This window comes from Streptosporangium oxazolinicum, from assembly GCF_039537505.1.
In the GTDB taxonomy this organism is placed as follows: domain Bacteria; phylum Actinomycetota; class Actinomycetes; order Streptosporangiales; family Streptosporangiaceae; genus Streptosporangium; species Streptosporangium oxazolinicum.
Genome location: NZ_BAABAQ010000011.1, coordinates 170,433 through 227,737 on the forward strand (window position 1 = coordinate 170,433; position 57,305 = coordinate 227,737).

Annotated in this window: 51 protein-coding genes and 1 riboswitch (2 of these 52 cut by a window edge); of the genes, 39 read left to right on the forward strand and 12 right to left on the reverse strand. The window is 71.2% G+C overall.

Annotated elements, in window-relative coordinates; all coding sequences use genetic code 11:
• The 3 genes in view from nirD to ABD817_RS27050 are tightly spaced (at most 57 nt apart) and all read left to right on the forward strand, a layout consistent with a single transcriptional unit that may run on beyond the window.
• On the forward strand, positions 1–137 hold the end of the coding sequence (gene nirD / locus ABD817_RS27040; RefSeq protein WP_344920972.1) for a nitrite reductase small subunit NirD. It extends 217 nt beyond the left edge of the window; only the last 137 of its 354 coding nucleotides appear in the window; its start codon lies beyond the left edge, outside the window; the stop codon is at positions 135–137.
• Positions 138–194: 57 nt separating this feature from the next.
• Positions 195–1,364, forward strand: a complete 1,170-nt coding sequence (locus ABD817_RS27045; protein WP_344920973.1) for a uroporphyrinogen-III synthase — start codon at positions 195–197, stop codon at positions 1,362–1,364.
• Complete coding sequence (locus ABD817_RS27050) at positions 1,361–2,266, forward strand: sirohydrochlorin chelatase (RefSeq protein WP_344920974.1); 906 nt, start codon at positions 1,361–1,363, stop codon at positions 2,264–2,266. The genes ABD817_RS27045 and ABD817_RS27050 overlap by 4 nt, the downstream gene beginning before the upstream one ends.
• Here the strand turns inward: ABD817_RS27050 and ABD817_RS27055 are convergent.
• A complete protein-coding gene (locus ABD817_RS27055) occupies positions 2,170–2,808 on the reverse strand; it encodes a hypothetical protein (RefSeq protein WP_344920975.1) in 639 nt (212 codons plus the stop codon). The two genes, ABD817_RS27050 and ABD817_RS27055, sit on opposite strands and share 97 nt — an antisense overlap.
• A gap of 220 nt (positions 2,809–3,028) precedes the next feature.
• On the reverse strand, positions 3,029–3,883 hold the full coding sequence (locus ABD817_RS27060; protein ID WP_329079264.1) for a PAC2 family protein: 855 nt from the start codon (positions 3,881–3,883) through the stop codon (positions 3,029–3,031).
• A 368-nt stretch (positions 3,884–4,251) separates the two neighbouring features.
• On the opposite strand from ABD817_RS27060, the gene metH reads away from it, so the two are divergent.
• The 8 genes from metH (at position 4,252) to ABD817_RS27100 (ending at position 15,458) form a co-directional block, all read left to right on the forward strand.
• Entirely contained in the window at positions 4,252–7,716 is a 3,465-nt protein-coding gene (gene metH / locus ABD817_RS27065) for a methionine synthase (protein WP_344920976.1), read from the forward strand.
• Positions 7,717–7,750: 34 nt separating this feature from the next.
• Entirely contained in the window at positions 7,751–8,422 is a 672-nt protein-coding gene (locus ABD817_RS27070) for an HAD family hydrolase (protein WP_344920977.1), read from the forward strand.
• Between the two features lie 122 nt (positions 8,423–8,544).
• Complete coding sequence (locus ABD817_RS27075; protein ID WP_344920978.1) at positions 8,545–9,087, forward strand: cellulose synthase; 543 nt, start codon at positions 8,545–8,547, stop codon at positions 9,085–9,087.
• 265 nt (positions 9,088–9,352) lie between these two features.
• The gene (locus tag ABD817_RS27080) at positions 9,353–10,363 is read left to right on the forward strand and encodes an ABC transporter permease (RefSeq protein WP_344920979.1); all 1,011 of its coding nucleotides are present in this window, start codon (positions 9,353–9,355) and stop codon (positions 10,361–10,363) included.
• 58 nt (positions 10,364–10,421) lie between these two features.
• Positions 10,422–12,200, forward strand: a complete 1,779-nt coding sequence (locus ABD817_RS27085) for an ABC transporter substrate-binding protein (RefSeq protein ID WP_344920980.1) — start codon at positions 10,422–10,424, stop codon at positions 12,198–12,200.
• 81 nt (positions 12,201–12,281) lie between these two features.
• The gene (locus ABD817_RS27090) at positions 12,282–13,295 is read left to right on the forward strand and encodes an ABC transporter permease (RefSeq protein WP_344920981.1); all 1,014 of its coding nucleotides are present in this window, start codon (positions 12,282–12,284) and stop codon (positions 13,293–13,295) included.
• Complete coding sequence (locus ABD817_RS27095; RefSeq protein WP_344920982.1) at positions 13,292–14,335, forward strand: ABC transporter ATP-binding protein; 1,044 nt, start codon at positions 13,292–13,294, stop codon at positions 14,333–14,335. Before ABD817_RS27090 ends, ABD817_RS27095 begins: the two co-directional genes overlap by 4 nt.
• A 55-nt stretch (positions 14,336–14,390) precedes the next feature.
• A complete protein-coding gene (locus ABD817_RS27100; RefSeq protein WP_344920984.1) occupies positions 14,391–15,458 on the forward strand; it encodes an ABC transporter ATP-binding protein in 1,068 nt (355 codons plus the stop codon).
• A 42-nt stretch (positions 15,459–15,500) separates the two neighbouring features.
• Here ABD817_RS27100 and ABD817_RS27105 read toward each other — a convergent pair whose 3' ends face one another.
• From ABD817_RS27105 to ABD817_RS27115, 3 genes are all read right to left on the reverse strand, one after another.
• Positions 15,501–16,184, reverse strand: a complete 684-nt coding sequence (locus ABD817_RS27105; protein WP_344920985.1) for a response regulator — start codon at positions 16,182–16,184, stop codon at positions 15,501–15,503.
• Complete coding sequence (locus ABD817_RS27110; protein ID WP_344920986.1) at positions 16,184–17,464, reverse strand: sensor histidine kinase; 1,281 nt, start codon at positions 17,462–17,464, stop codon at positions 16,184–16,186. Before ABD817_RS27110 ends, ABD817_RS27105 begins: the two co-directional genes overlap by 1 nt.
• A gap of 268 nt (positions 17,465–17,732) precedes the next feature.
• Positions 17,733–18,611: a RecB family exonuclease gene (locus tag ABD817_RS27115; protein ID WP_344920987.1), complete on the reverse strand. Its 879-nt coding sequence runs from the start codon at positions 18,609–18,611 to the stop codon at positions 17,733–17,735.
• A gap of 166 nt (positions 18,612–18,777) precedes the next feature.
• Between ABD817_RS27115 and ABD817_RS27120 the strand changes: the two genes are divergently transcribed.
• The 4 genes from ABD817_RS27120 to ABD817_RS27135 all read left to right on the forward strand — a co-directional run bounded on the left by ABD817_RS27120 (position 18,778) and on the right by ABD817_RS27135 (position 23,478).
• Positions 18,778–19,866 (forward strand): site-2 protease family protein, encoded by a 1,089-nt coding sequence (locus ABD817_RS27120; protein ID WP_344921181.1) that lies wholly within the window; start codon positions 18,778–18,780, stop codon positions 19,864–19,866.
• A 159-nt stretch (positions 19,867–20,025) separates the two neighbouring features.
• Entirely contained in the window at positions 20,026–21,561 is a 1,536-nt protein-coding gene (locus ABD817_RS27125) for a hypothetical protein (protein WP_344920988.1), read from the forward strand.
• Between the two features lie 13 nt (positions 21,562–21,574).
• Positions 21,575–22,009, forward strand: coding sequence for a hypothetical protein (locus ABD817_RS27130; RefSeq protein ID WP_344920989.1), 435 nt, complete (start codon positions 21,575–21,577; stop codon positions 22,007–22,009).
• Positions 22,006–23,478 carry an FHA domain-containing protein gene (locus ABD817_RS27135; RefSeq protein ID WP_344920990.1) on the forward strand — a complete coding sequence of 491 codons (1,473 nt, stop codon included), beginning with the start codon at positions 22,006–22,008 and terminating at the stop codon, positions 23,476–23,478. The genes ABD817_RS27130 and ABD817_RS27135 overlap by 4 nt, the downstream gene beginning before the upstream one ends.
• An 87-nt stretch (positions 23,479–23,565) precedes the next feature.
• Here the strand turns inward: ABD817_RS27135 and ABD817_RS27140 are convergent, their stop codons facing one another.
• Positions 23,566–25,653: a cation:proton antiporter gene (locus tag ABD817_RS27140; protein WP_344920991.1), complete on the reverse strand. Its 2,088-nt coding sequence runs from the start codon at positions 25,651–25,653 to the stop codon at positions 23,566–23,568.
• Positions 25,654–25,773: 120 nt separating this feature from the next.
• Here ABD817_RS27140 and ABD817_RS27145 point away from each other — a divergent pair, with 120 nt between their 5' ends.
• Positions 25,774–26,562 carry a serine/threonine-protein kinase gene (locus ABD817_RS27145; protein WP_344920992.1) on the forward strand — a complete coding sequence of 263 codons (789 nt, stop codon included), beginning with the start codon at positions 25,774–25,776 and terminating at the stop codon, positions 26,560–26,562.
• Positions 26,563–26,826: 264 nt separating this feature from the next.
• On the opposite strand, the gene ABD817_RS27150 is transcribed toward ABD817_RS27145, so the two are convergent.
• Positions 26,827–27,426: a TetR/AcrR family transcriptional regulator gene (locus tag ABD817_RS27150; protein ID WP_344920994.1), complete on the reverse strand. Its 600-nt coding sequence runs from the start codon at positions 27,424–27,426 to the stop codon at positions 26,827–26,829.
• An 82-nt stretch (positions 27,427–27,508) separates the two neighbouring features.
• Here ABD817_RS27150 and ABD817_RS27155 point away from each other — a divergent pair, with 82 nt between their 5' ends.
• Positions 27,509–28,432, forward strand: coding sequence for a carbohydrate kinase family protein (locus ABD817_RS27155; RefSeq protein WP_344920995.1), 924 nt, complete (start codon positions 27,509–27,511; stop codon positions 28,430–28,432).
• A gap of 178 nt (positions 28,433–28,610) precedes the next feature.
• Positions 28,611–29,834 carry an aminotransferase class III-fold pyridoxal phosphate-dependent enzyme gene (locus ABD817_RS27160; protein WP_344920996.1) on the forward strand — a complete coding sequence of 408 codons (1,224 nt, stop codon included), beginning with the start codon at positions 28,611–28,613 and terminating at the stop codon, positions 29,832–29,834.
• 45 nt (positions 29,835–29,879) lie between these two features.
• Here ABD817_RS27160 and ABD817_RS27165 read toward each other — a convergent pair whose 3' ends face one another.
• The gene (locus ABD817_RS27165; protein WP_344920997.1) at positions 29,880–30,971 is read right to left on the reverse strand and encodes a GNAT family N-acetyltransferase; all 1,092 of its coding nucleotides are present in this window, start codon (positions 30,969–30,971) and stop codon (positions 29,880–29,882) included.
• A 159-nt stretch (positions 30,972–31,130) separates the two neighbouring features.
• Here ABD817_RS27165 and ABD817_RS27170 point away from each other — a divergent pair, with 159 nt between their 5' ends.
• The 10 genes from ABD817_RS27170 to ABD817_RS27215 all read left to right on the forward strand — a co-directional run bounded on the left by ABD817_RS27170 (position 31,131) and on the right by ABD817_RS27215 (position 43,030).
• The gene (locus ABD817_RS27170; protein ID WP_344920998.1) at positions 31,131–32,009 is read left to right on the forward strand and encodes a tRNA (adenine-N1)-methyltransferase; all 879 of its coding nucleotides are present in this window, start codon (positions 31,131–31,133) and stop codon (positions 32,007–32,009) included.
• 205 nt (positions 32,010–32,214) lie between these two features.
• A complete protein-coding gene (arc, locus tag ABD817_RS27175) occupies positions 32,215–33,978 on the forward strand; it encodes a proteasome ATPase (protein ID WP_344920999.1) in 1,764 nt (587 codons plus the stop codon).
• Positions 33,979–34,237: 259 nt separating this feature from the next.
• Positions 34,238–35,395 (forward strand): acyltransferase family protein, encoded by a 1,158-nt coding sequence (locus ABD817_RS27180; RefSeq protein ID WP_344921000.1) that lies wholly within the window; start codon positions 34,238–34,240, stop codon positions 35,393–35,395.
• Between the two features lie 87 nt (positions 35,396–35,482).
• The gene (dop, locus tag ABD817_RS27185; protein WP_344921001.1) at positions 35,483–37,000 is read left to right on the forward strand and encodes a depupylase/deamidase Dop; all 1,518 of its coding nucleotides are present in this window, start codon (positions 35,483–35,485) and stop codon (positions 36,998–37,000) included.
• Positions 37,001–37,118: 118 nt separating this feature from the next.
• A riboswitch (adenosylcobalamin (AdoCbl) riboswitch) is annotated at positions 37,119–37,252 on the forward strand.
• A gap of 17 nt (positions 37,253–37,269) precedes the next feature.
• Positions 37,270–37,464, forward strand: a complete 195-nt coding sequence (locus ABD817_RS27190; RefSeq protein ID WP_329079308.1) for a CbtB domain-containing protein — start codon at positions 37,270–37,272, stop codon at positions 37,462–37,464.
• A 7-nt stretch (positions 37,465–37,471) separates the two neighbouring features.
• Complete coding sequence (locus ABD817_RS27195; protein ID WP_344921002.1) at positions 37,472–38,212, forward strand: CbtA family protein; 741 nt, start codon at positions 37,472–37,474, stop codon at positions 38,210–38,212.
• Entirely contained in the window at positions 38,209–38,772 is a 564-nt protein-coding gene (locus ABD817_RS27200; RefSeq protein ID WP_344921003.1) for a histidine phosphatase family protein, read from the forward strand. Before ABD817_RS27195 ends, ABD817_RS27200 begins: the two co-directional genes overlap by 4 nt.
• A 50-nt stretch (positions 38,773–38,822) precedes the next feature.
• Positions 38,823–41,033 carry a magnesium chelatase subunit D family protein gene (locus tag ABD817_RS27205; protein ID WP_344921004.1) on the forward strand — a complete coding sequence of 737 codons (2,211 nt, stop codon included), beginning with the start codon at positions 38,823–38,825 and terminating at the stop codon, positions 41,031–41,033.
• Positions 41,034–41,111: 78 nt separating this feature from the next.
• Entirely contained in the window at positions 41,112–41,714 is a 603-nt protein-coding gene (cobO, locus tag ABD817_RS27210) for a cob(I)yrinic acid a,c-diamide adenosyltransferase (protein WP_344921005.1), read from the forward strand.
• Positions 41,708–43,030 carry a cobyrinic acid a,c-diamide synthase CobB gene (locus tag ABD817_RS27215; protein WP_344921006.1) on the forward strand — a complete coding sequence of 441 codons (1,323 nt, stop codon included), beginning with the start codon at positions 41,708–41,710 and terminating at the stop codon, positions 43,028–43,030. The genes cobO and ABD817_RS27215 overlap by 7 nt, the downstream gene beginning before the upstream one ends.
• A 233-nt stretch (positions 43,031–43,263) precedes the next feature.
• Here the strand turns inward: ABD817_RS27215 and ABD817_RS27220 are convergent, their stop codons facing one another.
• The 3 genes from ABD817_RS27220 to ABD817_RS27230 all read right to left on the reverse strand — a co-directional run bounded on the left by ABD817_RS27220 (position 43,264) and on the right by ABD817_RS27230 (position 45,774).
• Positions 43,264–44,112, reverse strand: a complete 849-nt coding sequence (locus ABD817_RS27220; protein ID WP_344921008.1) for a serine/threonine-protein kinase — start codon at positions 44,110–44,112, stop codon at positions 43,264–43,266.
• Between the two features lie 263 nt (positions 44,113–44,375).
• Entirely contained in the window at positions 44,376–45,170 is a 795-nt protein-coding gene (locus ABD817_RS27225) for a serine/threonine-protein kinase (protein WP_329079321.1), read from the reverse strand.
• A gap of 199 nt (positions 45,171–45,369) precedes the next feature.
• A complete protein-coding gene (locus ABD817_RS27230; protein WP_344921009.1) occupies positions 45,370–45,774 on the reverse strand; it encodes a hypothetical protein in 405 nt (134 codons plus the stop codon).
• Positions 45,775–46,021: 247 nt separating this feature from the next.
• Between ABD817_RS27230 and ABD817_RS27235 the strand changes: the two genes are divergently transcribed.
• From ABD817_RS27235 to ABD817_RS27270, 8 genes are all read left to right on the forward strand, one after another.
• Entirely contained in the window at positions 46,022–46,231 is a 210-nt protein-coding gene (locus tag ABD817_RS27235; RefSeq protein ID WP_329079325.1) for a ubiquitin-like protein Pup, read from the forward strand.
• A gap of 765 nt (positions 46,232–46,996) precedes the next feature.
• On the forward strand, positions 46,997–47,815 hold the full coding sequence (gene prcB / locus ABD817_RS27240; protein WP_344921010.1) for a proteasome subunit beta: 819 nt from the start codon (positions 46,997–46,999) through the stop codon (positions 47,813–47,815).
• 25 nt (positions 47,816–47,840) lie between these two features.
• Entirely contained in the window at positions 47,841–48,644 is an 804-nt protein-coding gene (prcA, locus tag ABD817_RS27245) for a proteasome subunit alpha (protein ID WP_344921011.1), read from the forward strand.
• 311 nt (positions 48,645–48,955) lie between these two features.
• Positions 48,956–49,600: a hypothetical protein gene (locus ABD817_RS27250; RefSeq protein WP_344921013.1), complete on the forward strand. Its 645-nt coding sequence runs from the start codon at positions 48,956–48,958 to the stop codon at positions 49,598–49,600.
• Positions 49,601–49,761: 161 nt separating this feature from the next.
• Positions 49,762–51,120 (forward strand): Pup--protein ligase, encoded by a 1,359-nt coding sequence (gene pafA / locus ABD817_RS27255; RefSeq protein ID WP_030904553.1) that lies wholly within the window; start codon positions 49,762–49,764, stop codon positions 51,118–51,120.
• 137 nt (positions 51,121–51,257) lie between these two features.
• Positions 51,258–52,175: an FKBP-type peptidyl-prolyl cis-trans isomerase gene (locus ABD817_RS27260; RefSeq protein WP_344921014.1), complete on the forward strand. Its 918-nt coding sequence runs from the start codon at positions 51,258–51,260 to the stop codon at positions 52,173–52,175.
• A 375-nt stretch (positions 52,176–52,550) separates the two neighbouring features.
• Positions 52,551–53,192 carry a helix-turn-helix transcriptional regulator gene (locus tag ABD817_RS27265; RefSeq protein WP_344921015.1) on the forward strand — a complete coding sequence of 214 codons (642 nt, stop codon included), beginning with the start codon at positions 52,551–52,553 and terminating at the stop codon, positions 53,190–53,192.
• A 32-nt stretch (positions 53,193–53,224) separates the two neighbouring features.
• The gene (locus ABD817_RS27270) at positions 53,225–53,701 is read left to right on the forward strand and encodes a DUF3291 domain-containing protein (RefSeq protein WP_344921182.1); all 477 of its coding nucleotides are present in this window, start codon (positions 53,225–53,227) and stop codon (positions 53,699–53,701) included.
• Between the two features lie 19 nt (positions 53,702–53,720).
• Here the strand turns inward: ABD817_RS27270 and ABD817_RS27275 are convergent, their stop codons facing one another.
• Positions 53,721–54,836 carry a DUF3866 family protein gene (locus tag ABD817_RS27275; RefSeq protein WP_344921016.1) on the reverse strand — a complete coding sequence of 372 codons (1,116 nt, stop codon included), beginning with the start codon at positions 54,834–54,836 and terminating at the stop codon, positions 53,721–53,723.
• 39 nt (positions 54,837–54,875) lie between these two features.
• Between ABD817_RS27275 and ABD817_RS27280 the strand changes: the two genes are divergently transcribed.
• From ABD817_RS27280 to tatA, 3 genes are all read left to right on the forward strand, one after another.
• Complete coding sequence (locus ABD817_RS27280; RefSeq protein ID WP_344921017.1) at positions 54,876–55,832, forward strand: helix-turn-helix transcriptional regulator; 957 nt, start codon at positions 54,876–54,878, stop codon at positions 55,830–55,832.
• Positions 55,829–56,785 carry a helix-turn-helix transcriptional regulator gene (locus ABD817_RS27285; protein WP_344921018.1) on the forward strand — a complete coding sequence of 319 codons (957 nt, stop codon included), beginning with the start codon at positions 55,829–55,831 and terminating at the stop codon, positions 56,783–56,785. The genes ABD817_RS27280 and ABD817_RS27285 overlap by 4 nt, the downstream gene beginning before the upstream one ends.
• Positions 56,786–57,063: 278 nt before the next feature.
• On the forward strand, positions 57,064–57,305 hold the 5' portion of the coding sequence (tatA, locus tag ABD817_RS27290) for a Sec-independent protein translocase subunit TatA (protein WP_344921019.1). 94 nt of this gene lie beyond the right edge of the window; 242 of the gene's 336 nt are visible here — the first part of the coding sequence; it begins with the start codon at positions 57,064–57,066; the stop codon falls past the right edge of the window.

Below are 57,305 nucleotides of genomic sequence, written 5' to 3' on the forward strand. Positions count from 1 at the left end.
AGCCCGTGGTGGCGTCCCCCATGCACAAGCAGGTGTTCTCCCTCACGACGGGGATGTGCCTGGACGACCCCGCGGTGGCCGTGCCGACCTACCCGATCCGCGTCACCGGCGAAACGGTGGAGGTGGGCTTTCCGTGAGCACGAGCGGGTGGCCGGATACCGAGGAAACATCGAGCGAGGAGTGGTGAACGACAGATGAGCATCGCCGTTCTGGACGGTCCCGTCGGCTCTCCCGAGACCGCGCCCGACGCGCTGGCCGGGTTCACGATCGGGGTCACCGCCACCCGGCGGCGCGAGGAGTTCTGCGCGCTGCTGGAACGCAGGGGCGCCAGGGTGGTGCGCGCCCCGGCGATCCGGCTGGTGCCCCTGGCCGAGGACGCCGACCTGCTGGCCGCGACCCGCGCCAGCCTGTCCGCCCCGATCGACGACGTGGTGGTCACCACCGGGGTCGGCTTCCGAGGCTGGATGGCCGCGGCCGAGGGCTGGGGGCTCTCCACCGACCTCTCCGAGCACCTGACCTCGGCCCGGCTGCTGACCCGCGGGCCCAAGGCGCGCGGCGCGGTCAGGGCGGCGGGCCTCGCCGACCACTGGACCCCGCCCACGGAGTCGTGCGAGGAGGTCAAGCAGCACCTGCTCGCCCAGGACCTGCGCGGGCGCCGCATCGCCGTGCAGCTGCACGGGGAGCCGCTGACCGGTTTCGTGGCCGCGCTGCGCGAGGCGGGCGCGGAGGTCATCGAGGTGCCGGTCTACCGGTGGCTGCCCTACCGCGACGTGTCGCCGCTGCGGCGGCTGGTCAGCCAGGCCATCTCCGGCGGGGTGGACGCGGTGGCCTTCACCAGCGCCCCGGCCGTGCTGGCCATGCTCAACTCCGCCCGCGCGGACGGCCTGGAGGACGCGCTGATCGCGGCCTTCGCCGGGCCGGTCGTCGCCGCCTGCGTGGGCCCGGTCACCGCCGGGCCGCTGGAGGCGCGCGGGGTGCCCACCGTGCGGCCCGAGCGCTCCCGCCTGGGCACGCTGGCCCGCGCCCTCGCCAGGCACCTGCCCGAGCACAGCGTCACCCGCCTGGTCGCGGGCGGCCACCAGCTGGAGATCCGCGGCCACGCCGTCGCGGTGGACGGCGAGCTGAAGCCGCTGCCGCCGGCGCCGATGGCGGTCCTCAAGCGCCTGGCCGACAAACCGGGGCACGTGGTGGCCCGCTCCGACCTGCGGACCGTGCTCCCCGGCGGCCCGTCGCGCGACTCGGCCGAGCACGCGGTGGAGATGGCCATCACCCGACTGCGCCGCGCCCTCGGCCCCGCGGGGATCGTCGAGACGGTCGTCAAGCGCGGCTACCGCCTGGCCTGCGACCGGGGCGAAGGCCTGTGACGACGCTGGTCCTGGCCGGGCACGGGACGCGCAGCGCGAGGGGGGAGGAGACCCTGGCCGGACTGCGGGACCTGGTGCGCGGGGGCCGCCGGGGAACGCGCGTGGAGCAGGCGTTCCTGGAGATCAGCTCACCTCTGCTGGCCGACGTGCTGCCCAGCCTGCCCGGCCCCGTCGTGGTGGTCCCGCTGCTGCTGGCGGGCGGCTACCACGTGCACATCGACCTGCCCTCCGTGGTGGCCGAGGCCAGGCCGGACGCCGTGGTGGCGGCCCCGCTGGGACCGCACGCGCTGCTCACCTCGGTCCTCGCCAGGCGGCTGTCCGCCGCGGGGCTGAGGGCGGCCGACTCGGTGATCCTGGGAGCGGCGGGCTCGTCCGACCCCGCCGCGCTGGCCGACGTGCGGGCGGCGGCCCGGCTGCTGGCGGTCCGGCTCTCCCGCCCGGTCACCGCGGCCTTCGCCGCGACGGGATCCCCGTCGGTCGCCGAGGCCCTGGACCGGCTGCGCTCGGGACCGGCGCCGCGGATCGCGCTGGCCTCCTATCTTCTGGCGCCCGGCTTCTTCCAGGACCGCCTGGAGGCGTCCGGCGCCGACCTGGTCGCCGCCCCCCTGGGGGTGGACGCCGACCTGGCCGCGCTGGTGTGGGCCCGGTTCGACCAGGCCCGCCTGGCATCGGTGGCCCCGGGAGGTGTCCGGGCCCGCCCGGCGTCCGTGCCCGCGGGGCCCGGCCAGGCGCGCCAGGCCCCGCAGGGGGCCGGGCGTCCCGGGTCCGGCGGGGTCCGTCTGGCGCCGGTTGTCCCGGACGCCGATCAGACCCGCCGGGGCTCCAGCCTCAGCTCCTGGACGATCTCCTCGGCGGCCTCGTCCCGCGACGGCAGGGAGTCGGGGCCGAGAAGGATCTCGTAGTAGGCGTGGCGGAAGCACCCGGCGAGCAGCAGCCGGGCGCTGGCGACCGGGACGACCTCGGGGGAGAGGCGCCCCGCCCGCTGCTCGGCCGCCAGGTACGCGGTGAGCGGGACGATCTCGGACATCGGGCCGATGTCGCTGTCGCGCATCGCCTCGCGGAAGCGGACGGTGACCGAGGGGGAGGTGAAGGCGGGCAGCGCCGCCGACTGGACCTCGCAGTAGTAGTCGATGCCGGCTCGCGCGATGGGCAGCAGGTTCTCGGTCACCCGGCCCTTGCCGACCAGGTACATCAGGTCGTCGAGGATGCGCCGCCAGACCGGGAGCCGGTCCTGCAGCAGGGCCAGGAACATGTCGACGGCGTGCCCGGCCTCGGTGCCCCGGGAGCGCGGCCGCGAGGCGTCGTCGGCCTCCTCGCGCTTCATGAACGCGGCCAGTTCGAGGACGCGGAGCCGGGCATCCTGTGCGTTCCGGTGCGGGTCGGCGGTCTTGTGGTACGGATCGATACGGGGAGTCGCCATGGTCGCCCTAACGTGCGCAGTCACATGGACAGATGGTCGTGACGGTGATGCGTCGTTCACCGGTGTCCGCGAGGCCGTGTCCTTTTCGGCCGCGCGGTCGCCGACGTCCGGTCTTCCGCTCGGCGCGCCCCCGGCGGGCGGGGCGTGCCCGATCAGTGCCTGTCGACCCGGGCTCGCCCCCAGGCTCAATCTTGGTTCAACCTAGGCGAAAAACAGCGGCCGGTGGTAACCGTACGCCGTGAGTTCAGCCGTCGGAGTCACGGTCGCGGCGGCGCAGATAGCGCTCGAACTCGGCGGCGATGGCGTCGCCGCTCGCCTCGGGCAGCTCGGCGGCGTCCTTGCGCTCCTCAAGCTCCTTGACGTACTCGGCGACCTCGCTGTCCTGGGAGGCGAGCTCGTCGACGCCGTGCTCCCAGGCCCGGGACTCCTCGGCCAGCTCGCCCAGCGGCATCGGGATGTCGAGCAGGTCCTCCATCCGGCTGAGCAGCGCCATGGTGGCCTTCGGGTTGGGCGGCTGGGCCACGTAGTGCGGCACCGAGGCCCACAGCGACACGGCGTGCAGCCCGGCGGCGCCCAGGGAGTGCTGCAGGACGCCGACGATGCCCGTCGGCCCCTCGTAGCGGCTCAGCTCCAGGTTGATCGCCCTGGCCAGGCCCTCGTCGGTCGCCGACCCCACGATCGGCACCGGGCGGGTGTGCGGTGAGTCGTTGAGCAGCGCGCCGAGCAGGACCGCGAGCTCGACCCCCAGCTCGCGGCAGACCAGCACGATCTCCTCGCAGAACGCGCGCCAGCGCATGTTGGGCTCGATGCCGCGCAGCAGGACCACGTCGCGGTCGACGCCCGGGGGCCTGGCCACCGACAGCTTGGTGGTCGGCCAGGTGATGGAGCGCGTCAGCCCCTCACCCATCTCGACGATCGGGCGGGTCACCTGGAAGTCGTAGTATTCCTCCGGGTCCAGGGAGACCAGCGGGGTCGCCTTCCACTCGTCCTCCAGGTGCGCGATCACTCCGCTCGAGGCCTCACCCGCGTCGTTCCACCCCTCGAACGCGGCGATCATCACCGGGTCGACGAGCTCGGGCAGACCTTCGATCTCGATCACGCGCCCCCTCCTTCTCACCTCACGTCCTATCCGGCTAAGCCTATGCGGTGAGGGGGCCTTCACGTCACCTTCCCGGCGCGGTACGGACGATCAGGACGTCACGGGCCCGCGCGGGCGTCACACGCCGGACGGGATCACGAGGCCGCCCTCGCGCCCGGGGAACCGTCGGTTTCCGCGTACTCCCGACGAACCTCTACGGCGGGGCCGTCCCCGCGCCTATGGGGCCGTCGGCGCGGACAAAGGCCGATAGGGGTGGTGCGATCAGCAACCATTGGTACTTCAGGGAATCAGCGCAATTAATTGGACAAGGGGTTCGATCGCCACCAAGAACAATTAGCGTCCGGACGGCTCCCAGTACTCTTGTCCCCATGACAAGCACTCCGTCTTTCCGTGAAGTCCTGGCCGAGCGCGTGATGGTCGCCGACGGGGCCATGGGGACGATGCTCCAGGCCCACGACGTCACCATGGATGACTTCCAGGACCACGAGGGCTGCAACGAAGTGCTCAACGTCACCCGTCCCGACATCGTCCGCGCCGTGCACGAGGCCTACTTCGAGGTGGGGGTCGACTGCGTCGAGACGAACACCTTCGGGGCCAACCTTTCAGCTCTTGGCGAATACGACATCTCCGAGCGCGTCTTCGAGTACTCCGAGGCCGGTGCCCGCGTCGCCCGCGAGGCCGCCGACGCCTACTCCACCCCCGGCCGCCCGCGCTTCGTGCTGGGCTCCATCGGCCCCGGCACCAAGCTCCCCACCCTCGGGCACAAGCCGTACGCCGAGCTGCGCGACGCCTACTACGACAACGCCGCCGGCCTGGTCAGCGGTGGCGCCGACGCGCTGATCATCGAGACCTCCCAGGACCTGCTCCAGGTCAAGGCGGCGGTGATCGGCGCCCGCCGGGCGATCGCCGACGCGGGCCGTGACGTGCCGGTCATCGCCCAGGTGACCATCGAGACCAACGGCGCGATGCTGCTGGGCTCGGAGATCGGCGCCGCCCTGACCGCGATCGAGCCGCTCGGCGTCGACGTGATCGGCCTCAACTGCGCGACCGGCCCCGCCGAGATGAGCGAGCACCTGCGCTACCTGGCCCGCCACGCCCGCGTCCGCCTGTCGTGCATGCCCAACGCCGGGCTGCCCGTGCTCACCTCCGACGGCGCCTACTACCCGCTCAGCCCCGAGGAGCTGGCCTCGGCGCACGAGAACTTCACCCGCGACTACGGGCTCTCCCTGGTCGGCGGCTGCTGCGGCACCACCCCCGAGCACCTGCGCCAGGTCGTCGAGCGGGTCCGCGGGCAGGAGACGGCCCCGCGCCGTCCCCGCCCCGAGGCCGGCGCCTCCTCCCTCTACCAGAGCGTCCCCTTCCGCCAGGACATCTCGTACATGGCCATCGGCGAGCGCACCAACGCCGTCGGCTCCAAGCTGTTCCGCGAGGCGATGCTCGCCCAGGACTGGGAGGAGTGCGTGGAGATCGCGCGGGGGCAGGCCCGCGACGGCGCGCACATGCTCGACCTCTGCGTCGACTACGTGGGCCGCGACGGCGTGGCCGACATGAAGGAGCTGGCGTTCCGCTTCGCCACCGCCTCCACGCTGCCGGTCGTCCTCGACTCCACCGAGCCCGCCGTCCTGGAGGCCGGGCTGCAGATGCTCGGCGGGCGCGCGGTCGTCAACTCGGTCAACTACGAGGAGGGCGACGGCCCCGAGACGCGCTTCCACCGCAACATGACCCTGGTCCGCGAGTACGGCGCCGCCGTGGTGGCCCTCACCATCGACGAGCGGGGCCAGGCCCGCACCGCCGACCTGAAGGTCCAGATCGCGGTCCGCCTCATCGAGGACCTGACCGGCAGATGGGGGATGAAGGTCGAGGACATCCTCGTCGACATGCTCACCTTCCCCATCGCCACCGGTCAGGAGGAGACCCGGCGCGACGCGCTGGAGACGATCGAGGCGATCAAGGAGATCAAGCGGCTCCACCCCGCCGTGCAGACGGTTCTGGGCCTGTCCAACGTGTCGTTCGGCCTCAACCCGGCCGCCCGCGTCGTGCTCAACTCGGTCTTCCTCAACGAGTGCGTCAACGCCGGCCTGGACGCGGCGATCGTGCACGCCTCCAAGATCCTGCCGATGGCCCGCATCCCCGACGAGCAGCGCCAGGTCGCCCTGGACATGGTCTACGACCGGCGCAGGGAGGGCTACGACCCGCTGCAGCGGTTCATGGAGCTGTTCGAGGGGGTCGACGCCGCCGCGCTCAAGGAGAGCAAGGCCGAGGAGCTCGCCGCGCTGCCGCTGTGGGAGCGGCTCAAGCGCCGCATCGTCGACGGCGAGCGCAAGGGCCTGGAGGCCGACCTCGACGAGGGCCTCGCCCTGCGCCCCGCCCTGGAGATCGTCAACGACGTGCTGCTCGACGGCATGAAGACCGTCGGCGAGCTGTTCGGCTCCGGCCAGATGCAGCTGCCGTTCGTGCTCCAGTCGGCCGAGGTGATGAAGACCTCGGTCGCCTACCTGGAGCCGCACATGGAGCGGGTCGAGGGCGAGGTCAAGGGCCGCATCGTGCTCGCCACCGTCAAGGGCGACGTGCACGACATCGGCAAGAACCTGGTCGACATCATCCTCTCCAACAACGGCTACGAGGTCGTCAACCTCGGCATCAAGCAGCCGGTGTCGGTCATCCTGGAGGCCGCCGAGGAGAAGAGGGCCGACGTCATCGGCATGTCCGGGCTGCTGGTGAAGTCCACGGTCATCATGAAGGAGAACCTGGAGGAGATGAACTCCCGGGGCATCTCCGAGAGGTTCCCCGTGCTGCTCGGCGGGGCCGCGCTGACCCGCGCCTACGTCGAGCAGGACCTCGCGGAGCTCTTCCAGGGCGAGGTCCGCTACGCCCGCGACGCCTTCGAGGGACTGCGCCTGATGGACGCCTTCATGGCGGTCAAGCGCGGGGAGAAGGGCGCGAGCCTGCCGCCGCTGCGCGAGCGCCGGGTCAAGGGCGGCGCCACCCTGGTCAGGACCCCGGTGGAGGAGCTGCCCGCCCGCTCCGACGTGGCCGCCGACAACCCGGTGCCGACGGCGCCCTTCCTCGGCGAGCGCGTCATCAAGGGCGTGCCGCTCGCCGAGTACGCCGCCTTCCTGGACGAGCGGGCGACGTTCATGGGCCAGTGGGGCCTCAAGGCCGCGCGCGGCGGCGACGGGCCCTCGTACGAGGAGCTGGTCGAGACCGAGGGCCGCCCGCGCCTGCGGATGTGGCTGGAGCGGATGCAGACCGACGGGCTGCTGGAGGCGGCGGTCGTCTACGGCTACTTCCCGTGCGTCAGCGACGGCGACTCGCTGATCATCCTGGACGAGGGGGGAAACGAGCGCACCCGCTTCACCTTCCCGCGCCAGCGCCGCGACCGGCACCTGTGCCTGTCCGACTTCTTCCGTTCCAAGGACTCCGGCGAGGTCGACGTCGTCGCCTTCCAGGTCGCGACGATGGGCAACAGGGTCTCCGAGGCGGCGGCCGAGCTGTTCGCCAAGGACGCCTACCGCGACTACCTGGAGCTGCACGGCCTGTCGGTGCAGCTGACCGAGGCCCTGGCCGAGTACTGGCACGCGCGGGTACGCTCCGAGCTGGGCATCGGCGGGGACGAGTCGCTGGAGGACATGCTCAAGGTCAACGTCGCCGGCTGCCGATACTCCTTCGGCTACCCGGCCTGCCCCAATCTGGAGGACCAGGTGCAGCTGATGGGGCTGCTCGATCCGGCGCGGATCGGCGTCGAGCTGTCGGAGGAGTTCCAGCTCCATCCCGAGCAGTCGACGTCGGCGCTGATCGTCCATCATCCCGAGGCCAACTACTTCAACGTATGACCGGCGTGTGATCGGCCAGGGGGGTTCACCGGGGATGGAAGCTGTTCTCTTCGACATGGACGGGCTTCTCGTCGACAGCGAGAAGATCTGGTTTCAGGTCGAGACCGAGGTGATGGAACGGCTCGGCGGCGAGTGGGGGGAGGCCCACCAGGAGAACCTGGTGGGCGGTTCCATGCCGGCCACCGTTGCCTACATGCTCAAGATCTCCGGCGGGGGCGCCACCCCCGCCGAGGTGGAGGCGTGGATGCTGGAGGGCATGATCGCCAGGCTCGCGGGCGGGGTGGAGATGATGCCCGGCGCCGCCGAGCTGCTGGCCGAGGTGCGCGGGGCGGGCCTGGCCACCGCCCTGGTCACCTCGTCGGTCCGGTCGATCGCCGAGGCGTGTCTGAGGAGCATCGGGGCGCACAACTTCGACCGCGTGGTCACCGGCGACGACGTCGCGCGGACCAAGCCCGACCCCGAGCCCTACCTGACGGGCGCCCGGCTGCTGGGCGTCGACCCGGCCCGTTGCGTCGCCCTGGAGGACTCCCCGAACGGGGTGACGTCGGCCACCGCCGCGGGTTGCCGGGTGGTGGCGGTGCCGAGCGTGTTGCCGATTCCCGCCGCGCCCGGCCGCCTCGTCGTCGGCTCGCTGCTGGAGGTCGACGTGGCGATCCTGCGTTCGCTGTCCTCCGGTGAGCCGTTCGACGTCGGGGATCGTCCCTGATCTTTCGTGCGAACCGGCCCGCGTCCCTTAGGGGGTGATCCCTCCTCAGGAAGGAGGTCCCGTCCCGATTCGACGTGCCAGGATGGATGTACGGGTAAGCCGATACGAGGGGGCGGTCCGCCATGTCGTACGACCAGATCGCGTGGTTGCCGCTCTGTGCCGGGGTCACCGGCGTGGGGCTGGTGCTGAGTTTCCTGCTGATGCGCCGCCGGGGCGCCGCGGCGGGGTTGCGTGCCGCGGCCTGGTCGCTGCTGCCCGTCGCCGCCTACCTGACCGGCGCGCTGCCGACCGTGTGGCAGATCGGCACGGCGATCGGCGGGTTCCTCACCGGTCTGGTGTTCAACCCCGTGGTCTGGTCCGGGGTGGCGGTGACCGGGCTCGCCGTGCTGCTCTTCCTGGTCTCCGGCTTCCTGCGCGGACGCCGCCTCAGGGCCGCCTCGGCGTCCGGGGCCTCCCCGGCCCCCGTCACGAGTGCCCCGGCGCGCGGCGGGGCCGTGACGTCGGGGACGCCGGGCGCGACGGCCGTCACGCAGCCGCTGCCCAAGCGCAAGGCCGCTCCCGCGCCCGTTTCCCAGCCCGCCGCCGCCCGTCCCGCGGCGAAGCCGGCGGCCGATGACGACTTCTCCGACATCGAGGACATCCTCAAGCGCCGTGGGATCGGATGACACTACGTCACCGCCTCGATTCAATGTCACGAATCCGAGACAGAAGCGGAACGGCTTCCGGACATTACCTTCAAGATCAAAACGAATGAATTTCGCGTGAATCACAGTTAAGCCACATAGCGCCTCAGAGGACTGGTCAGCGCAGTTCAGCCCATAGATTCTGCGCACGGGACCACGAATACTGGCCCGTAGACTTACGGCGCGCTACCCCGACCCGGGGGACGCGTTGACGGACAACGTCGTCTGGGATCCAGGGGGCCACTGTATGACCGCACCGCTCGACGTCCCCGGCACGGCCATGGAGGCCCAGCCGGAGGCTGTTCTCGAAGGGGTGGGCGGAAAAGCGATCGAAGGCCGTTCTCTCGGCCAGATAGCTTGGCTGCGCCTGAAGCGCGATAAAGCAGCAATTATCGGCGCTTTCGTCGTGGTCTTCCTGACGCTGATCGCGATCTTCGCGGAGCGCCCGTTCGGCGGGATCATCGCCCTGTTCGGCGATTCCCCGAACATTCCCAACAACGACCTCATCGACCCCATGACGAGCGCGCCGCTGGGCGCCTGGGGCGGGATCAGCCTGGAGCACCCGTTCGGTCTGGAGCCGGTCAACGGCCGTGACATCTTCGCCCGGATCATCTCCGGCGCCCAGATCTCGCTGCTGGTCGCCTTCCTGTCCACGCTGCTCTCGGTGGTGATCGGCTCACTGCTGGGCGTGCTCGCCGGCTTCTTCGGCGGCTGGGTCGACACCCTCATCAGCCGGGCGATGGACGTCTTCCTCGCCTTCCCCCTGCTGCTGTTCGCGATCGCCATCGTCGGCGCCGTCCCCGACCAGGCCCTCGGGCTGAGGGGCAACGGCCTGCGGATCGCGGTGATCGTGTTCATCATCGGCTTCTTCAACTGGCCGTACATCGCGCGCATCGTGCGCGGCCAGACCCTGTCGCTGCGCGAGCGCGAGTTCGTCGACGCGGCCCGCTCCCTGGGCGCGGGCAACCGCTACATCATCTTCCGCGAGATGTTCCCGAACCTCGTGGCGCCGATCCTCGTCTACGCGACCCTGCTGATCCCCACGAACATCCTGTTCGAGGCGGCTCTGTCGTTCCTCGGTGTCGGTGTGAACGAGCCCCAGGCGTCCTGGGGCGGCATGCTCACCAGGGCGGTCGACTACTACCAGACCGCCCCGCTCTTCATGATCGTCCCGGGCCTGGCGATCTTCATCACCGTCATGGCGTTCAACCTGCTGGGCGACGGGCTCCGGGACGCCCTCGACCCGCGAGCCCGGTAGCGAACAAGCGACCGTCCTCTATATCTCCGTCACTCACGACAAGGGGTGTACCACCACGATGAGGAAGATCAACGCCCTGGCGCTCGCCGCGCTGGGTACCGCGCTGACCATGGGACTGGCCGCCTGTGGCGGAACAGCCGGTGGCGGTGGCAACACGTCCTCGGGGAACCAGGGGACCGGTGCCGCGGCCTCCGCGGCCAAGCACAACGACGGCTACACCAAGGTCGTCAACGCCGCCGACACCAAGGGTGGCACGCTCAAGTTCGCCTACTCCGACGAGCCCGACTCGATGGACCCGGGCAACACCTACTACGCGTTCAACTGGAACTTCACCCGGCTGTACGCCCGCCCGCTGATGACCTACGCCGCCGAGCCCGGCGACGCCGGTCTCAAGCTGGTCCCGGACCTGGCCGAGGGCCCCGGCGAGATGGCCGAGGACGGCAAGTCCTGGACGTACAAGCTCAAGAAGGGCATCAAGTACGACGACGGCACCGAGGTCAAGGCCGCGGACGTCAAGTACGCCATCGCCCGCAGCAACTTCACCGAAGAGCTCACCGACGGTCCGAAGTACTTCGCCCAGTACCTCGACTCCGGTGACTACAAGGGCCCCTATAAGGACAAGAACCTCGACAACTTCAAGGGCGTCGAGACCCCCGACGACCACACCGTCGTCTTCAAGCTGAAGGCGCCGTTCGCGGAGTTCGACTTCCTGGTGGCCAACCCGCAGTCCGCCCCGGTGCCGCAGGCCAAGGACACCGGTCTCGACTACGAGAAGACCGTCGCCTCGACCGGCCCCTACAAGATCGAGAGCTACGAGATCGGCAAGCAGTTCAACCTCGTCAAGAACGAGAACTGGGACCCGGCCACCGACACCACCCGCAAGCAGCTGCCCGACCGCATCGAAGTCCAGATGAAGCAGAACGCCGAGGACATCGACAAGCGCCTCATGAGCGGCCAGGTCCACGTCGACCTCGGCGGCACCGGCGTGCAGCCGGCGGCCCGCGCCCAGATCGTCGCGGACGCCAAGCTGAAGGACTCCACGGACAACCCCTTCACGCCGTTCAACCGCTACGCGATGATGTCGACCGCGGTGAAGCCGTTCGACAACATCGACTGCCGCAAGGCCGTGCAGTACGCCACCGACAAGACCGCCACCCAGGCTCCCTGGGGCGGCCCGCTCGGCGGCGAGATCGGCACCACCGCGATGACCCCGACCACGGTCGGCTACAAGCAGTTCGACCTGTACCCCAACGGCGCCGACCACAAGGGTGACCTGACCAAGGCCAAGGAGCACCTGACGGCCTGCGGCCAGCCGAACGGCTTCGAGACCAACATCGCGGTCCGCGGTGACCGCACCAAGGAGGTCCAGGTCGCCGAGGCGCTCCAGGCCTCCCTCGACCGGGTCGGCATCAAGGCCACCATCAAGAAGTACCCCTCGGGTGACTGGAGCGCGCAGTACGCCGGCAAGCCGGAGTTCGTGCACGCCAACAAGCTGGGCATCATGATCGCCGGCTGGGGCTCCGACTGGCCGTCCGGTTTCGGATTCCTGTCGCAGATCGTCGACGGTCGCTTCATCAAGGACTCCGGCAACTACAACATGATGGAGCTCAACGACAAGTCGGTGAACGACCTGCTGGACAAGGGCATCCAGACCACCGACGCCGCCGCCCGCAACGAGATCTGGACCCAGGTCGACCAGAAGGTCATGGAGTCTGCCGCCTTCATGTCCTTCGTCTACGAGAAGACCCTCATCTTCCGTCCGTCGACCCTGACCAACGTGTACGTGCACCCGGCCTACGGCATGTACGACTACACGTGGCTCGGCGTCCAGCAGTAGCCCTTCCCTAGTTAGCCAAAGGCAGGTGAAGGCCTGACGGTGCCCGGGAGCGACCCTCCCGGGCACCCCGGCCGAACGATCGTGGTCGCTTTCATCGTCCGCCGCGTGATCGCCGCCGTGCTGATGCTCGCCATCGTCAGCATGGCCACCTTCGCGATCTTCTTTCTCATCCCGCGTGCTCTGGGACAGACCCCCGAGGGCATGGCGTCGCGTTACGTCGGGCGAGACGCCACCCCTGAGGCGATCCAGGGTGCCGTCAAGCGACTGCACCTGGACGACCCGCTCCTGGTGCAGTACGGCCGGTTCGCGCAGGGCATCGTCGCCGGTCAGGATTACTCGCTCGGCCCGCGCAAGGCCGAGTGCCCGGCACCGTGCTTTGGCTTCTCCTTCAACAACAACCAGCCGGTCTGGCCGACGCTGCTCGACAGGCTCCCCGCGACGATCTCCCTCGCCCTGGGCGCGGCGATCACCTGGGTCGTCGTCGGCGTCAGCGTGGGCGTCGTCTCCGCGCTGAGACGCGGCACCGCCATGGACCGGGCGGCGATGACGATCGCCCTGGCCGGGGTGTCGCTCCCCATCTACTTCACCGGGCTGGTGTCGCTGTCGCTGTTCGCGTACACGCTGGGGATCTTCCCCGGCGGCGGCAGCTACACGGCGTTCACCGAGAACCCGGTCATGTGGTTCCAGGCGCTCGTACTGCCCTGGATCACCCTGGCGTTCCTGTACGCCGCCCTGTACGCCCGGCTCACCCGGGCGGGCATGCTGGAGACCATGGGTGAGGACTATATCCGCACCGCCCGCGCCAAGGGGCTCAAGGAGCGGACGGTCGTGACCAAGCACGCCCTGCGGGCCACGCTGACCCCGATCCTCACCATCTTCGGCCTGGACCTCGGCCTGCTGCTGGGCGGCGCGGTGCTCACCGAGAGCACCTTCTCCATCCCCGGCATCGGCAAGCTGGTCATCGACGCGATCCGGAGCAACGACCTGCCCGTCGTCCTGGGTGTGACCCTGTTCGCGGCGATCTTCATCGTCCTGGCCAACCTCATCGTGGACGTGCTGTACGCGGTGGTCGACCCGAGGGTGAGGCTCTCATGACGACTCCCGCACCGGAGTCCTTCCTGGAACTGCGCGACCTGCGCATCCACTTCCCGACCGAGGACGGCCTGGTCAAGTCCGTCGACGGCCTGTCGTTCAAGCTGGAGCGGGGCAAGACCCTGGGCATCGTGGGCGAGTCGGGCTCCGGCAAGAGCGTGACCAGCCTCGGCATCCTGGGCCTGCACAAGGGCGGGCGCGCCAAGATCTCCGGCGAGATCTGGCTGGACGGCGAGGAGCTCGTCGGCGCGAGCGCCGACCACGTGCGGACCCTGCGCGGCAAGAAGATGGCGATGATCTTTCAGGATCCGCTCTCCGCCATGCACCCGTACTACACCGTGGGCGCCCAGATCATCGAGGCGTACCGGATCCACCACAACGTCAGCAAGGCCGTCGCCCGCAAGCACGCCATCGACATGCTCGGCCGGGTGGGCATCCCGCAGCCCGACAGGCGGGTCGACGACTACCCCCACCACTTCTCCGGCGGCATGCGCCAGCGCGCGATGATCGCGATGGCGCTCTCCTGCGACCCCGAGCTCCTCATCGCCGACGAGCCCACCACCGCCCTCGACGTGACCGTCCAGGCACAGATCCTCGACCTGATGCGCGACCTGCAGAGCGAGTTCAACTCCGCGCTGATCGTCATCACCCACGACCTCGGCGTGGTCGCCGAGCTGTCGGACGACATCCTGGTGATGTACGGCGGCAAGTGCGTCGAGTACGGCACGGCCGAGGACACCTTCTACCGGCCCGAGCACCCCTACACGTGGGGTTTGCTGGGATCGATGCCCCGCCTGGACCGCGAGCCCACCGAGCGGCTGCTCCCGATCAAGGGCTCCCCGCCCTCGCTGATCAACGTGCCGTCCGGCTGCGCCTTCAACCCCCGCTGCGCCTTCGCCGGCCGCACCGAGGGCAAGGCCACCTCGGAGGTGCCGCAGCTGCTGGAGACCGACGGCGGCCACCTGGTCCGCTGCCACATGCCCCGCGCGGAACGGCGGTCCATCTGGGAGAACGAGATCAAGCCGATGATGGAGAGCACGTGAGCGAGCGAGCCGGTCAGCACAGCATGTCCCGGGTGCCCCGGGTGAGGGAGGACGCGTGACCTCGGTCGACGTCGTTGACGACAAGGGCGGCGCGGCCGGGGGGTCCTCCTCCGACGCGCTGCTGTCCGTGCGCGACCTGCAGAAGCACTTCCCGGTGACCAAGGGCCTGCTGCGCAGGCAGGTCGGCGCGGTCAAGGCGGTCGACGGGATCAGCTTCGACGTCCGCAAGGGCGAGACGCTCGGCCTGGTCGGCGAGTCGGGCTGCGGCAAGAGCACCACGGGACGGCTCATCACCCGCCTGCTCGAACCCACCGGCGGCAAGGTCGTCTTCGAGGGCCACGACATCACCCACATGTCCCAGGCCAAGATCCGCCCCCTCCGCCGCGACGTGCAGATGATCTTCCAGGACCCCTACTCGTCGCTCAACCCCCGGCACACCGTCGGCGCCATCGTCGGCGCCCCGTACCGCATCCAGGGGATCCAGACCGAGCAGGGCACCAAGAAGGCGGTCCAGGAGATCCTGGAGCTGGTCGGGCTCAACCCCGAGCACTACAACCGCTACCCGCACGAGTTCTCCGGCGGTCAGCGCCAGCGCATCGGCATCGCCCGCACGCTCGCCCTCAAGCCCAAGCTCATCATCGCCGACGAGCCGGTCTCCGCGCTGGACGTGTCGATCCAGGCCCAGGTGGTCAACCTCCTGGAGGACCTGCAGAACGAGCTCGACCTGACCTACGTCATCGTCGCGCACGACCTGTCGGTCATCCGGCACATCAGCGACCGGGTCGCGGTCATGTATCTCGGCAAGATCGTCGAGCTCGCCGACCGCAAGGACCTGTACGAGTCGCCCATGCACCCGTACACCACCGCGCTGATGTCGGCGGTGCCCGTCCCCGACCCGGCCCGGCGCCGGGACCGCGAGCGCATCCGCCTCCAGGGCGACGTGCCCAGCCCGCTCAACCCGCCGCCCGCCTGCCGGTTCCACACCCGGTGCTGGAAGGCCCAGGAGATCTGCAAGACAGTGGAGCCGCCGCTGGAGGCGCTCGCCCCCGGCCACCAGGTCGCCTGCCACTTCCCGGAGAACGCCCCCGCCGGGCAGCCGTCCCCGCAGGCCGTCTCCGGCTGACCGCTCCCGCCCGCCCGTACGGTCTCGTACGGGCGGGGAAGGTCAGGGAAGCGCGCCCGGCGTGATCAGGCCGGTCTCGTACGCGAGGACGACGGCCTGGACGCGGTCGCGCAGGCCCAGCTTGGTGAGCACGTTGCCGACGTGGGTCTTGACCGTCGTCTCGCTCACCACCAGCTCGGCGGCGATCTCCGCGTTGGACATGCCCTTGGCGATCAGCCGGAGCACCTCCAGCTCGCGCTCGGTCAGCCGGTCCAGGCGCGCGGGGGTCGACTGCTGGTGCACCGAGGGCAGGTGCGCGCCGAACTTGTCCAGCAGCCGCCGGGTGACGCTCGGCGCGACGATGGCGTCGCCCGCGGCCACCACCCGGATGGCCTGCACCAGCTCCTCGGGCGGGACGTCCTTCAGCAGGAACCCGCTGGCCCCGGCGCGCAGCGCCTCCACGATGTACTCGTCGAGGTCGAAGGTCGTCAGCACCAGCACCCTCGGCACGTGCGCGCCCACGGTGGCCTCCCGCACGATTCTGCGGGTCGCCTCGATGCCGTCCACCCCCGGCATCCGGATGTCCATCAGCACCACGTCGGGCAGCAGCGCCCGCGACTGGTCCTGCGCCGTCTTGCCGTCTCCCGCCTCACCGACCACGGTGAGATCGGACTCGGCCTCCAGGATCAGGCGGAAGCCGGTGCGCAGCAGTGGCTGGTCGTCCACCAGCAGCACTCTGATCGTCATCATGTGTCCTTGAGGGGGAACCGGGCATTGACCTCGAATCCGCCCCCGGGACGCGGGCCGATCCTCAGAAGTCCACCATAGAGGGCGACACGCTCGCGAATCCCCGCCAATCCGTGCCCGGTCACCTCCTCGTCCGCGTCGCGCGCCTTCGGGCCGAGGCCGTCGTCCTCGACCTGGACGGCGAGCCCGCCCGGTTCGTGCCGCACCGTCACCCAGGCCCGCGCCTGCGGCCCCGCGTGCCGCAGGCTGTTGGTCAGCGCCTCCTGGACCAGCCGGTACGCGGCCAGGTCGACACCGGCGGGCAGCGTCCCCGCCGTCCCCGCCGTCCCCGCCGTCCCCGCCGTCCCCGCCGTCCCCGCCGCTCCCGCCTCCGCCGGTCCGGAGATCGCCGCCGTTCCGCGCCCGTCCTCGATCGACAGCTGCGTCCGCAGCCCCGCCTCGCGCATCTGGTCGACCAGGGCCGGGATCTCACGCACCCCCGGCTGCGGGTTGCGTTCGGCGGGTGTCCCGTCGGTCCTGAGCACGCCCACCATGCCGCGCATCTCCGACATCGCGGTCCGGCCGAGTTCCTCGATCGCCGACAGGGCCTCCCTCGCCCCGTCGGGGTTGCTGGCCAGCACCCGGCGCGCCGCGGCGGCCTGGACGGTCATCACGCTCACGTGGTGGGCGACCACGTCGTGCAGCTCGCGGGCGATGCGGGAGCGCTCCTCGGCCCTGGCCGCCCGGGTGTCGGCCTCCCGGGCGCGTTCCACGCGCCGCGCCCGGTCGCGCAGCTCCGCCTGGTAGGCCCGGCGCAGCCGCACGCTCCGGCCGGCGATCCACAGGGAGGCGGTGAACACGGTCATCAGCAGGTGGCCGCTCCACCCGCCGAGCCCGCCGCCCGCCGCCGACGACAGGACGTGCCCGGTGAGGGCGAGCGCCGGGGCGCACAGGCTGAGCGCCAGACCGCGCCGGGCGGCGATCGTGTAGACCAGCACCAGGGTGACGAGCCAGAGCAGGGAGGGGTTGCGCCCCGTCGCGGCCAGCGTGACCTCGGCCAGACAGGCCAGGAAGAGCACCAGGAACGGCCGGTGGCGGCGCAGCGCCACCGACAGGCAGCCCGCCACGATCAGGCCGAGTCCCATCGCGTCGGGCGTCCTCAGGCGGGCGGGGTCGCCGAAGACGTGGGCCACGTGGGCGAAGGGGACCGAGGCGGCGGCCAGCGCTCCACCGAAGATCACGTCGGGAATCAGCGGGTGCCCGAGGAACCACGTCCGCAGGCTGCCGATGGTGTTGCGCACACAATCAATTTAGGCGCCCTGCCACCGGCGCCACCCTGCCAGAGGTGGATATCCCCCTCATCCCCACGAAGGATCCGCCCCGCGAAACACCGCGAGGCCATACCCGGAACGGCGCCGAGAAGCGCCGCGAGGCCGCACCCGGAACGGCGCCGGGGAGCGTCGCGAGGCCGCACCCGGGACCGGGCCGGGGAGTGTCGGACGCGGTGGGGAACCGGGCCGAGGAGCGTCGCGCGGCCTCACCGCGCGGACCCGGCTCCCTCCACGGCCGCTACAGCTCGTCGGTGGCCGCCCTCGTGACCCTGGCGGGCCGCCGGTTGCTGCGGACGGTGTCGCCGGGCTGCCGCTCGGGGACGGGCGGGGGAGTGCCGCCGAACTCCGGGCACAGGTCCTTGTAGCTGCACCAGCCGCACAGCCTGCTGGGCCTGGAGCGCCACTCGCCCGTCTCCAGCGCGCGCTCGATGGCCTGCCACAGGGCCTGGACCTTGCGCTCGGTGGCCAGCAGGTCGGCCTCGTCGGGGGTGTAGCGCAGGACCTCGCCGCCGCCCCCGAGATACATCAGCTGGAGCATGCGGGGCACCGAGCCGCGCAACCGCCACAGGACCAGCGCGTAGAACTTCATCTGGAACAGCGCCTTGGCCTCGAAGGCGGGACCGGGGGCGCTGCCGGTCTTGTAGTCGACGACGCGGACCTCGCCGGTGGGCGCCACGTCCAGCCGGTCGATGTAGCCCCGCAACATCAGGCCGCTGCCGAGCACCGCCTCCACGTAGAGCTCCCGCTCGGCGGGCTCCAGGCAGGTGGGGTCCTCAAGGGTGAAGTAACGCTCCAGCATGGCGCGGGCCTGGGCCAGCCACTCGGCGCGGTCGTCGTCGCCGGTGAACATACCGGCGTACGAGGGCTCCTCCTGCTGGAGCCTGCGCCACTGCGGCTCCAGCAGGTCCTGGGCCGCGGAGACCGTGCGCTCGGGGGCGGGCAGGTCGTACAGCCGCTCCAGCACCGAGTGGACCATCGTGCCGCGCACCGCGGCGGGCGACGGCGGCTCGGGAAGCCGGTCGACCACCCGGAAGCGGTAGAGCAGCGGGCACGTCATGAAGTCACCCGCGCGCGACGGCGACAGGGCTCCGACGATCGTGGGCTCGGTCAGCGACATGACCGCACTGTAGGTCACGGTGACGACAGTTTGTGCCCGAGGCGGCTCGTGGCGTCTGCCACGGGCCGCTGGCGCGTACCATCGAGGCCTGAGGGTGGATGGGACGAGGAATGGTGAGCCAGCGGTGAGCAGCGACAGCCCACGCCAGGACAATCCGGGGCTGCGGATGGGCCGGCCGTTCGGCATCCCGGTCTACGTCTCGCCGACCTGGTTCATCGTGGCGGCCTTCATCACCTACTCCTTCCAGGGCGTGGTGGCCTCCTGGCTGCCCGACCTGAGCGTCCCGCTCACGTACGTCGTCGCGTTCGTCTTCGCGGTGCTGCTGTACGTCTCGGTGCTCCTGCACGAGCTGGCGCACTGCGTGGTGGCCAGGATGTACGGCCTGCCGGTGCGGCGCATCACGCTCTACCTGCTCGGCGGCGTCTCGGAGATCGAGCGCGAGCCGCAGACCCCTGGCAGGGAGTTCATGGTGGCCTTCGCCGGTCCGCTGCTCTCGCTCGGGCTGGCCGGGATCGGCTTCGCCGCCTCCCAGTTCATCGATCCGGGCACGATCCTCGGTGTCCTGGTCTTCCAGCTCTGGGGGGCCAACCTGATCGTCGGAGTCTTCAACCTGCTGCCGGGACTGCCCCTCGACGGCGGGCGCATGCTGCGGGCGGGCGTCTGGAAGGTCACCCGCAAGCCCGTCTCCGGCACGATCGCGGCGGCCTGGGCGGGCCGGGTGCTGGCCGTCGCCCTGGTGGCGGTCCCCGTCGGGCTGGCACTGGTGACCGGGCAGTCCCCGGACCTGATGATCATCTGGTCGGTGCTGCTCGCCGCCTTCATCTGGTTCGGCGCCACCCAGGCGCTGCGCGGCGCCCGCGTACGGGCCCGCATCCCCGGCGTCAACGCCCGCGCCCTGGCCAGGCGGGCCATCGCGGTGACCGGCGACGTGCCGCTCGCCGAGGCCCTGCGCCGGGCCTCGGAGGCCCAGGCGGGGGCGATGGTGGTGGTCGACCACGACGGCCACCCCACCGGCATCGTCAACGAGGTCGCGGTGGAGGCCACCCCGGAGAGCCGCCGCCCCTGGGTGACGGCGGGCTCGCTGGCGCGCAGCCTGGAGCCGTCGCTGGTGCTCGCCGCCGACCTGGAGGGGGAGCCGCTGATCGACGCCATGCGCGAATCCCCCGCCGGGGAGTATCTCCTGGTGGAGCGCGGTGGCGAGATCTTCGGCGTGCTCGCGACCTCGGACGTGAACCGCGTGTTCAGCGGGGTTTAAGCGAACCACAGGTGGTTTACAGGCGTCTCACTGGATACTCGCCGAGGACGGTGGCGGCAGGAGCGGAACGTGTCTGTTCGTCCCACTCGTCTTCGGCTCTTACCAGGACTAGGGTTTTGGCCAGCGAACGGGCTGGCCATGTAGCTTAAGGGACGTCAATTGGCACCCCCCCGAACACCGGCTCCGGCCGGCGATCTGACGCCGGATCTCCTCGGCGCCCCCGAATGGACCGATCAGATGGTCGCGGCCGCGGGCATTCCCATGTACGACATCCCGTTCCTCACGATCGGTGGCGGCATGGGATCCTTCGTGACGCTCGACTACCTGAGGATCTACGGCGTCCCCACCTCGCAGATGCGGGTGGTGTCCAACATCGACCATCCGTGGCAGACCTACGAGTTCCTCACCAGGTGCTCGCAGATCCCCCGGGGAGAGCGGATCCGCTCCGACTCCTCCTCCCGCCCGGACAACCTGTGGGGATTCCCCTCCTACGCCCTGGAAGAGGCGTGGAAGGAGAAGAAGCCGTCCTACCTGTGGCAGATCCTCACCGAGCCGATCCTGAACGACTACTGGACCCCGCGCGCCGGCACCGTCTTCGAGAACCTCGAACGCGAGGCCAAGCGCATCAACTACTGGGACATGCTGGTCAAGGGCCAGGTGCGGATGGTCCGCCGCAGGACGGGCGGCGGCTACTTCACCGTGGTCACCCCGCCCGACGGCGCGGCGCCGACCAAGCGCATCATCTTCCGCTCGCGCTTCGTGCACGTCGCGATCGGCTACCCGGGCCTGAAGTTCCTGCCCGACCTGCAGGAGTTCCGCACCAAGCACGGCGACTACCAGCACGTCGTCAACGCCTACGAGCCACACGAGCAGGTCTACGAGTTCCTGAAGACCCGGCCGGGCACCGTGGTCATCCGCGGCGGCGGCATCGTCGCCTCCCGGGTGCTCCAGCGGCTGTTCGACGACCGGGAGAAGTACAACCTGCAGACCCAGATCGTCCACATCTTCCGCACGTTCGTCAGCGGCTCCCACGGCCCGCACGTCTGGTCGCGCCGCAAGGGCGGGAACGGCTGGGCCTACCAGGGCTTCAACTACCCCAAGTCGGTGTGGGGCGGCCAGCTCAAGGCGCAGATGCGCAAGCTGGAGGGTGCCGACCGGGCGAAGAAGTACAAGGAGATGGGCGGCACCAACACCCCCTTCAGGCGGCGCTGGCAGGAGCAGATGCGGGCGGGCCGCAGCGGCGGCTACTACCACCCCGTGCAGGGCACCGTCGACCGCGTGGAGCAGAGCCGCGACGGGCGGCTCGTCAGCTACGTGCGCAGCGGCGACGGCATCGTCAGGGAGCCGGTGTCCGACTACATCATCGACTGCACCGGCCTTGAGGCCGACATCGCCGAGCACCGGATCTTCGCGGACCTGCTCCAGCACGGCGGGGCGTTCCGCAACCCGGTGGGCAGGCTGGAGGTGGAGCGCCACTTCGAGGTGAAGGGGACGGCCAGCGGCGACGGCGCCCTCTACGCCTCGGGATCGGCCACGCTCGGCGGCTACTTCCCCGGCGTCGACACCTTCCTCGGCCTGCAGATCGCGGCCCAGGAGATCGCGGACGACCTGGCGAGGCGTGGATTCGTCAAGAAGATGGGACCGCTGCGGTCGACCTCGCAGTGGTTCAAGTGGGCCCGCAACTCGTCGGTGTAAGGAGTGGTTCCCCGTGGTTCCGACCCTGCTGGGCCGTATTCAGACGCGCCTCCTCTTGCTCGCCACCGTCGGCGTGGTCATCACCCTGCTGATCGTGCCGCTGCTCCCCGGTTCAGGGCCGCTCTCCGGCCGCTACGTCAACGGCCTCCTGGTCATCGCGGCGGTCGCCGTGCTGGGGGTCGTCTGGGAGCTGATATACCACTTCCTGATGCAGTTCAGATGGGAGAAGGACTGGCCGACCCTCTTCGGTCTGCTGACGCTCGTGCCCGAAGGCCTCGTGCTGTACTTTTTGCTACGGTCCGGTGCAGTTGATTTCATCGATCCGGTCCCGCCTGCCGCCTTCTGGACGCATTTCACCATCGTCTGGGTAAGCATCTGGTTGGTGACGAACGGTCCCATGAGGGTGCCGTTCATCCGGTGGCGTTTCCGGGGAGGGAGAGTTCTGTGACCGACCAGGGCTTCGGGGTGGTGCGTCCGCTTCCGGGCAACGGGCTGGTGGCCCACGAGGGCGGCCTGCTGCTGGTGTGCGACGCGGCCGAGGCCGTCGTCGAGGACCTGCTGGGGGCGCTGCGGGAGACCGCGGCCTCCGGCGGCGACGGCCGGGCGCTGGCCCGCCGGGTTGCCCAGGTCCTCGCCGTCATGATGGGCGAGGCGGTGGCGTGCGCCGTCGCCGGTCCCGTCGGCGGGGGAGTGGCCGTCCTGGTCAGCGGCCCGGCGTTCGCGTCGGTGACCGGTGCGAACGGGGAGATCCAGCTCGCCGGGCGTGACGCGCTCACCTGGTCCGACCGGTTGGTTCCCGGCCCGGTGACCCGGGTGGAGCTGCGCCTGCCCGACGCGGGGGCCGCGCACCCGCTGTCCCGGCTGGACGCCGGGGTGATCGTCGCGGGCGGGGTCTCGTGCGACCCGACCGAGGCGGGCGCCGCCCCTCGGGCCGTGCCGCGGGCGGAGTCCGCCGCGCCCCAGGGACAGCACGCCCAGCAGCACGCCCAGCAGGGCGTCCAGCAGGCCGCGCCCCGGATGGAGCCCGCGGTCCCCGCCCCCACCCCGATGCCCGCGCCGCCCGAGCGGCCGGAACCCCCCGCCTGGTCGGCACCCCCGGAGCCCGCACCGCCCGCGCCCTACCCGATGGGCTCGGCCGAGCCCTACCCGCCGGTGGAGCCGCGGCGCGAGCCGCAGCCGCAGGGGTGGCACTCCGAGCCGTCCCCGCAGGGCCCGCTCTCCTCTCCCGGTCACTCGGGCGCCCATGCCGCGAGTCCCTCCACCGGGCCCGATCCCGCGGTCGTCCACCACGAGGACATCGACACCGCCATGGCGAGCGGGATGGGCGGAGACCCCATCGACGTGCGCGACCAGCCGTTCGAGTACGAGCTGCTGACGCCCGGGGGCTCGCAGCCGGGAGGCGAACAGCCCCCGGCGGGGCCCGCGGCCGAGCCCGAGGCGCGACCGCTGGTCTACGGGGTCGACTGTAAGAACGACCACTTCAACGACCCCCGCGTTCCCTACTGCGCGGTCTGCGGCATCGCGCTGGTCCAGCGCACCCTCGTCCCGTACAAGGGGCCGCGCCCGCCGCTGGGGGTGCTGCTCCTGGACGACGGCCTGACGTTGCGGCTCGACACCGACTACCTGGTGGGCCGTGACCCCGAGCGGGCTCCCGAGGTGGCCGACGGCTCGGTGCGCCCGGCCAAGGTCACCAGCCCCGACGGCTCGGTCTCCCGCCGCCACCTGCGGGTGGCGCTGGACGGCTGGGACGTCAACCTGGTCGACCTGGGATCGGTCAACGGGACCCAGATCCAGCCGCCCAACGACCCCAACTTCTACGACATCCCGCCGAACGAGCCGGTCGCGATCCTGCCCGGCACCACCGTGCGGATCGGCGTATCGCGCACCATGCGCTACGAATCGCACCGCAACCGCTGAGGGGCGCCTCTCGCCTTCCGGGCGGCACGGCCACGGCCGTGCCGCCCGGCGTGCGTTCGGGACCGGCCGGAAGGCGCGGGTGGACGGTCAGGAGTGCGGGAGCGGGGCGCGCAGGGCGGAGACGGCCTCGGTCCAGTCGACCGGGTCGGGGTCCTGCTCGGCGCGGACCAGCAGGTGGGCGCCTTCGGGGGCGTTCGCGGTGTCGGCGGCCACGACCAGCGCGCCCCCGGGGACCGGGCCCGAGGTGGCCTCCACCCCGAGCCCGGCCAGCCGCCGGGCCAGTGCCGAGGCCCGGCTCCCGCCGGTGACGACCAGGGGGCGATTCCACAGCGTCGCGAGGGTGAGCGCCACGTGGGCGGCCGCGTCGCCTCCCGAGCCGTGGTGCACCGCCACCGGTCCCGGCTCGGAGCCGGGCCCGGCCTGCCCGAACACGGACGATGACACGGACGGCGTCTCGGGTACGGACGCGGACCCGGGTACGGGCGGTGGCACGGGCATGGCCACGGTCACCACGCGGCAGGTGGCGCCGTCGCGCACATCGGCGTAGCCGGGGACACCGGCGGGCAGCACCAGCAGGTCCGGTCGGGCACCGGAGGCGAGTCCGGGCAGCTCGCCCGCCACGTCCGCGCTGAACCGGCTCACCACCCTGCTTTCCGAGCCGCGCTCGCGGACCGTGGCGGCCAGCGTCTCCAGCTCGTGGAGGGTCTCGGCCAGCTCGGCCAGCTCCGAGGAGAGGCCGCTGCCGACCTCCAGACGGCCCGCCGGATAGGGGAGCAGGTGGCCCAGGACCACCTCGGACGAGGACGCCGGGTGCGCCGAGGACGATTGGGACGCCGGGTGCGCCGACAGGGCGAGGGTGGTGGCCAGGCCGACCAGCGGGGCCTGCTCGGCGGGAGGCTCCGGCACGATCACCAGCACCCGGTGGGCGGCGGTCACCCCGAGGGCCGCGCGCTCGGCGTCGGCGATGTCGCGGGCCACCCGCCGGTCCGGGTAGAGCCTGCGCACCAGCGGGCCGGTCATCGCGGTCGTGACGAGGGCCATGACCACCATCAGCGAGTACAGCTCGTCGTCGAGCACACCCTTCTGCAGGCCGACGGTGAGGATGACGATCTCGGTGAGCCCTCGCGTGTTGAGCAGGGCGGCCAGCGTCCAGGACTGCCGTCCGGGCAGCCGCTGCGTCCGGGCGGCGGCGTAGGAGCCGAGCAGTTTGCCGCCGATCGCGACGGCGAGGATCGCGGCGAGCGTGCCGAGGCTGGACAGGTCGAGCTCGCGCAGGTTGACGTTGAGGCCGGCCACCACGAAGAACATCGGCAACAGCAGCAGCACGGCGAGCTGCTCCAGCCGCTCCAGGATCTCGTGGTTGAGCCGCTCCGCTCCCTCGCGGGGCATCACCGCGCCGAACACGAACGCCCCGAAGATGAAGTGGACGTGCATCCACTCGGTGGCCCAGGCCGATCCGATCAGGCCGATGAGCACCAGCGAGAGCAGTCCGGGCGTCAGCCGCCCGGCCTTCTCGTACGCGGGCACCAGACGGGCCAGCAGTGGCTTGACCACCAGGAACATCACCAGCGCGTACGGCAGGGCGAGCAGGACCTTCCACTGCCCCTCGGCCTCTCCCGCCCCGGCGATGCCCACCACCACCGCCAGAACGGTCCAGGCGAGCACGTCGATGACGGCCGCCGAGGCCAGGGCGAGGCCGCCCAGCGTGATGCGCTGCATCCCCCGGTCGGTGAGGATCCTGGCCAGCACCGGGAACGCGGTGGCGGCCATCGCCGCGCCCATGAACAGCACGAACGGCAGCGTCCTGCCGCCGCCCACGTGCTCGCCCGCGATGGCCAGCGCGAGCACGCACCCCAGGACGAACGGCACCACCGTCGAGCCGAGTGCCACGGTCACCGCGATCCGGCCCTTGCCCCTGACCAGCTTCTGGTCCAGCTCCAGGCCGACGACGAACATGAACAGCACCAGGCCCACGTTGGCCAGGGCCTGCAGCGGGGGCCGCATCTCGGGGCCGAACAGCTGGTCGCCGATCAGGGGGCCCAGCAGCGTGGGGCCCAGCAGGATGCCCGCCACGATCTCGCCGATGACCGGTGGCTGGCCGAGTCGTCTGGCGAGGGCTCCGAACAGCCGCGCCGCCGCGAGGACGATGACAAGGTCGAGGAGGAGCAGATCCATGTGCAGCACTTGCGAACACGCTTTCCGTATGCAAAGAAAAGCCCCGAGAATGTCGAGGGCGACGTTACCGTGTGGGAAATGTCGCCGCGAACGTTGCGCGGACATGGAGGGAGACCGCTGGTGGAAGGCATCGCCGATTACGAGTTCGTCCGGTCACTGGGGGCGGGCAACCACGGCGAGTTCTACGTGGCGAAGAAGCCCGAGCGGTTGCCCGTCGAGGCGGACCTGGTCGCGGTGAAGGTGGTGGGCGGCACCGGGAACGACGCGTTCCGCCGCGCCACGAGGGAGCTGAAGGCGTTCGCCGCGGTGCGCTCCCCGTACCTGGTGCGGCTCTACGACGCCGGACAGCAGGGCGGGGTGTTCTACTACTCGATGGAGTACCTGCCGGGCGGCTCGCTGGCGCGTCCCGCGGAGCGTCCCTCGCGTGAGCGGGTGCTGCGCTCGATCGCCTGCGTCTCCCACGCGGCGCAGGCGCTGCACGAGGAGGGCATCGTCCACCGCGACATCCGTCCCGGCAACGTGCTGCTCACCGACGACGGCGGCAAGCTCTCGGACCTGGGCCTGTCGCAGGTGCTGATGCCGGGCGCGACGGTGACCGGGATGGGCGACATCGGCTCGGTGGAGTTCACCGACCCGGCGCTGCTGCAGGGGGAGACTCCCACCCCCGCGGGGGACGTGTGGTCGCTGGGGGCGACGCTGCACTGGGCGGTGAGCGGCAACGGCCTCTACGGGGAGTTGCCCACCCACGACCCGCTGCTCACCCTGCGCAAGCTGAACAGCACGACGCCGTCGATCGACGCGGGGCTGGAGCCCGAGCTGTCGGACCTGGTCCAGGCCTGCCTCGGCGACGTGGCCAAGCGGCCCACCGCCAGGGGGGTGGCCGACCGGCTCTACGCCCTGCTGGCCTGAGAGCTCCGCCGGTTCGAGACGCCCTGTTGGTTTGAGGAGCCTCGTCGGTCTGAGACGTTCTGCCGGCTTGAGAAGTCCCGCTGGTCTGAGACGCCCTGTTGGTTTGAGGAGCCCCGCCGGTCTGAGACATCCTGCTGCTTTGAGCAGCCTCGCCGGTTCGAGACGTCCTGCCGACGCCGGGCTGAGAGCCTCGCCGGTGTGGGGTGCCCGGCCGCCGGGGTGCCTCACCCAAGGACCGGCCAGGTTGCCTGAGGTCCTCCGGGCCTACGCGACGGTGGGGCGGAGGCGGTCCAGTTCGGCGTCGAGCATCCTTTCCAGGCGCGCGGTGCCGAGCCTGTCCGGATAGAGCAGGTGGTGCGCGCTCAGCCCGTCGACGAGGGCGAGCAGCCGCTCGGTGACGTCGTCGAGGTCGTCGGAGGTGGCGATCTCCCCGCCGGTGGCCGCCGCGCCGAGCAGGCTGCGTACCAGGTAGCGCAGCTCCTCGGCCTCGGCGCGCTGCGCCTCCAGCATCGCCGGGCTGGTCATGCTGCGGCTCCAGAAGCCCATCTCCAGCACGCTCTCCCGGGCGCGCTCGTCGTCCAGCGGAAGGTTGTCGAGGAGGAGTTCGCGCAGCGCGGCCAGCCCGGTGAGACCGGCCAGCTTGCCGCGCAGGCGCTCCACGATGCGCCGGTGCGAGGAACGCAGCGCCGACAGCATGATGTCGTCCTTGTCGGCGAAGTAGTGGGTCAGCACACCGTTGGAGTAACCGGCCTCCCGGGCGATGGCCCGGGTCGTGGCGGCCTCGATGCCCTCGCGCAGGATGACGCGGCGCGCGGCCTCGACGACCTCCTCGCGGCGCTCGCTGTGATTGACGATCTTCGGCACCTCACTCCTTCCCGAACGGGTTCGTTGACATTTTAGTCGGTCGCCCGTCTATTATCCGCTGAAGACATGAGGAGGACTCGATATGACCGTCGTCACCCTCGGTGTGCACATCGTGGACGTGCTCGCCAGACCGGTGGAGTCGATCCCCGACGGGCAGGACACCCACCTGCTGGAGCAGATCCGCGTCACCGCCGCGGGCGCCGCCGCCGCGACCGCCGTCGATCTGGCCGCGCTCGGCGTCCCGGTGGCCTCGGTGGGGGCGATCGGGGACGACGAGCTCGGAGACCTGCTCGTCATGATGATGGAGCGGCGCGGGGTCGACGTGGCCGGGATCGTCCGCAGGCGGGGGGAGCAGACCGCCGCCTCGATCCTGCCGATCCGTCCCGACGGCGGGCGCCCGTCCTTCCACGTCCCCGGCGCCAACCTGGGCCTGTCAACCGCCGACGTCGCCCCCGAGACCGTCCTCGGCGCGCGGGTCGTGCACCTGGGCGGCATGGACGTCACCTGGGGCCTGTACGACCCCGCGTTCTTCGCGCTGCTGGACGAGGCGCGGGCGGGGGGCACGATCGTCACCATGGACCTGCTGTCCAACCTGCCGGACCTCATGCGGGGGGTCCGCAGCTTCCTCCCGCACGTCGACTACCTCCTGCCCAACGAGGAGCAGGCGCTGCTGATGAGCGGCGCGGGCGAGGTGGGCGACGTGGAGGAGGCCGCGAGCGCCCTGCTGGCGCAGGGGGCCTCGGCCGTCCTGGTCACGCTCGGCGCGGACGGGAGCCTGATCGCCGACGCGGAGGGCCTCACCCGCGTTCCCGCGCTCGACGTCCCGGTGGTCGACACCACCGGCTGCGGAGACGCCTACTGCGCCGGGTTCATCGCCGGTCTGGTCGACGGCCGCGACGTGGCCGGCGCCGCGCGGCTCGGCACCGCGCTGGCCGCCCGCGTCGCCGGGGGCCTCGGCTCGGACGCGGGCCTGGACGGGGCCGGGGAACTCCGCGACGAGAAGTGACCTCTCCCCGTCTCCGTCCCCGTCCCTGGCCCCGCCCTCGACCTCCCCGGCCCCGCTCCCGCCCCTCCCGCTCCGACCCGGTCCTCCCGGCCCCGCTCCCGGGGTCGTACGGGTGGCGGGAGCGGCCGTTAACCGCTCGAACCATCCGGACGTGAACCCAGACATGAAAGGACGACGCATGTCCATCGACGCCGAACTCAGGGAGCGGGCCGCCAAGGTCGTCCCCGGCGGCATGTACGGCCACCTCAACGCGGCCCTGCACGGCCCCGCCTACCCGCAGTTCTTCGTCGGGGGAGAGGGCTGCCGCCAGCGTGACGCCGACGGGCGCGAGTACGTCGATCTCATGTGCTCCTGGGGGCCCGTCGTGCTCGGCCACCGCCACCCCGCCGTCGAGGGCGCCGTCGCGGCCCAGCTCGCCGAGGGCGACTGCCTCAACGGCCCGGGTCCCGTCTACGTGGAGCTCGCCGAGCTGCTGGTGGAGATCGTCCCGCAGGCCGACTGGGTGATGTTCTCCAAGAACGGCACCGACGCCACCACCCAGGCGCTGATGGTCGCCCGCGCCGCCACCGGCAGGACCAAGGTCCTCATGGCGCACGGCGCCTACCACGGGGCCGACCCATGGTGCACGCCCAGCCCGGCGGGGACCACCCCCAGCGAGCGCGCGGACCTGGTCGAGTTCACCTACAACGACCTCGCCAGCGTCGAGGCCGCCGCGGCCCGGGTGGAGGGCGACGTCGCCGCGATCATCGTGACGCCGTTCAAGCACGACTCGTTCGAGGACCAGGAGCTCGCCGCCGCGGAGTTCGCCCGGGGGGTGCGGGCCCTGGCCGACCGGATCGGCGCCGCGCTGGTGATCGACGACGTGCGCGGGGGCTGGCGGATCGACCTGGGCGGCTCCTGGGAGCCCCTGGGCGTACGCCCCGACCTGTACGCCTTCAGCAAGGCGATGGCGAACGGCCACCCGATCGCCGCCGTCACCGGCGTGGACTCCCTGCGCGGGCCCGCCCAGACGCTCTACTCCACCGGCTCCTTCTGGTTCAACGCTGCCCCGATGGCCGCGGCCAAGGCCACGATCGAGACGCTGCGCGCCATCGACGGCATCGCCCTGATGGAGCGCGCGGGCACCCGCCTGCGCGAGGGACTCGCCGCCCAGGCCGCCTCCCACGGCTTCACGGTCAACCAGACGGGCCCGGCGCAGATCCCGTGGCTCTCCTTCGAGGGCGACGCGACGCTGGAGAAGGGCATGTTCTGGGCCGCGGCCTGCCTGGAGGAGGGGGTCTACCTCCACCCGTGGCACAACTGGTTCCTGTCGGCGGCTCACACCGACGCCGACATCGACCGGGCACTCCAGGGCACCGACGCCGCCTACGCCAGGCTCAGGGCCCGCTTCGGCGCCGACTGAGACCCGGCCGGGCCTTCGGGGAGGTGACGGACGGACGGCGTACGGCTAGCGCCGGGCGTCGTCCCGCAGGCGAGACCACTGCAGGTCGTCCAGGCGCGTGCCGCCGGGGCCGGGCAGCATCCCGCGCAGCAGGGCCTCGCGGGTGAAGCCCGCGCGCTCCAGCACCCGCTGCGAGGCGACGTTGCCGGGGGAGGTGCCCGCGATGATCCGGGCCAGGGAGGTGTGCTCGAAGGCCCAGCCGACCAGCAGATCCACCGCCCTGGCGGCGAAGCCCCTGCCGCGGAACTCCGGCCGCACGCTGTAGCCCGTCATCGCCTGCCCCAGCGGGGGGATCACCCCGCTGAGCTGGATGTCCCCGGCGAACGCGCCCGTCGCGGCGTCCAGGATCGCGACCTCGGCCCCCTTGCCCGCCAGCCAGTTCGCGCCCGTGTTGCGGCACCGCTCCTCGACCTTCTCGAAGGTGGAGGGCTCGGAGGGGACGCTGTACCGCATGACGTCGGGCAGGTTCCGCAGCGCCAGGTAGTCGGCGGTGTCGGCGGCGGTGAGCGGCCTGAGCCGCACGACCCCGTCGGTCAGCGATCCACCGGGGAACTCCGGCAGCAGGGGCGTCACGCGCTCGCCGGAGTCGCCGCGCAGGCGCGCGAAGCCCACCAGGTCCTGCCGGGTGCCGTCGCGCTGCTCCTCGGCCCCGCGCCGGATGCCCTCGTGCCGGAAGCCCGCGGCCAGGGCGACCCGCTGGCTGGCCAGGTTCTCCACGTTGGCGAGCAGCTCGACGCGCGCGACCCCGTGGCCGAACCCCCACGCGGTCAGCGCGGCGGTGGCGGCCGTGGCCACCCCGCGGCCCCGTGCCCACGGCGCGACCAGGTAGCCGATCTCGATGCCCCCGCGGGGACGGGCCATGAGGCCGATGTTGCCCAGCCACTCGTCCGTCACCGCGTCCGCGATCGCGAACGGGGCCCCTCCCGTCCGCCACTCCTCCCGGCACCGCTCCATGTACTCGAGCGCGTCGTCCCGGGTGTACGGCACGGGGACGAGGGGGAGGAAGCGGACGATCTCCGGGTCGGAGCAGGCGCGGACGATCGCCTCGGCGTCGGTCAGGGCCAGCGGCCTCAGGACGACGGGGCCGGCCGGAATCACATCATGGGAGAACACACCACAACAGCTACCAGGTGCTGCTTCAAGCGGCGAATCGTTTCGCGGATCACCCTCCCCCGTCCGCCCCGGCCTCCGTCCCCCTCGCGTGGTCGCGTCCCCGGCGGTCCGAGGACACCGTCGCGCGCCGATAACCTTGCGGTCATGGGTTTTCGCAGGCATGGGCCGTTTCAGGCCGGGGATCAGGTTCAGCTCACCGACCCCAAGAACAAGCGTCACACGGTGACGCTGAAGGAAGACGGCGTGTTCCACACGCACAAGGGCGGGATCCCGCACAGTGAGCTGATCGGCCGGCCCGAGGGCTCGGTGGTGCGTTCGTCCGGCGGCACCCAGTATCTGGCGTTCAGGCACCTCCTCCAGGACTACACGCTGTCCATGCCACGCGGCGCGGCGGTGATCTATCCCAAGGACTCGGCCCAGATCGTGGCCATGGCCGACATCTTCCCCGGCGCCCGGGTGGTGGAGGCGGGCGTCGGCTCCGGCGCGCTCACCTGCTTCCTGCTGCGCGCCATCGGCTCCGAGGGCACCCTCACCTCGTACGAGCGGCGCCCGGACTTCGCCGAGATCGCCACCAAGAACGTGGAGAAGTTCTACGGCGGCCCGATGAAGCAGTGGCGTCTGGTGGTCGGCGACTTCGCCGAGGATCTCGACGAGAACGACGTCGACCGGATCATCCTGGACATGCTCGCCCCGTGGGAATGTGTGGACGCCGCGGCGCGGGCCCTCACCCCCGGCGGCGTGATCTGCTGTTATGTCGCGACCACAACCCAGCTCTCGCGTACGGTCGAAACTCTCCGGGAGCACGGGAGTTTCACCGAGCCCCATGCGTGGGAGACCCTGGTTCGTGACTGGCATGTCGAGGGACTGGCCGTGCGGCCCGACCACAGGATGGTCGGCCACACCGGGTTCCTGGTCACGGCCCGTCGCATGGCCGACGGGGTGACGCCACCACCTCGACGTAGACGTCCGGCGAAGGGGGCACATGGCGAGGAGTCCACGACTTCCACGTCTTCCGCCACATGATGACGATTCGGCCACGACGGCCCGCGAGAGAGTGACACGGGAGCGGACCTTCGTGTTCTTATGCTTCTAGTGCCAAATGCACCAAAAGGGATTAATCATCGCGCACTTAATGTAGTCATATGAACACCGCTCAGCCAGGTAAGGGACAGCCCCCAGATGGGTAGGGTTTTGAGTAGTCGGTCTCGACTGGGAAGGAGGTGACGCCGTGGCAGCTCGCGACGACGCTGAGGCTCGTGCCGCGCAGCGCGAACGGGAGGTCGCCGACCTCACAACACAGGTCTCCTTCCTGCAGGAGGAGATCAGCGCGTTGCGTCGGAAGCTGACGGAGTCTCCCCGGCAGGCCAGGATTCTCGAAGAGCGTCTCCATGACGTGCAGGCGAACCTCGCGGCCGTAACCGGCCAGAACGAGCGTCTGGTGGCCACCCTCAAGGAGGCCAGAGACCAGATCGTCGCCCTGAAGGAGGAGGTTGACCGGCTGGCGCAACCGCCATCCGGGTTCGGCGTCTTCCTCGAAACCAGAGAAGACGGCACGGTGGAGGTCTTCACCGGCGGCCGCAAACTCCGGGTGAACGTGAGCCCCGCGGTGGACGTCGAGTCGCTGAAGCGTGGCCAGGAGGTCATGCTCAACGAGGCGCTCAACGTGGTCGAGGCCCTCGGCTTCGAGGACCTCGGCGAGATCGTGATGCTCAAGGAGCTCCTCGAGGACGGCCAGCGCGCGCTGGTGATCTCGCACGCCGACGAGGAGCGGGTGGTGAAGCTCGCCGAGTCGCTGATGGACCAGCCGATCCGGGCGGGCGACTCCCTGCTGCTCGAACCGCGCTCGGGCTACGTCTACGAGCGCATCCCCAAGTCCGAGGTCGAGGAGCTCGTCCTGGAGGAGGTGCCCGACATCTCCTACGAGGAGATCGGCGGGCTCATGCGGCAGATCGAGCAGATCCGGGACGCCATCGAGCTCCCGTACCTGCACGCCGACCTCTTCCGCGAGCACAAGCTCCGCCCGCCCAAGGGCGTCCTGCTCTACGGGCCGCCCGGCTGCGGCAAGACGCTCATCGCCAAGGCCGTCGCCAACTCCCTGGCGAAGCAGGTCGCGGAGAAGACCGGCCAGTCCGGCAAGAGCTTCTTCCTCAACATCAAGGGCCCCGAGCTTCTCAACAAGTACGTCGGCGAGACCGAGCGGCACATCCGCCTCGTCTTCCAGCGGGCTCGCGAGAAGGCCTCCGAGGGCACCCCGGTGATCGTGTTCTTCGACGAGATGGACTCGATCTTCCGGACCCGAGGCTCGGGCGTCTCCTCCGACGTCGAGAACACCATCGTCCCCCAGCTCCTGTCGGAGATCGACGGCGTCGAGGGCCTGGAGAACGTCATCGTGATCGGCGCCTCCAACCGCGAGGACATGATCGACCCGGCGATCCTGCGGCCCGGCCGCCTGGACGTCAAGATCAAGATCGAGCGGCCGGACGCCGAGGCGGCCAAGGACATCTTCTCCAAGTACCTCATCCCGGAGCTCCCGCTCCACAGCGAGGACCTCTCCGAGCACGGCTCCAACCGCCAGGAGACCATCTCCGGCATGATCCAGCGGGTCGTCGAGCGGATGTACACCGAGAGCGAGGAGAACCGCTTCCTCGAGGTGACCTACGCCAACGGCGACAAGGAGGTCCTGTACTTCAAGGACTTCAACTCCGGCGCGATGATCCAGAACATCGTCGACCGCGGCAAGAAGATGGCGATCAAGCAGTTCCTGGAGACCGGTCAGAAGGGCCTGAGGATCCAGCACCTGCTGGCGGCCTGCGTGGACGAGTTCTCCGAGAACGAGGACCTGCCCAACACCACCAACCCCGACGACTGGGCCCGCATCTCCGGCAAGAAGGGCGAGCGGATCGTCTACATCCGTACCCTCGTGACGGGCAAGCAGGGCACCGAGGCCGGGCGCTCCATCGACACGGTGGCCAACACCGGTCAGTACCTGTAACCACGTAACCACGCGTCACCGGCGGCGCGGCTCCCACCGAGGGGGCCGCGCCGTCGGCGTTCCCAACCCTCGTCGATTTCGCACGCGTATTCGATGGTCGGTTAACCTTGTCGCTCTTTATCCTTTTTGTCATTTCGGATCCGTACCTCCTTTCACACCCGTCCCGGAAGTGAACGGAAATAGACAGCCGTCACGGGGAACCCGAATGATCGAGACGCCGTCCAAGTGGCGTGCGTGAACATTCCGGCCCGGCCGCCCGGTGAACGGCACGGGGTCTCGCGAGGCGCTTCGGGGAAGTGGCCGCCTCGCCGAACTCGACCTCCTGCGCTTCTTCGCCGCCATGGCGGTGCTCGCCTTCCACTACTTCATCGCCTTCGCCTCGGTGTGGGGCGACCGCCCGGCCGAGCTGTTCCCGGCGATCTCCACCCTCTCCGGGCTCGGCATCCTCGGCGTCGAGCTGTTCTTCATGATCAGCGGCTTCGTGATCCTGATGAGCATCTGGGGGCGGGGCCTGGGGGCGTTCGCCCTCTCCCGGCTGGTGCGGCTCTATCCCGCCTACTGGGTCAGCGTGGCCGTCACCGCCGCGGTCTACGGGCTGACCGCCGCCACGGCCCTGGACCCCAAGCTCAGCCTCGGCGAGTACGGGATCAACCTCACGATGCTCCAGCGAGCCCTCGGGGTCTATGACGCCAACGGCGTCTACTGGTCGCTCTGGGTGGAGCTCCGCTTCTACGTGCTGATCTCGATCCTGGTGATCATCGGGGTGACGCTCACCCGCTGCCTGGTCTTCATGGGGCTCTGGCTGCTGGCGGCCGGGTTCTTCGCCGGGAGCGACGAGGCGTGGGTCGATCTCGTGGTCATGCCCAAGTACGCGGCGTACTTCGTCGGCGGCATGGCGTTCTTCCTGATGACGAGATTCGGCCCCAGGCTCGTCCTGTGGTGCCTGGCCGGGATCAGCGGCGGCCTGGCCGTCAGCGCGGCGATCGACCGGGTGGCCGGGCGCGTCGAGAACGTCGGCTACGCCGCGATGCCGGTGCCCGAGTGGGCCGTGGTCGCCACGGTGATCGGTTTCTACGCGCTCATGGCGATGGTGGCGCTGGGCTGGCTGGGGTGGCTGCGCTGGCGCGGCCTGGTCGTCCTGGGGGCGCTCACCTACCCGCTCTACCTGTTCCACACCCCGGCCGCGGTCCTGATCGTCCCCGCCCTGCGGGACACGCTGCCGCCCCCGCTGACCGCCCTGGTCACCCTGCTGGCCGCGATGGCGTTCTCCTACCTGGTGTACCGGGTGGCCGAGCGCCCGCTTCAGGAGTTCGTCAAATCCAGGAGGCGTGGAAGGGCCGAATCCCCGTCTCCGTCACAGCTCCCCGCGCTCTCCCCGTTTCCCCTCGCAACGGGCGAAAAGGCTTCGGTGCCATAACTGTCCGACCACCGGGCATAGTGAAGGGTCTAGGGTCGGGAATAGATACCACGGAGAGAAACAGTCCCTGACGAACAGAGGGTGCGCATGACGGTACGGCGGGTGATGGGCATCGAGACCGAATACGGCATCTCCGTGCCCGGACAGCCGGGGGCCAACGCGATGGTGACCTCCTCTCAGGTCGTGAACGCCTACCTGGCGGCCTCGGCCGCCAGGGTACGGCGCGCGCGATGGGACTTCGAGGAGGAGAACCCGCTGCGGGACGCACGGGGGTTCGACCTCGCGCGGGAGGTGGCCGACCAGAGCCAGCTGACCGACGAGGACCTCGGCCTGGCGAACGTGATCCTCACCAACGGGGCCCGGCTGTACGTGGACCACGCCCATCCCGAATACTCCACGCCCGAGTGCACCAATCCTCGGGCGGCGGTGATCTGGGACAAGGCGGGCGAGCGGGTGATGCACGACGCGGCGGTCCGCGCCTCGGCGATGCCGGCCAACGCCCCGATCCAGCTCTACAAGAACAACACCGACAACAAGGGCGCCTCCTACGGCTGCCACGAGAACTACCTGATGCGCCGGGCCACCTCGTTCGCCGACATCGTCAGGCACCTGACGCCGTTCTTCGTCTCCCGGCAGGTCGTCACCGGCGCGGGCAAGGTCGGCATCGGCCAGGACTCCCGGGGCGAGGGCTTCCAGATCAGCCAGCGGGCCGACTTCTTCGAGGTCGAGGTGGGCCTGGAGACGACGCTCAAGCGGCCGATCATCAACACCCGGGACGAGCCGCACGCCGACCCGGAGAAATACCGCCGCCTGCACGTCATCATCGGCGACGCCAACATGTCGGAGATCTCGACCTACCTGAAGCTGGGATCCACCGCGCTCGTCCTGGCCATGATCGAGGACGGTTACTTCACCCGCGACCTCGCGGTGGACAACCCCGTCCAGGCCCTGCGCGCGGTCTCGCACGACCCCACGCTCAAGTACGAGATCGCCATGCGCGACGGCCGCAGGCTGACGGCCGTGCAGCTCCAAATGGAATACCTGGAGCTCGCGCGCAAGTACGCCGAGGAGCGCAGCGCCAACGGCCTGGACGAGCCCACCAAGGACATCCTGGAGCGCTGGGAGTCGGTCCTCACCCGCCTGGCGGAAGACCCGATGCAGCTGTCCGGGGAGCTCGACTGGGTGGCCAAGCTGGAGCTCCTGGAGGGTTACCGCACCCGTGACGGCCTTCCCTGGTCGCACCCGCGCCTGCAACTCGTCGATCTCCAGTACTCCGACATCCGTCCCGAGCGGGGGCTCTACAACCGGCTGGTGGCCCGGGGCCGCATGCAGCGCCTGGTCACCGAGGAAGAGGTCCAGCGGGCCATCGAGGTGCCGCCCAGCGACACCCGTGCCTACTTCCGCGGCCGTTGCCTGAGCCAGTACAGCGAGTCGGTGGCCGCGGCCTCCTGGGACTCGGTCATCTTCGACATCCCCGGCCGCGAGTCGCTGCAGCGCGTCCCCACCCTTGAGCCGCTGCGCGGCACCAAGGCCCACGTGGGCGAGCTGTTCGACCGCTGCCGTACCGCCGCGGAGCTGGTGACGGCGCTGACCGGCGAGCAGTGACCGCCTGAGAGGGGGGAGGCGGCCCGGCCGGGCAGCCTCCCCCCTCGGCGTACCCGGGCTCGCCGGATCCCCGCGAACCGGACAGCCGGATTGACGGGGGACGGAGAACCGGGGTACGTTCCGGATGTTTTGTGGCGGTGCGAGGGAAATCCGGTGAGATTCCGGTGCGGTCGCGCCACTGTAACCGGCCCGCGAGGGCCGGGAGCCAGGTCACACTCGACCGCCACCGACCTACGAAAAGGGACGCGTCAATCCCGGAGGAGGTGGCCGTGAGCCAGATCTCGGCACCGCACGCCCAGCCCATCCCATGGCCCTCGCTCACCCGCTGGCTGCTCGCCGTACCGGTGCTGCTGCTCCTCGCCTACCTGGTCACCTTCGACCAGGGAGCGATCTCCCAGGCGGGAAACTACCTGCACGAACTCATGCACGACGGGCGTCACCTGCTCGGCGTGCCGTGTCACTGAGCCACAGGTGATCACCAAACTCATCGTCCGGGGCCTCGTCGTCGGACTGCTCGCAGGGCTGCTCGCGGCCGTCTTCGCCTACACCGTCGGCGAACCGCGCATCGACCAGGCCATCGCGCTGGAGGAGGCGGCCGCGGCCGCCGCCCCGGCCGAGACGCACGACGACACCGGCACCGCGGCCCACTCCCACGACGAGGAGGAGGCCCTGGTCAGCAGGGACGGGCAGCGCTTCGGGCTCTTCCTCGCCCTCGGCCTGTACGGCCTGGCGGTCGGGGGCCTGTTCTCCCTCGTCTACGCGGCCGTACGCGGGCGGGCGGGACCCCGCTCGGAACCGGTGCTCGCGGTCACCCTCGCCGCCGCCGCGTTCACCGCCGTCGTCCTCATCCCTTTCGTGAAATATCCCGCCAACCCACCGGCTGTCGGTGATCCGGAGACCATCAACCAGCGCACCGTGCTCTACCTGGTCGCCGTGGTCATCGGGATCCTCGCCGTCGCCGCCGGGGTCGCCGCCCACCGCTACGCCTCGCGGAGCGAACCGTGGGTGCGCTGGCTGTCGGCGGGCGCCGCCGTGCTGATCCCCGTCGTCGCGGCCTGGATCCTCCTGCCGGAGATCTCGGAGGTGCCCCAGGGCTTCCCCGCCGACCTCCTGTGGGACTTCAGGGTCGCCTCCATAGGGACCCAGGTGGTCTTCTGGGCCGGTGTCGGCGCGCTGTTCGCCTTCGCCGCCCGCAGGCGCGGCCCGGTGTGACGACCCCCTCGGGGGTCACCCGCCTGCTCCTGGTCTGCCACGCCTCCACCTCGGCGACGGCGCGGGCCGCGTTCCCGGGCGACGAACCGCTCGACGAACGCGGCCTGCGCCGGGCCGAGGGGATGGCGCGGGACCTCGCCCCGGGTCCCGCGGCCTGCCCGGCCGAGTTGCGCTGCGTCCAGACGGCGGCGGCACTCGGCCTGCGGGCCGAGCACGACCCGCTGCTGGCCGACTGCGACTACGGCCGCTGGAGCGGCATGACGCTCGGCGAGGTCGAGGCCGCCGAACCCGAGGCGCTCGCGTCCTGGCTCGGCGACCCCGGCGCGGCGCCCCACGGCGGGGAACCGGTCACCGCGCTCCTCGCCAGGGTGTCCGGCTGGCTCGCCGCCCGCGCCCCCGGCAGGGCCGTCGCGGTCACCCACCCGGCGATCATCCGCGCCGCGGTCGTCCACGCCCTCGGCGCCCCCGCCCAGGCGTTCTGGCGCGTCGACGTCGCGCCACTGGCCCAGGTGAGGCTCACCGGGCGCGGCGGGCGCTGGCGGCTCAGCTACTCCCCCTGACGGCTCCACCGACGTGACGGCCCGACGACTTGACGAAGGAGATCCCGAAGGTGCGTGACTCCCGCTATCCCTTCACCGCGATCGTGGGGCTGGAGGACCTGAAACTCGCGCTGATCCTCAACGCGGTCTCCCCCCGGGTCGGGGGAGTGCTGGTCAGGGGGGAGAAGGGCACCGCCAAGTCCACGGTCGTCCGGGCGCTGGCCGCGCTCCTGCCGCCCGTCGAGGTGGTGACCGGCTGCCGCTTCTCCTGCGACCCCGCCGCCCCCGACCCCGGCTGCCCCGACGGGCCGCACGAGGCCCGTACGGAACCCCCGGCTCGGCCCGGGGAGGCTCGCTCCGGTGCGGTCCAGGCTGACGCGGCTCAGGCTGCCGTGGCTCAGGCTGCCGTGGCTCCGCCCGGTGGTGACCGGGGCGGCGCGGTGCGGCCCGCGCGACTGGTCGAGTTGCCCGTCGGCGCCTCCGAGGACCGCCTCGTCGGCTCCCTCGACATCGAGCGAGCCCTCACCGAGGGCGTGAAATCCTTCGAACCCGGCCTCCTGGCGGGTGCCCACCGGGGCGTCCTGTACGTCGACGAGGTCAACCTTCTCCACGATCACCTGGTGGACCTGCTGCTCGACGCCGCCGCCCTCGGCACCTGCTACGTCGAGCGCGAGGGGGTGTCGGTCCGGCACGCCGCCCGGTTCCTGCTGGTCGGGACGATGAACCCCGAGGAGGGGGAACTGCGCCCGCAGCTGCTCGACCGCTTCGGGCTGACCGTGGAGGTCCGGGCCTCGCGGGAACCGTCCCAGCGGGTGGACGTGGTCCGGCGCCGCCTGGCCTTCGAGGCCGACCCCGACGCCTTCGCCGCCGCCTGGTCGGAGGAGGAGCGGGCGCTGGCCACGCGCATCGCCGAGGCTCGTACCAGGGTCGCCCAGGTCGTCCTGCCGGACGCGGCGCTGCTCAGGATCGCCACCGTCTGCGCGGGGTTCGAGGTGGACGGGCTCCGGGCCGACCTGGTCACCGCCGGCGCGGCGATCGCGCACGCCGCCTGGCAGGGCCGCACCTCCGTCACCGCCGACGACGTACGGGAGGCGGCCAGGCTCGCGCTCCCGCACCGCCGTCGCCGCGACCCCTTCGACGCGCCCGGCCTGGACGAGTCCAGGCTCCAGGATCTCCTGGACCAGATCCCCGACGACCCCGAGGGGCCGGACGACCCGGACGACTCCGGGGGCCCCGGGGGCATCGATCCCGACGCGGGCCCGGACGGACCCGCGCCCGACGGCGGCCCCGAGTCCGGGGACGCCACCTCGGACGACCCCGGCCCGGACGGTTCCGAAGGTCACGACGGCCGGGACACCCCCCGGCCCGCGGATCCGGACGTCCGGGGCGCCTCCGACCCCGAGGCGAAGGAGGTCCCGGCCTCCGCCGAGGATCCCCGGGAGTCGCCGGAGACGACCGGGGGAGTACCGGCCCGCGAGCAGACCTTCGACGCCGACCCCGGGGGCAGGACCAGGCTTTTCACCGTCCCCGGCATCGGCGCCGGAGCCCCGGGGCGCCGGTCGCGCGCCAGGACGCCCCTGGGCCGTACCACGGGGGCCAGGGTCCCCGAGGGCCACCCCGGCTCCCTCCACCTGCGGGCCACCATCGGCGCCGCCGCCCCGTACCAGGTCGCGCGGGGCAGGAGCGGGCCCGGACTGCTGCTGCGGCGCGGCGACCTCAGGGAGGCGGTCCGCGAGGGCCGCGAGGGCAACCTGGTGCTGTTCGTCGTGGACGCGAGCGGTTCCATGGCCGCCAGGCAGCGCATGCGCGCGGTCAAGACAGCGGTGCTGGGCCTGCTCCTCGACGCCTACCAGCGCCGCGACAAGGTCGGGCTCGTCACCTTCCGCGGCGCCCGCGCCGACCTGGTCCTGCCGCCCACCTCCTCCGTCGAGACCGGGGCGGCCCGGCTGCGCGAGCTCCCCACCGGAGGCCGGACCCCGCTGGCCGCCGGACTGCTGCGGGCCGCCGAGGTGCTGCGGGTCGAGCGCCTGCGCGACCCGTCCAGGCGCCCGCTGGTGGTCCTGGTCACCGACGGGCGGGCCACCTCGGGAACCGTCGAGGAGTCCCACCGCGCGGCGGGACTGCTGGCCGGGGTGGCGGGCGTGGTGGTCGACTGCGAGGGCGGTCACGTACGCCTCGGCCTCGCGGCCTCCCTGGCGGCGCGGATGGGCGCGGAGACCGTACGCCTCGACGACCTCACCGACCTGGCCGGGGTGGTCCGTGAACGGCGCGGCGCCGCGTGACCGCGAAGAGCCGGCCACGACAGCGAGGACAGCGAGCCAGATGACAGCGAGTCACATGACAGCGAAGGGAGGGCGACGATGCCGCAGGGCAAACCCGTCAGCGTGCCCGAGGACGGCCTGACCACCAGGCAGCGCCGCACCCGGCCGCTGCTGATCGTCCACACCGGGCCGGGCAAGGGCAAGTCCACGGCCGCCTTCGGCCTGGCCCTGCGCGCCTGGAACCAGGGCTGGCCGATCGGGGTCTTCCAGTTCGTCAAGTCCGCCAAGTGGCGCATCGGCGAGGAGCGGGCGCTGCGGGTGCTCGGCGACTCCGGTGAGGGCGGGCCGGTCGCCTGGCACAAGATGGGCGAGGGCTGGTCCTGGATCCAGCGGCCCGGCAGCGAGGAGGACCACGCCGCCGACGCCCGCGAGGGCTGGGAGCAGATCAAGCGCGACCTCGCCGCCGAGACGTTCCGCCTGTACGTGCTCGACGAGTTCACGTACCCGATGAAGTGGGGCTGGATCGACGTCGACGAGGTGGTCGAGACCCTGCGCGGGCGCCCCGGCGGCCAGCACGTCGTCGTCACCGGCCGCGACGCCGACCCCCGGCTGCTCGACGCCGCCGACCTCGTCACCGAGATGGGCAAGATCAAGCACCCCATGGACGCCGGGCAGAAGGGTCAGAAGGGCATCGAATGGTAGCCCGGCTGGTCATCGCGGCCCCCGCCTCCGGAGCGGGCAAGACGACCGTGGCGACCGGCCTGATGGCCGCCCTCGCCCGCCGGGGCATGGCGGTCTCCCCGCACAAGGTGGGGCCCGACTACATCGACCCCAGCTATCACGCCATGGCCACCGGCCGCCCCGGACGCAACCTCGACCCCTGGCTGGTGGGGGAGGAGCTCGTCGCCCCGCTGTTCCTGCACGGCGCCGCCGGGGCGGACATCGCGGTCGTGGAGGGCGTGATGGGCCTGTACGACGGCGCGGGCTCCACCGAGTTCGCCTCCACCGCGCACGTCGCCAGGCTGCTCGGCGCCCCGGTGGTCCTGGTCGTGGACGCCGCCAAGCAGAGCCGCTCCGTGGCGGCGCTGGTGCACGGGTTCGCCTCCTACGACACCCGGATCAGGCTCGGCGGGGTGATCCTCAACCGGATCGGCTCCGAGCGGCACGAGGCCATCTGCCGCGAGGCGCTCGCCGAGAGCGGTGTCCCCGTACTCGGCGCGATCCGCCGCAGCGACGCCGTCGCCACCCCCTCCAGGCACCTGGGCCTGGTCCCCGCCGCCGAGCGCCGCACCCAGGCCGTCAGGGCCATGGACGCCGTCGCGGATCTGGTCGCCGCCTCCTGCGACCTGGAGGAACTCCTGCGCCTCGCCCGTACCGCGCCGCCGCTGCCCGCCGTCCCGTGGACCCCCGGGCCGCCCGCCGCCCCCGTCACGAGGATCGCGGTCGCCGGGGGGCAGGCCTTCACCTTCGGCTACACCGAGCAGGCCGAACTGCTGGCGGCGGCGGGGGCCGAGGTCGTCCCCTTCGACCCGCTCGTGGACGAGACCCTCCCCGAGGGAGTTCGCGGGATCGTCATCGGGGGCGGCTTCCCCGAGGTCTACGCGGCCGAGTTGTCGGCGAACGAGCCGCTGCGCGATCAGGTGGCCGCGTTCGACGGGCCGATCTCGGCCGAGTGCGCGGGCCTGCTGTACCTGGCCAGGAGGCTGGACGGCAGGCCGATGTGCGGGGTCCTCGACATCGAGGCCAGGATGACCGGAACCCTCACGCTCGGCTACCGGGACGCGGTGGCCGTCCGCGACTCGCCGCTCACCAGGGACGGAGAGCGCTACCGGGGCCACGAGTTCCACCGCACCGCGGTCGAGCCCGTCCCCGACCGGCCGCTGTTCCGCTGGCGTGGCGGCGCCGACGGGTTCGCCGACGGCCGGGTCACCGCCTCCTACCTGCACCTGCACTGGGCCGGTAGTCCCCGGCTGGCCTCCAGGTTCGTCGAGGCCTGCCGTCGCGTCCCGGCCGTCTGACGTCCTCACGGTTCGAGGCTGGGCGGTCTGACCCTGTTCAAGGCGGTTCTAGGGTAACTTTCCATTAAGTCTAATTCTGACTGTTTGTCCATTTATTTGATGCCTTAGAGAAGGGCGCCCCGCCTGACCCTCACGGAACGGCCCGCTCCCGCGCGGCGAGAGAAGGGACGAAAAGCGCTTTTCTCCCGTCCTGAATGTCCGGTGAAAGGCCGCGCGAGCCCCCCGGAGGTCCGCTAGGCGAAGGCGTCCGGCGGCAGCCGGGCCGCGGGCAGCCGAGGCGGTGCCAGGGCCACCCCCTCGGTGTGGAGGATCGCCGACAGCATGCGGCCGGCCTGCCCCATGCTGATGCGGGCCGCCGGATCGCGCTGGAGCAGCCCCTCCAGGACGGGCCACAGCACTCCCGCCAGCGTCGCCGGGCCTCCCTGCCCGCCGCCCGAGGGCTCGCGCGGCGCCGGCGTACGGGAGGTGGGGCGCGGGGGGCGGCCCTCCACCGCGAAGTACAGGCTCGCCCCGAACGACCACAGGTCGCCCGCCGGGGTCGGCGGCCCGCCCCGCAGCCGCTCCGGCGCGACGAAGGCGGGAACGTGGGCGAGCGGCACGGTCGTGGAGTCGCCGGGATCGCCGGGATCGCCGTGCAACGCCGCGATGCCGAAGTCGGCCAGCACCACCCGGTCGCCGGTCAGCAGGATGTTGCGCGGGTTGATGTCCCGGTGCAGGACTCCCGCCCCGTGCGCGTGGCGCAGCCCGCTCAGCAGCTGGAAGCCGATCCACGCCGCCCAGTGGATCGGCAGGTGACCCAGGTGCCGCACGGTCTCCTTGAGCGTGAGGGCCTCCAGCAGCTCCATCACGATCCAGAGCCGCCCGTCCTCCTCGAGCAGGTCGTGCACGGAGATCACCGCCGGGTGGTTCAGCCTCCCGGCCGAGCGCGCCTCGCGCAGGGCACGCCGCCGCGCGTCGTGCATGTCCGCCCCGTCCTCGTCGAACCGGGGCTGGATCTCCTTGATCGCCACATTCCGCCTGAGCAGGGAGTCGTGGGCCCGCCACATCGTGCCCACGCCGTCTCGCCCGATCCGCGAGGTCAAGTGATAGCGATCACCTAGTAAGCGTGCCTTTCCCGCATCTGTTCCCATGAATCACCTGCTGCACATAGAAGCCGGGCCTCTCAGCTGATTCATATTTCCACCCGGAACAGTGCACTATGTGATTACCCATGGTGATTCTCTGTAACGATTCAGACGCACGAGCACGCCGGAATTTTATTCCGTGTCCGTAAAGCCTGATTACGGAATCAGGAAAGCCGCCCGGGAGCGGCTGTCACACCTCGGGAATGCGCCTGTGAACGGCTTCAGGCCGCGCTGAAGCAGCGCACGTCCTCCAGCATCTTGGAGGTCCGCTCGGCACTCAGCCGCGCCCGAGGGTCCTTGCGCAGCAGTCCCCGCAGCACCGGCTCCAGGGCGCCCGCCCGCTTCGGCGCGCGCGGGGGTTCGCGCAGCGCCGCCACCAGCGCCGCCATCGAGTTCACCGTACGGAACGGGGTCCTGCCCTCCACCGCCATGTACAGCGTCGCGCCGAACGACCACATGTCCGCCTCGCGGGTGCCGCCCCTGCCCTGCAGTGCCTCCGGCGCGATGAACGCCGGGGTGCCCCGCGTCGAGGTCGTCGCCGCGCCCTCCGGCGCGGCGAAGCCGAAGTCGGCCAGCACCACCCGGTCGCCGGTGAGCATGATGTTGGCGGGCTTGATGTCACGGTGGATCACCCCGCCGTCGTGCGCGTGCCGCAACGCCTCCAGCAGGCGGCACCCCATCGCCGCCACCAGGTCCACCGGGAGCGGGCCCGCCTGCACGAGCGTGTCGTGCAGCGTCAGCGCTTCCAGGAACTCCATGACGATCCAGAGGCGCTCGGACTCCTCGGTGAGGTTGTGCACCGTCACGATGCCCCGGTGGCTCAACCGCGCCGCCATGCGAGCCTCCCTGACCACCCGCCGCCGCTGCTCGGCCGCGGCGGCCCCGGGTGGCAGGAGTATCTCCTTGAGGGCCACCTCTCGCTCCAGCAGCAGGTCGTATGCGCGCCAGACGACGCCGGTCGCCCCTTGGCCGACGCGTGAGACGAGCTTGTACCTGCGCGCGATGATGGTGCTCACCTCCCAATGATCGCAGTTTTCCACCCCGAAGGCCTACCTGGAACGTTCCCTATCTCCCCTGAGGCGGTGAATTGGGGTGGATTCGGTGGGTGACGGTGCTCACACGAGGCGCGAGGGGGTCCATCGGGGGCTCACGCGCGGCTCGTGCGGGGTTGTGGGGGCCATGGGGCCATGGGGCCATGGGGCGGGGCCGTGGGAGTCAGACGAGGCCGACGCCGAGCAGTAGCGTGCCGACGCCCAGCGACACCCCGCCCGCCGGGACGAGCCAGATCAGCCGGTTCGGCTTCGTGTCGGAGGGGCGCACCACGGACAGGAAGAAGCCCAGCGGCATCAGGATCGGCGCCGCCACGATCAGGATCCGGGTCAGATCCTTCAGGCCGCCGGACAGGTCCGCCTGGTCGATGTAGAGCAGCGCGACGAGCGCGAAGAGCACCAGGACGCCCGCGTGCGCGTGCCCGGCCCGCCACAGGCCACGCCGCACCGGGTTGTCCGCGTATCCGGGAATGCCGCGCATGATGTGCGCGAGCAGGGAGACCCCGCCGAAGGCCACGGCGGGCACGGTGATGAGGAGTATTCCGGCTGTGCTCAGTGACGACGGTGACATGGGAGGCCCTCTCATTGGATAGTGAAGCTAGCCAATTATTGGATAGAGACGCTATCTAGTCAAGTGCGCCGGATCGGCCTCGGCGCCCCGATTTGCCTTGGGGGCCAGGGGAGAGGTTCCCTGACGGACAGGACCTCGGCACGGCCGGTGCGGGCTCCCGTAAAGATCGCGGGATGATCCGCGCGCAATGTCGCCCGGTTCGGGGAAGATATGAATCAGATCCGTCCCCCAGGTGGAGGTGCCACACATGGCAAGCAAGGACACCGGCGGCCAGAAGCAGACCGGCCGGACCGACAAGGAAGTCGAGGAGACCGCCCCGGCGGAAACCTCCGACGTCCAGGAACGTCACGAGAAGCTCTCCGACGACGTCGACGCCATCCTCGACGAGATCGACGAGGTCCTGGAGGAGAACGCCGAGGAGTTCGTGAGGAGTTACGTACAGAAGGGCGGACAGTAGGTTCGCCCGCTGGGATTCACGGTCAGGGGCGGAAGCGGATCCGGTGAGGAGCCGGAAGGCCCGTCCTGACGCCTACGGGCCCGGCTCGGCTCCCGCCGGGCCTGGCGGGCGGGTGACGTGCGGCCGTCCCCGGCCGCGAGCGCCCTTCCGGAGGCTCCGCCTCCGACCGCCGCGAACACACTGAGTCGATCAGGGGAGACCCCTCCGGGAACGGTTCCAGGAGGGAACGAGAACCGTCCGGAGTACGAAGCGGGAAGGCGCGGGCCGATCCGGCCGCGACCGTTCCCGGCCCGGCGGGCCGGCCGTTCCCGCCGGCCCCGCCACCTCCGTGGACGAGGGCCGAAGCGGTGGGAGAACCGCGAGCGTCGGCCCCTCACGACGTCCTTCCGTGAGCACCGGCCATGAGCGCCGCAAGTGAGCCCTGTCTATGAGCTCCGTCCGTAAGTGCCGCCCCCGTCCGTGAGTACGCCCTTCGCGGGCGCCGTCCCGCGTTCTTCGCGGGCGCGGTCCCGTCTCCCGCGCGGTCCGGGCGGGCCGTCGCCCTCTTCGCCGCCTCCGTCGTGATCGCCGTCTCGGGGGGATCCGAGAGGGATCCGGCGGCCGGGGCCGATCACCCGTAAAGATTCAAAAGCCCGGCGGAGGTGGTTCGCGCTGAGCTGATCCAGGGAAGTGCAAGCAGCACGGCAAGATGAGTAAGGTCGGGCCTTAAAGGACCGCACCTTTGGAGGGAGTCGCGTGGGATCTCACAGGGACCTGCCCGCCGGCATGGTGAATCATATCTTTACCGACACCGGGAGCTCCTCGTTCACCGAGTTCGTCAGGTCCCATTCGCCGGACTTGCTGCCTGGCCGTAACGAGGCTTTGGCGACCCCGGTGGGCGATCAGATCCCGCACGCCACCACGATCGTCGCGGCGATGTGCGCCGGTGGCGTGGTGATCGCGGGAGACCGCCGGGCGACCTCCGGCAACATCATCTCCCAGCGTGACATGGAGAAGGTGTTCCGCACCGACGACTACTCGGGCATGGGCATCGCCGGGGCGGCGAGCACCGGCATCGAGATGGCCCGCCTCTACCGGGTGGAGCTCGAACACTACGAGAAGCGCGAGGGCCGCACGCTCTCGGTGGTGGGCAAGGCCAACCGGCTCGCCACGATGATCCGTGGCAACCTGGGGATGGCGATGCAGGGGCTCGTGGTCGTCCCGCTCTTCGCCGCCTACGACCCCGATGTCGACGGCGGACGCATCTTCAGCTACGACGTGGGCGGCGGTCCCTACGAGCAGAGCCAGTATCACTCGATCGGGTCCGGTTCGATCTTCGCGCGGGGCGCTCTGAAGAAGCTCTACCGCGAGGGAGCCTCACCCGAGGACACCGTGCTGACGCTGATCCAGGCCCTCTACGACGCGGCCGACGACGACTCGGCGACCGGCGGTCCCGACGCGATCCGCAAGATCTGGCCCGTCGTCGCGGTGATCACCGCCGACGGATATCGCCGGCTTCCCGACGAGGAGGTCGGAGAGATCGTCCGGGTCGTGATCGAATCCCGGGCGGACCACCCCGACGGCCCCACCGCCCCGCTGCGCTAACACGAGAGGATCACCCCAGGTGTCCATGCCTTTTGGATATGTCTCGCCCGAGCAGCAGATGCGGGACAAGGCGGACTACGCGCGCAAGGGGATCGCGCGGGGCCGTAGCGTCGTCGTCCTGCAGTACGAGGACGGCATCCTGTTCGTCGCGCCCAACCCGTCCCGCGCCCTGCACAAGATCAGCGAGATCTACGACAAGATCGGGTTCGCCGCGGTCGGCCGCTACAACGAGTTCGAGGCGCTGCGCCTCGGCGGCATCCGGTACGCCGACATCAACGGTTACACCTACGCCCGCGACGACGTCACCGCCCGTGGCCTGGCCAACCTCTACGCGCAGAACCTCGGCCAGATCTTCACCGAGTCGCTGAAGCCGTTCGAGGTGGAGATCGTGGTCGCCGAGGTCGGCGACTCCTCCGACGAGGACCACATCTACCGGCTGACCTTCGACGGCTCGGTCTTCGACGAGGCGGGCCTGGTGGCCATGGGCGGTCAGGCCGAGGCGGTGGCGGGCCGTCTCAAGGAGCGCTACCGCGACGGCCTGCCGCTGGGCGAGGCGCTGGAGGCGGCGCTGTTCGCGCTGACCGAGCCCGGAGGCGAGCGCTTCCCCGCGAACCAGCTGGAGGTGGCGGTGCTCGACCGCAACCGCCCGCACCGCAAGTTCCTGCGGCTCAACGGCCCCAGGCTGGAGCGGCTGCTGGCCGACGGGGCACCCGCGGCCGGGCCTGCCACGACGGCGACCAAGAACGAGAGCCCCCTCACCGCGCCCGAGACGCCCGGCGCCCCGCCGACCGCGCCCGACGGCGACATCGACACCGGATCCAGCGGCTGACCGCGTCCACCGGCGACGCCGGGGCCGCACAGGACGGCTGACCGCACGGCGCGGGAGTGCCCCCACCCGGGGACGGCACTCCCGCGCCGGACCGCCGGAGAGTGGCGGTGGAGCGCCACCCCGCCCACCCGGGGACGGCACCCTCGCGCCGGACGGCCGACCGGCGACCACACGGCGCCGCCTCCGCCCGGGGGCGGCGTTTGGATGTGTCCTGGATCACACCCCCTCCGGGCAACCGATCCCGTCCCGCGGCGGTCACAGTCCGTGTGAACAACACCATCCGCCGGACCCGGACCGGGTTCGCTCTCCATATGACCGCCCCCGCGGCTCCGCGACGGCCCGGCGTGGCGCTCGCCCTGCTCGCGGCCGTGGCACTGGCGTCCGGCTGCGCCGCGGAGACCACCCCGGCCCCCTCCCCGGCAGCCGCCTCCACGCCCGTCTCCTCCACGCCCGCCCCCTCGACGGGCGCGCCGGACCCCACCCCGGCCTCCAGGCCCGCGGCCACCCCCGAGCTCTTCGGCACCGAGTTCCAGGCCGCTCCCGAGCACGACTGGAGCAAGGGGCGACCGCCGCCCTTCGAGGGCGTCCTGCGGGGCTGGCTCACCGACGTGGACGACAACGGGGTGGCCGAGTACCGGCCGATCCGCTTCGTCCAGCGCGACGGCGAGGACGGCCACTTCGACGGCCCCGAGGAGGGCGACGTGGTCCGCTACATGGCGCCCATCGCCGAGGACGTGCGGTTCCTCGCCGACAGCGGCTGCGACGGCTCGACGCAGACCTACGACAAGGCCACCAACCTCGGCACCGAGAGCTGCACCCGCGAGACGCTGATCGCCAACGTCAGGGAGGCGGCCTCCCTGACCGGGGTGGAGGGCCTCTACCGGCCGGCCCTGATCACCACAGAGAACGGCCGGATTACCAAGGTTGTCGAGATCTTCTGGCAGGGCGGAGGCTGACCGGGACCGCCGATCCCGGCGACTTCGCACCGCTCGCGCCCGGTGGGAGCCGGGCGCGGGCCGCGCTCGCGCTTAGCCGCTCGCGGCCTGGGGCATAAGCCGTACGACCGAAAACCCCATGATCCCTCCCGCGAGAGGGGTTCGGCGAATAGTGTGAGGCAATGGATCGTCGCATCTTCGGGCTTGAGAACGAGTACGGCGTCACCTGCACGTTCAGGGGGCAGCGGCGGCTGTCACCCGACGAGGTAGCGCGTTATCTATTCCGCCGTGTCGTCTCCTGGGGCCGATCGAGCAACGTCTTCCTCCGCAACGGGGCGCGCCTGTATCTCGACGTGGGAAGCCACCCCGAGTACGCCACCCCCGAGTGTGACAACGTCGTGGAGCTCGTCACCCACGACAAGGCGGGAGAGCGCATCCTGGAGGGCCTCCTCGTCGACGCCGAGAAACGCCTCCGCGAGGAGGGCATCGCCGGGGACATCTACCTGTTCAAGAACAACACCGACTCCGCGGGCAACTCCTACGGCTGTCACGAGAACTACCTGGTCGGCCGGCACGGCGAGTTCGGCCGCCTGGCCGACGTGCTGATCCCGTTCCTGGTCACCCGGCAGATCATCTGCGGGGCGGGCAAGGTGCTGCAGACCCCGCGTGGGGCGGTCTACTGCGTCTCCCAGCGGGCCGAGCACATCTGGGAGGGCGTCTCCAGCGCCACCACCCGGTCGCGCCCGATCATCAACACCCGGGACGAGCCGCACGCCGACGCCGAGCGGTTCCGCCGCCTGCACGTCATCGTCGGCGACTCCAACATGAGCGAGACGACCATGCTGCTCAAGGTCGGCGCGACCGACCTGGTGCTCCGCATGATCGAGGCGGGCACCGTGATGCGCGACCTGTCCCTGGAGAACCCGATCCGGGCCATCAGGGAGGTCTCCCACGACATGACCGGGCGGCGGCGGGTGCGGCTCGCCAACGGCCGGGAGGCGTCCTCGCTGGAGATCCAGGAGGAATACCTCTCCAAGGCCCGCGACTTCGTCGACCGCCGTGGCGGCGACGAGATCAGCCACCGGGTGCTGGAGCTGTGGGAGCGCACGCTCAACGCGGTCGAGACCGGCAACCTCGACAAGGTCGCCCGCGAGATCGACTGGGTGACCAAATACCAGCTGATCGAGCGCTACCGCAAGAAGTACGACCTGCCGCTGTCGAGCCCCAGGGTCGCCCAGCTCGACCTCGCCTACCACGACGTGCACCGCCGCCGAGGCCTGTTCTACCTGCTGCAGAAGCGCGGCGCGGTGGAGCGGGTGGCCTCCGATCTGAAGATCTTCGAGGCCAAGTCGGTGCCGCCGCAGACCACCCGGGCCCGGCTGCGCGGTGAGTTCATCCGCAAGGCGCAGGAGAAGCGCCGTGACTTCACCGTCGACTGGGTGCACCTGAAGCTCAACGACCAGGCGCAGCGCACCGTGCTGTGCAAGGACCCCTTCCGCAGCGTCGACGAGCGGGTGGACAAGCTCATCGCCGGAATGTGACGGTCATACTTCGGCAAGCTCGTCCCGGCCTTACCTCCTCCGTACGCCGGGACGGGTAATGTGGCGCGAACCTGACGTCTGCTTGAGGGATACCTATGCGCCGCCGCAGCATGGCCGTACTGGCCGCAGTGCCTCTGATGTTCGCCGCAGCATGCGGCTCCGGAGGGGGCGTGGCCACCGGCGCCTCCAGTCCCGCCAGCAGCAGTAGTAGTGGGGTCACCGAGCTCCAGGTGACCGGGCAGGCCGGAGCCAAGCCGACCGTCGCCTTCCCGTCGAAGGTCGTCGAGACCTCCTCCTTCAAGGTGCTCACCCCCGGCACCACCGGCGAGGCGGCCAAGGCCGGCACCAACGTCGTCGCCAACTTCACCGTCTTCACCTGGGACGGCAAGGAGAACAAGCTCGCCGGTTCGACCTACGACGAGGGCGGGCCGCAGGTCATCACGCTCAACGAGCAGGTCCCGGAGATCCTCCGCAAGGGCTTCGCCGAGACCAAGGGCGGCGGCAGGTTCATGTCGGTCGTCGCCAAGGACGCGCTGCCCGCCGAGCAGCAGGCGCAGGCCCCTCCGGGTCAGTCGCAGGTCTTCGTGGTCGACGTCGTGGGCGTCCCCCAGGAGAAGGCCGCCAAGGGCACCGCGGTCGACCCCGGCCTCAAGGGTGTCAAGGTGGAGAACCCGGCCGGCGACGCCGCGCCGAAGCTCACCACCAAGACCAAGGAGAAGGCTCCCAAGGAGCTCGTCGCCAAGACCGTGATCAAGGGCACCGGTCCCGAGGTCAAGAGCGGCCAGTCGATCCTGGTCCAGTACGCCGGGAAGATCTGGGGCTCGGACCTCGAGTTCGACAGCAGCTGGTCCCGGGGCGCGCAGCCGATCATGTTCCAGATCGGCGCCGGCAAGGTCATCAAGGGCTGGGACCAGGGTCTGGTCGGCGTCCCGGCCGGCAGCCGGGTGCTGCTGAGCATCCCGCCGGACCTCGGTTACGGCAAGGCGGGCTCCGGCGACAAGATCAAGGGCACCGACACCCTCGTCTTCCTGGTCGACGTGCTGGCCGCCTACTGAGCCCGCCGGGTCGCCGACCCGACGTTGTCCCATCTTCGGCGAGGCTCCGGCGAGGTCCACCGGGCCGTCGCCGGGGCGAACCGCCCCATCCGGAGCCCGGCCGTGCGCGCACGGCCGGGCTCCGCGCTTTCCCGGCCCGGGGCCCGGTCCGTCATCGCGCCGCCACCGGGCCGCTTCGCCCGTCTCGCCCGCCGGGTTTCGTGCTGTCCGGAACGCCTGCTGGATCTCGTACCGTCCGGGCCGCCCGCCAGTACCCCCGCCGGGCCCTCGTGCCGTCCGCGGCGCCCGGCCGCCTCGTCCGCCGGGGCTCGGCCCATCCGGAACGCTCGCGGGCGGGGGGCGTGGCCTCCGGGCACTCGGCCTACAATCCGGGCTGTGAGCGGCGACGATCTCGACACGGTGGCGGTACTCCACGACCCGGTGCGCCGGGCCGTCTACGACTACGTGGCCTCCCAGCGCCACGACGTGGGGCGTAACGAGGCGGCCGAGGCGGTGGGGGTGCAGCGGACCCTGGCCGCCTTCCACCTCGACAGGCTCGTCGAGGCCGGCCTGCTGGAGGCGGGGTTCCGGCGGCTGACGGAGCGGACGGGGCCCGGCAGCGGCAGGCCGGCGAAGGTCTACCGCAGGGCGCCGGGGGAGTGGCAGGTCAATGTGCCCGCCAGGGACTACCGCACCCTCGCCCTGGTGCTGGCCGAGACCGTCGAGCTGCTCGGCGGGGACGAGCGGGCCGAGCAGGCCGCCCGGCGCGCGGGAGCCCGGTTCGCGGGGGAGGGCGAGGATCTCGCCGGGGTGCTGCGGCGGCGCGGATACGAGCCGTACGAGGAGGACGGCCGGGTGCGGCTGCGCAACTGCCCGTTCCACGTGCCGGCCGAGGAGCACCCGCTGCTGGTCTGCTCGGTGAACCTGGAGTTGTGCCGAGGGCTGCTCGACGGGCTCGGGCAGGACGCCTCGGCGGCCGTCCTGGACCCGCGCCCCGGGGAGTGCTGCGTCGCCTTTTCTAAAAATAATGAAGATTGACATAGAAGGATCGGAGATGGTCTGCTGTGTCCATGCACCTGGCCCAGCTGAACATCGCCCACATGCGCGCGCCCAAGGACTCCCCGGAACTGGCCTCCTTCATGGCGGGCCTCGACCCCCTCAACCGGCTGGCCGAGGCCGACCCCGGCTTCGTGTGGCGGCTCAAAGGGGGTGACGGCCCCGACGACACGGTCGAGCACGAGTACGGAGACCACCTGCTGATCAACTTCTCCGTGTGGAGGTCGCGCGACGCGCTGTGGGACTACGTCTACCGCAGCGGCCACCTGGCGTTCCTGCAGCGGCGCCGGGAGTGGTTCCTGCGCGTCGCGGAGCCGTACTCGGTGATGTGGTGGATCCCCGAGGGGCACGAGCCGACGCTGGCCGAGGGGATGGAACGCCTGGAGCGGCTGAAGGCCGAAGGCCCCACGCCGGGGGCCTTCACCTTCAAGAACTTCTACGACAGCGGCGAGGCGGCGTGGTCCCCGGCGGCGGCCGAGGCCGGGAAGTAGGCCGGGTCCTCCAGGACTTCTACGACAGCAGTGAGGCCGCGTGGCGCCCGGCGGCGGCCGAGGCCAGGAAGTAGGCCAGGTCCTCGTCCAGACCCCGGCCCATCGTCGACAGCCGTACCGGAGACCCCCGCAGCGCCTCGTGCAGCCCGTCCACCGGCACCTCGACCAGCTCGTGCCGCGCGGCGAGGGGGCGCGACTGCTCGGCCACCCGCCTGCCGAAGTCGCCGGGCAGCACGGGCACGGCGACCTGGGCCGGGGCGAGCGCCACCCGGCCGTAGGCGGTCAGCGAGTGGTGTGAGACCCCGATGTGGCGTTCGCGCAGGTCGCCCTCGCTGACCCGCAGCGCCGCGACCGGGCGGCCCCCCAGGACCGCGGCGGCGTTGACCGCCTCGCCGGCCGAGACGCCGGAGAAACCCCAGCGGGTGCCGCTGCCCAGGTTGCCCGGTCCCTGGGTGACGATCGCGACGTCGGCCTCCAGGACGTGCCTGGCCGCGAGCAGCCCGGTGTGCGGGGTCACCACCTCCACGTCGCCGCCGAAGGCCTGGCCCGCTGTGACGACCCCGCACAGCCAGCCGACCTCCCGCAGCCGCGCGCACGACATGGAGAACCAGGCGGGCAGCGCCCCCCCGTCGAGCATCACGTACGCGACCCTGAGGGGCTTCACGCGCTCCCGGCCCCCGGTCTCCGCGGTCCCACCGGGCCCCGGGGGCCTCGGGCCGTACAGGCCGCAGAGGATCGCGGGCAGGGCGGAGTGCAGGTCGGCGACGATCACCGGCATGCCGTCCACGGAGTCGGCGTCGCGCAGGACCTCGTGGAAGGGCGAATCCTGCTCGTCCGCGCCGAGGACGGTGGCCTGCAACGGGGTGTAGCGTGCCTTCACCAGGTGTCCGGGGCCTTGAGGATCTTGTGGCAATCGGTCGGGAACAGCCACCACCATGGCGTAGCCTCCCGTACCGAGACCCATCGCGAGCGCGGTCGTGTTGAGCAGCACCACGTCACCGGGCTCGGGGCGGCCCACCAGGGCGGGGTAGGCGAGCGCGCGCGCCGCACCGTCCTCGGTGGTCACGTCGAGTTCCACCGCCCCCGGCCATTCGCGCCGGATCCGTACGACCTCGCCCCTGCGCCATCTGATCACGGGGGAAGGGTAGCGTCACTCGAACAGGGAGGAGGCCGGATGTCGCGCCGGAAGACCGAGCGGCTGCTCAATCTCGTGATCTGCCTGCTGGCCACGCGGCGGCCGCTCAGTGCCGAGCACATCCGCCAGGCGGTGCCGGGCTACGACGCCGACAACGACGAGGCCTTCCAGCGGATGTTCGAGCGGGACAAGAACGAGCTGCGGGAGATCGGCATCCCGATCGAGGTCCACAAGGACCCGTGGGAGGAGGATCCCGGCTACCGGATCGTCCGCTCGGCGTACGAGCTGCCGGAGATCACCCTGGAGCCCGACGAGGCCGCCGTGGTGGGCCTGGCGGCCCAGGTGTGGCAGCGGGCCAGCCTCGCCGAGGCGGCCAGCGGGGCCCTGCTGAAGCTGCGCGCCGGGGGCGTGCAGACCGACGAGGCCCACGGGGTGCTCGGCGGGGCGCTGGAGCTGCGCGTCGACACCCAGGACCCGTCCTTCCCCGCGCTGTGGGAGGCCGTACGCGACCGGCGCGCGGTCCGCTTCGCCTACCGGGGGGCGGCCAGCCAGAACGTGCTGACCCGCACCGTGGAGCCGTGGGGCGTCGTCAGCCGCCGGGGCCGCTGGTACATGGTCGGTCACGACCGCGACCGGAACGCCCCCAGGGTCTTCCGGCTCAGCCGGATCAGCGGCACGGTCACCACCGTCGGCCGTCCCGGCGCCGTGGTGGTGCCCGAGGGCGTCGACATCAAGTCCATGGTCGTGTTCAGCGACGCCGCCGTCCACGAGCGCACCGCCCTCGTCCGGGTCAGGCGCGACACCTGCCAGGGGCTGCGCCAGGTGGCGAAGGCGGTGCGGCCCGCCGACGGCGACTGGGACGAGCTGGACGTCGACTTCACCGACCCCGGCCGGCTGGCCGGGTGGATCGTGGGTTTCGCCGCGGACGCCGAGGTGATCGGCCCGCCGGACGCCCGCGACGCGGTCATCTGCCGCCTGAAGGGAGCACTCACGTGAGCACGGCCGATCGCCTGCCCAGGCTGCTGGCACTGGTGCCCTACCTGATGTCGCACCCCGGGGCCCAGGTGCCCGAGGTCGCGAAAATCTTCGGGCTGAGCGAGAAGCAGCTCATCGACGACCTGCAGCTGGTCTGGATGTGCGGGCTGCCCGGCCACACCCCCGGCGACCTGATCGACGTGTCGTGGGACGGCGGGGAGATCGTCATCGACAACGCCGAGACGATCGCCCGCCCGCTGCGGCTGGGCGTGGACGAGGCCAGCGCCCTGCTGGTCGCGCTGCGCCTGCTCGCCGAGATGCCGGAGTTCGGGGAGCGCGACGCGCTGGCCCGGGTCATCGCCAAGTTCGAGCAGGCCTCGGGCGAGGGCGCGGCGGCGGTCAGCAGCCAGGTCGCGGTGGAGGTCGACGCCGCCCCCGACGCGCTGCCCAGCGTGAACGAGGCGCTGCGCGGCCGCAGGCGGCTGTCGCTGCGCTACTACGTGCCGGGACGCGACGAGATCACCCCGCGCGAGGTCGACCCGATGCGGCTGGTCGTCGTGGACGGCCGCCCCTACCTGTCGGGCTGGTGCTACCGGGCCGAGGCGGTCCGGCTGTTCCGGGTGGACCGGATGCTCTCCGTCGACGTGCTCGACGTGCCCGCCGACCCGCCCGCGGGCGCCGTGGCCGACGAGGTGACGCCCGGGGTGTTCCGGCCCTCGCCGACCGACGAGCTGGTGGAGCTGGAGCTGACCGCCGCGGGCCGCTGGGTCGCCGAGTACTACCCGTGCGAGCGGGTCGAGGAGCTCGGCGAGGGCCGCGTGCGGGTGGCCCTGCGGGCCAGGGACCAGGGCTGGCTGGTACGCCTGGCGCTGCGCCTCGGCGACACCGGCAGGGTGATCTCGCCCGCCTCGCTGGACGAGAGCGTCCGGGCCGCCGCCACCGCCGCGCTGAATCGTTACGAGTCGGTTTCCTGACGTACGGAGCTGGAGCCCCCCGACATGAGCTGGATCATCGCCGCGGTCTCGCTGGTCCTCGCCGGGCTGGCCGTCCTGGCCCTCCTGACCGTGCGCGTGCTGCGTGCGGCCGCCGAGCTGGGCCGTGAGATCGACCGCACGGAGGGAAGACTCGAACCCGTTCGGGTTCTGTTCGGCGATCGTACGGCGACTGTACGGGGCCAAAGGGATGAGTCTGTCTCCCGGGGAGCGTACGATCGGGGACAGAGACCGCACGTCGCCCGGCGTAAGGATGTGTAATGCCCAATCTCGGACCCACTGAGCTGATCATCATCGGCCTGATCCTGGTGCTGCTCTTCGGTGCGAAGAAGCTGCCGGAAGCCGCCCGCGGGCTCGGCCGGTCGCTGCGCATCTTCAAGTCGGAGACCGCCAAGCTTCGCGACGAGGACGAGCCGCAGACCGCGACCGCCACGGTCGTCCAGGCGCAGCCCCAGCCCGCCGCCCCGGCCCCGCAGCCGATCCCGGCGCCGACCCAGGCTCC

Bases quoted from the DNA above. Each gene is read 5' to 3' on its own strand.
- ABD817_RS27045 (WP_344920973.1), top strand. From the start codon at position 195: ATGAGCATCGCCGTTCTGGACGGTCCCGTCGGCTCTCCCGAGACCGCG.
- metH (WP_344920976.1), top strand. From the start codon at position 4,252: ATGACAAGCACTCCGTCTTTCCGTGAAGTCCTGGCCGAGCGCGTGATG.
- ABD817_RS27070 (WP_344920977.1), top strand. From the start codon at position 7,751: ATGGAAGCTGTTCTCTTCGACATGGACGGGCTTCTCGTCGACAGCGAG.
- ABD817_RS27075 (WP_344920978.1), top strand. From the start codon at position 8,545: ATGTCGTACGACCAGATCGCGTGGTTGCCGCTCTGTGCCGGGGTCACC.
- ABD817_RS27080 (WP_344920979.1), top strand. From the start codon at position 9,353: ATGACCGCACCGCTCGACGTCCCCGGCACGGCCATGGAGGCCCAGCCG.
- ABD817_RS27085 (WP_344920980.1), top strand. From the start codon at position 10,422: ATGAGGAAGATCAACGCCCTGGCGCTCGCCGCGCTGGGTACCGCGCTG.
- ABD817_RS27095 (WP_344920982.1), top strand. From the start codon at position 13,292: ATGACGACTCCCGCACCGGAGTCCTTCCTGGAACTGCGCGACCTGCGC.
- ABD817_RS27105 (WP_344920985.1), bottom strand. From the start codon at position 16,184: ATGACGATCAGAGTGCTGCTGGTGGACGACCAGCCACTGCTGCGCACC.
- ABD817_RS27115 (WP_344920987.1), bottom strand. From the start codon at position 18,611: ATGTCGCTGACCGAGCCCACGATCGTCGGAGCCCTGTCGCCGTCGCGC.
- ABD817_RS27120 (WP_344921181.1), top strand. From the start codon at position 18,778: ATGGGCCGGCCGTTCGGCATCCCGGTCTACGTCTCGCCGACCTGGTTC.
- ABD817_RS27140 (WP_344920991.1), bottom strand. From the start codon at position 25,653: ATGGATCTGCTCCTCCTCGACCTTGTCATCGTCCTCGCGGCGGCGCGG.
- ABD817_RS27155 (WP_344920995.1), top strand. From the start codon at position 27,509: ATGACCGTCGTCACCCTCGGTGTGCACATCGTGGACGTGCTCGCCAGA.
- ABD817_RS27160 (WP_344920996.1), top strand. From the start codon at position 28,611: ATGTCCATCGACGCCGAACTCAGGGAGCGGGCCGCCAAGGTCGTCCCC.
- ABD817_RS27170 (WP_344920998.1), top strand. From the start codon at position 31,131: ATGGGTTTTCGCAGGCATGGGCCGTTTCAGGCCGGGGATCAGGTTCAG.
- dop (WP_344921001.1), top strand. From the start codon at position 35,483: ATGACGGTACGGCGGGTGATGGGCATCGAGACCGAATACGGCATCTCC.
- cobO (WP_344921005.1), top strand. From the start codon at position 41,112: ATGCCGCAGGGCAAACCCGTCAGCGTGCCCGAGGACGGCCTGACCACC.
- ABD817_RS27215 (WP_344921006.1), top strand. From the start codon at position 41,708: ATGGTAGCCCGGCTGGTCATCGCGGCCCCCGCCTCCGGAGCGGGCAAG.
- ABD817_RS27230 (WP_344921009.1), bottom strand. From the start codon at position 45,774: ATGTCACCGTCGTCACTGAGCACAGCCGGAATACTCCTCATCACCGTG.
- ABD817_RS27235 (WP_329079325.1), top strand. From the start codon at position 46,022: ATGGCAAGCAAGGACACCGGCGGCCAGAAGCAGACCGGCCGGACCGAC.
- prcB (WP_344921010.1), top strand. From the start codon at position 46,997: ATGGTGAATCATATCTTTACCGACACCGGGAGCTCCTCGTTCACCGAG.
- prcA (WP_344921011.1), top strand. From the start codon at position 47,841: ATGCCTTTTGGATATGTCTCGCCCGAGCAGCAGATGCGGGACAAGGCG.
- ABD817_RS27250 (WP_344921013.1), top strand. From the start codon at position 48,956: ATGACCGCCCCCGCGGCTCCGCGACGGCCCGGCGTGGCGCTCGCCCTG.
- pafA (WP_030904553.1), top strand. From the start codon at position 49,762: ATGGATCGTCGCATCTTCGGGCTTGAGAACGAGTACGGCGTCACCTGC.
- ABD817_RS27260 (WP_344921014.1), top strand. From the start codon at position 51,258: ATGTTCGCCGCAGCATGCGGCTCCGGAGGGGGCGTGGCCACCGGCGCC.
- ABD817_RS27270 (WP_344921182.1), top strand. From the start codon at position 53,225: ATGCACCTGGCCCAGCTGAACATCGCCCACATGCGCGCGCCCAAGGAC.
- ABD817_RS27280 (WP_344921017.1), top strand. From the start codon at position 54,876: ATGTCGCGCCGGAAGACCGAGCGGCTGCTCAATCTCGTGATCTGCCTG.